The sequence below is a fragment of the Aminobacter sp. 01T433 genome, from assembly GCF_056398585.1.
In genome coordinates this window covers 277,199-333,471 of the sequence record NZ_JBFTPR010000004.1, presented here as the reverse complement: position 1 = coordinate 333,471, position 56,273 = coordinate 277,199, and the positions used below count along the sequence as shown (strand labels likewise).

53 protein-coding genes and 1 riboswitch (2 of these 54 running past the window's edge) are annotated in these 56,273 nt (G+C 62.0%); of the genes, 27 read left to right on the top strand and 26 right to left on the bottom strand.

What is annotated here, in order from left to right; all coding sequences use genetic code 11:
• The 9 genes from AC1DLV_RS09075 to AC1DLV_RS09035 form a co-directional block, all read left to right on the top strand.
• Positions 1-105 carry the 3' end of a virulence factor gene (locus AC1DLV_RS09075; protein ID WP_476799255.1) on the top strand. Its footprint begins 198 nt before the window's first position, so 105 of the gene's 303 nt are visible here — the last part of the coding sequence; the start codon falls outside the window, past its left edge; the stop codon is at positions 103-105.
• On the top strand, positions 98-682 hold the full coding sequence (locus AC1DLV_RS09070) for a methylenetetrahydrofolate reductase C-terminal domain-containing protein (protein ID WP_476799213.1): 585 nt from the start codon (positions 98-100) through the stop codon (positions 680-682). Before AC1DLV_RS09075 ends, AC1DLV_RS09070 begins: the two co-directional genes overlap by 8 nt.
• The gene (locus AC1DLV_RS09065) at positions 679-1,779 is read left to right on the top strand and encodes a methylenetetrahydrofolate reductase (RefSeq protein WP_476788301.1); all 1,101 of its coding nucleotides are present in this window, start codon (positions 679-681) and stop codon (positions 1,777-1,779) included. Before AC1DLV_RS09070 ends, AC1DLV_RS09065 begins: the two co-directional genes overlap by 4 nt.
• 76 nt (positions 1,780-1,855) lie before the next feature.
• Positions 1,856-2,824 (top strand): methyltetrahydrofolate cobalamin methyltransferase, encoded by a 969-nt coding sequence (locus AC1DLV_RS09060; protein ID WP_476799212.1) that lies wholly within the window; start codon positions 1,856-1,858, stop codon positions 2,822-2,824.
• A 227-nt stretch (positions 2,825-3,051) separates the two neighbouring features.
• Positions 3,052-5,157 carry an ASKHA domain-containing protein gene (locus AC1DLV_RS09055; protein WP_476836153.1) on the top strand — a complete coding sequence of 702 codons (2,106 nt, stop codon included), beginning with the start codon at positions 3,052-3,054 and terminating at the stop codon, positions 5,155-5,157.
• A 325-nt stretch (positions 5,158-5,482) separates the two neighbouring features.
• Positions 5,483-5,665: a hypothetical protein gene (locus AC1DLV_RS09050; RefSeq protein WP_476799211.1), complete on the top strand. Its 183-nt coding sequence runs from the start codon at positions 5,483-5,485 to the stop codon at positions 5,663-5,665.
• 155 nt (positions 5,666-5,820) lie between these two features.
• Entirely contained in the window at positions 5,821-6,126 is a 306-nt protein-coding gene (locus AC1DLV_RS09045; protein ID WP_476799210.1) for a hypothetical protein, read from the top strand.
• Positions 6,127-6,273: 147 nt separating this feature from the next.
• Positions 6,274-6,456 (top strand): hypothetical protein, encoded by a 183-nt coding sequence (locus AC1DLV_RS09040; RefSeq protein ID WP_476799209.1) that lies wholly within the window; start codon positions 6,274-6,276, stop codon positions 6,454-6,456.
• Between the two features lie 78 nt (positions 6,457-6,534).
• Positions 6,535-6,831: a DUF1330 domain-containing protein gene (locus AC1DLV_RS09035; RefSeq protein WP_476799208.1), complete on the top strand. Its 297-nt coding sequence runs from the start codon at positions 6,535-6,537 to the stop codon at positions 6,829-6,831.
• A 37-nt stretch (positions 6,832-6,868) separates the two neighbouring features.
• Here AC1DLV_RS09035 and AC1DLV_RS09030 read toward each other — a convergent pair whose 3' ends face one another.
• Positions 6,869-7,768, bottom strand: coding sequence for a LysR substrate-binding domain-containing protein (locus tag AC1DLV_RS09030; protein WP_476784596.1), 900 nt, complete (start codon positions 7,766-7,768; stop codon positions 6,869-6,871).
• A gap of 228 nt (positions 7,769-7,996) precedes the next feature.
• On the opposite strand from AC1DLV_RS09030, the gene AC1DLV_RS09025 reads away from it, so the two are divergent.
• From AC1DLV_RS09025 to AC1DLV_RS09015, 3 genes are all read left to right on the top strand, one after another.
• The gene (locus tag AC1DLV_RS09025) at positions 7,997-8,176 is read left to right on the top strand and encodes a hypothetical protein (protein ID WP_476799207.1); all 180 of its coding nucleotides are present in this window, start codon (positions 7,997-7,999) and stop codon (positions 8,174-8,176) included.
• A 287-nt stretch (positions 8,177-8,463) separates the two neighbouring features.
• Positions 8,464-8,604 carry a hypothetical protein gene (locus AC1DLV_RS09020; RefSeq protein WP_476784598.1) on the top strand — a complete coding sequence of 47 codons (141 nt, stop codon included), beginning with the start codon at positions 8,464-8,466 and terminating at the stop codon, positions 8,602-8,604.
• Positions 8,605-8,898: 294 nt separating this feature from the next.
• The gene (locus tag AC1DLV_RS09015; RefSeq protein WP_476799254.1) at positions 8,899-9,837 is read left to right on the top strand and encodes a GlxA family transcriptional regulator; all 939 of its coding nucleotides are present in this window, start codon (positions 8,899-8,901) and stop codon (positions 9,835-9,837) included.
• A 136-nt stretch (positions 9,838-9,973) separates the two neighbouring features.
• On the opposite strand, the gene AC1DLV_RS09010 is transcribed toward AC1DLV_RS09015, so the two are convergent.
• Positions 9,974-10,816: a DUF1194 domain-containing protein gene (locus AC1DLV_RS09010; RefSeq protein ID WP_476799253.1), complete on the bottom strand. Its 843-nt coding sequence runs from the start codon at positions 10,814-10,816 to the stop codon at positions 9,974-9,976.
• Positions 10,817-10,920: 104 nt separating this feature from the next.
• Entirely contained in the window at positions 10,921-13,482 is a 2,562-nt protein-coding gene (locus tag AC1DLV_RS09005) for a GcvT family protein (RefSeq protein WP_476799206.1), read from the bottom strand.
• A gap of 207 nt (positions 13,483-13,689) precedes the next feature.
• On the opposite strand from AC1DLV_RS09005, the gene AC1DLV_RS09000 reads away from it, so the two are divergent.
• The gene (locus tag AC1DLV_RS09000) at positions 13,690-15,438 is read left to right on the top strand and encodes a hypothetical protein (RefSeq protein ID WP_476799205.1); all 1,749 of its coding nucleotides are present in this window, start codon (positions 13,690-13,692) and stop codon (positions 15,436-15,438) included.
• 18 nt (positions 15,439-15,456) lie between these two features.
• On the opposite strand, the gene AC1DLV_RS08995 is transcribed toward AC1DLV_RS09000, so the two are convergent.
• From AC1DLV_RS08995 to AC1DLV_RS08960, 8 genes are all read right to left on the bottom strand, one after another.
• Positions 15,457-16,656 carry a hypothetical protein gene (locus AC1DLV_RS08995; protein ID WP_476799204.1) on the bottom strand — a complete coding sequence of 400 codons (1,200 nt, stop codon included), beginning with the start codon at positions 16,654-16,656 and terminating at the stop codon, positions 15,457-15,459.
• Between the two features lie 11 nt (positions 16,657-16,667).
• Positions 16,668-18,080, bottom strand: coding sequence for an aspartate aminotransferase family protein (locus AC1DLV_RS08990; RefSeq protein WP_476799252.1), 1,413 nt, complete (start codon positions 18,078-18,080; stop codon positions 16,668-16,670).
• A 71-nt stretch (positions 18,081-18,151) separates the two neighbouring features.
• Positions 18,152-19,159, bottom strand: coding sequence for an NAD-dependent epimerase/dehydratase family protein (locus AC1DLV_RS08985; RefSeq protein ID WP_476799203.1), 1,008 nt, complete (start codon positions 19,157-19,159; stop codon positions 18,152-18,154).
• On the bottom strand, positions 19,156-19,590 hold the full coding sequence (locus tag AC1DLV_RS08980; protein ID WP_476799202.1) for an EamA family transporter: 435 nt from the start codon (positions 19,588-19,590) through the stop codon (positions 19,156-19,158). The genes AC1DLV_RS08985 and AC1DLV_RS08980 overlap by 4 nt, the downstream gene beginning before the upstream one ends.
• Before the next feature lie 106 nt (positions 19,591-19,696).
• Positions 19,697-21,049, bottom strand: a complete 1,353-nt coding sequence (locus tag AC1DLV_RS08975; protein WP_476799201.1) for an FAD-binding oxidoreductase — start codon at positions 21,047-21,049, stop codon at positions 19,697-19,699.
• Between the two features lie 2 nt (positions 21,050-21,051).
• Complete coding sequence (locus tag AC1DLV_RS08970; protein ID WP_476799200.1) at positions 21,052-22,485, bottom strand: UbiA family prenyltransferase; 1,434 nt, start codon at positions 22,483-22,485, stop codon at positions 21,052-21,054.
• Positions 22,486-22,707: 222 nt separating this feature from the next.
• Positions 22,708-22,974, bottom strand: coding sequence for a hypothetical protein (locus tag AC1DLV_RS08965; protein ID WP_476799199.1), 267 nt, complete (start codon positions 22,972-22,974; stop codon positions 22,708-22,710).
• A 138-nt stretch (positions 22,975-23,112) separates the two neighbouring features.
• Positions 23,113-25,596 carry a mechanosensitive ion channel family protein gene (locus AC1DLV_RS08960; protein ID WP_476836152.1) on the bottom strand — a complete coding sequence of 828 codons (2,484 nt, stop codon included), beginning with the start codon at positions 25,594-25,596 and terminating at the stop codon, positions 23,113-23,115.
• A 198-nt stretch (positions 25,597-25,794) separates the two neighbouring features.
• On the opposite strand from AC1DLV_RS08960, the gene AC1DLV_RS08955 reads away from it, so the two are divergent.
• From AC1DLV_RS08955 to AC1DLV_RS08935, 5 genes are read left to right on the top strand one after another with little or no spacing between them, the layout of a single operon-like run.
• The gene (locus AC1DLV_RS08955; RefSeq protein ID WP_476799197.1) at positions 25,795-27,054 is read left to right on the top strand and encodes a sarcosine oxidase subunit beta family protein; all 1,260 of its coding nucleotides are present in this window, start codon (positions 25,795-25,797) and stop codon (positions 27,052-27,054) included.
• Between the two features lie 11 nt (positions 27,055-27,065).
• Positions 27,066-27,365 carry a sarcosine oxidase subunit delta family protein gene (locus tag AC1DLV_RS08950; protein ID WP_476799196.1) on the top strand — a complete coding sequence of 100 codons (300 nt, stop codon included), beginning with the start codon at positions 27,066-27,068 and terminating at the stop codon, positions 27,363-27,365.
• Positions 27,362-30,358, top strand: a complete 2,997-nt coding sequence (locus AC1DLV_RS08945) for a sarcosine oxidase subunit alpha (protein WP_476799195.1) — start codon at positions 27,362-27,364, stop codon at positions 30,356-30,358. Before AC1DLV_RS08950 ends, AC1DLV_RS08945 begins: the two co-directional genes overlap by 4 nt.
• Positions 30,351-30,938 carry a sarcosine oxidase subunit gamma family protein gene (soxG, locus tag AC1DLV_RS08940; RefSeq protein ID WP_476799194.1) on the top strand — a complete coding sequence of 196 codons (588 nt, stop codon included), beginning with the start codon at positions 30,351-30,353 and terminating at the stop codon, positions 30,936-30,938. Before AC1DLV_RS08945 ends, soxG begins: the two co-directional genes overlap by 8 nt.
• A gap of 30 nt (positions 30,939-30,968) precedes the next feature.
• On the top strand, positions 30,969-31,367 hold the full coding sequence (locus AC1DLV_RS08935; RefSeq protein ID WP_476799193.1) for a Rid family detoxifying hydrolase: 399 nt from the start codon (positions 30,969-30,971) through the stop codon (positions 31,365-31,367).
• Between the two features lie 2 nt (positions 31,368-31,369).
• Here the strand turns inward: AC1DLV_RS08935 and AC1DLV_RS08930 are convergent, their stop codons facing one another.
• Positions 31,370-32,080, bottom strand: a complete 711-nt coding sequence (locus tag AC1DLV_RS08930; RefSeq protein ID WP_476799192.1) for a nitroreductase — start codon at positions 32,078-32,080, stop codon at positions 31,370-31,372.
• Positions 32,081-32,316: 236 nt separating this feature from the next.
• Between AC1DLV_RS08930 and AC1DLV_RS08925 the strand changes: the two genes are divergently transcribed.
• From AC1DLV_RS08925 to AC1DLV_RS08900, 6 genes are all read left to right on the top strand, one after another.
• The gene (locus AC1DLV_RS08925; protein WP_476799251.1) at positions 32,317-32,859 is read left to right on the top strand and encodes a helix-turn-helix domain-containing protein; all 543 of its coding nucleotides are present in this window, start codon (positions 32,317-32,319) and stop codon (positions 32,857-32,859) included.
• Positions 32,860-32,880: 21 nt separating this feature from the next.
• Entirely contained in the window at positions 32,881-35,334 is a 2,454-nt protein-coding gene (locus tag AC1DLV_RS08920) for a GcvT family protein (RefSeq protein WP_476799191.1), read from the top strand.
• Entirely contained in the window at positions 35,334-36,020 is a 687-nt protein-coding gene (locus tag AC1DLV_RS08915) for an HAD-IA family hydrolase (RefSeq protein WP_476799190.1), read from the top strand. Before AC1DLV_RS08920 ends, AC1DLV_RS08915 begins: the two co-directional genes overlap by 1 nt.
• 1 nt (position 36,021) lies before the next feature.
• On the top strand, positions 36,022-37,203 hold the full coding sequence (locus AC1DLV_RS08910; RefSeq protein WP_476799189.1) for a pyridoxal phosphate-dependent aminotransferase: 1,182 nt from the start codon (positions 36,022-36,024) through the stop codon (positions 37,201-37,203).
• Positions 37,200-39,644 (top strand): GcvT family protein, encoded by a 2,445-nt coding sequence (locus AC1DLV_RS08905; protein WP_476799188.1) that lies wholly within the window; start codon positions 37,200-37,202, stop codon positions 39,642-39,644. Before AC1DLV_RS08910 ends, AC1DLV_RS08905 begins: the two co-directional genes overlap by 4 nt.
• Before the next feature lie 69 nt (positions 39,645-39,713).
• Positions 39,714-40,517 (top strand): creatininase family protein, encoded by an 804-nt coding sequence (locus AC1DLV_RS08900; protein ID WP_476799187.1) that lies wholly within the window; start codon positions 39,714-39,716, stop codon positions 40,515-40,517.
• Here AC1DLV_RS08900 and AC1DLV_RS08895 read toward each other — a convergent pair.
• The 7 genes from AC1DLV_RS08895 to AC1DLV_RS08865 form a co-directional block, all read right to left on the bottom strand.
• Positions 40,514-41,881, bottom strand: coding sequence for an FGGY-family carbohydrate kinase (locus AC1DLV_RS08895; protein ID WP_476799186.1), 1,368 nt, complete (start codon positions 41,879-41,881; stop codon positions 40,514-40,516). The two genes, AC1DLV_RS08900 and AC1DLV_RS08895, sit on opposite strands and share 4 nt — an antisense overlap.
• On the bottom strand, positions 41,878-42,198 hold the full coding sequence (gene rhaM, locus AC1DLV_RS08890) for an L-rhamnose mutarotase (protein WP_476799185.1): 321 nt from the start codon (positions 42,196-42,198) through the stop codon (positions 41,878-41,880). Before rhaM ends, AC1DLV_RS08895 begins: the two co-directional genes overlap by 4 nt.
• A complete protein-coding gene (locus AC1DLV_RS08885; RefSeq protein ID WP_476799184.1) occupies positions 42,195-43,205 on the bottom strand; it encodes an ABC transporter permease in 1,011 nt (336 codons plus the stop codon). Before AC1DLV_RS08885 ends, rhaM begins: the two co-directional genes overlap by 4 nt.
• Positions 43,202-44,179 carry an ABC transporter permease gene (locus AC1DLV_RS08880; protein WP_476799183.1) on the bottom strand — a complete coding sequence of 326 codons (978 nt, stop codon included), beginning with the start codon at positions 44,177-44,179 and terminating at the stop codon, positions 43,202-43,204. The genes AC1DLV_RS08885 and AC1DLV_RS08880 overlap by 4 nt, the downstream gene beginning before the upstream one ends.
• Complete coding sequence (locus tag AC1DLV_RS08875; RefSeq protein WP_476799182.1) at positions 44,176-45,717, bottom strand: sugar ABC transporter ATP-binding protein; 1,542 nt, start codon at positions 45,715-45,717, stop codon at positions 44,176-44,178. Before AC1DLV_RS08875 ends, AC1DLV_RS08880 begins: the two co-directional genes overlap by 4 nt.
• A gap of 77 nt (positions 45,718-45,794) precedes the next feature.
• Positions 45,795-46,790, bottom strand: coding sequence for a rhamnose ABC transporter substrate-binding protein (rhaS, locus tag AC1DLV_RS08870; protein ID WP_476799181.1), 996 nt, complete (start codon positions 46,788-46,790; stop codon positions 45,795-45,797).
• Positions 46,791-46,842: 52 nt separating this feature from the next.
• Positions 46,843-47,652, bottom strand: coding sequence for a DeoR/GlpR family DNA-binding transcription regulator (locus tag AC1DLV_RS08865; protein WP_476799180.1), 810 nt, complete (start codon positions 47,650-47,652; stop codon positions 46,843-46,845).
• 186 nt (positions 47,653-47,838) lie between these two features.
• Here AC1DLV_RS08865 and AC1DLV_RS08860 point away from each other — a divergent pair, with 186 nt between their 5' ends.
• Positions 47,839-49,941, top strand: coding sequence for a bifunctional rhamnulose-1-phosphate aldolase/short-chain dehydrogenase (locus AC1DLV_RS08860; RefSeq protein WP_476799179.1), 2,103 nt, complete (start codon positions 47,839-47,841; stop codon positions 49,939-49,941).
• 27 nt (positions 49,942-49,968) lie between these two features.
• The gene (gene rhaI / locus AC1DLV_RS08855; protein WP_476799178.1) at positions 49,969-51,258 is read left to right on the top strand and encodes an L-rhamnose catabolism isomerase; all 1,290 of its coding nucleotides are present in this window, start codon (positions 49,969-49,971) and stop codon (positions 51,256-51,258) included.
• Here the strand turns inward: rhaI and AC1DLV_RS08850 are convergent.
• Together AC1DLV_RS08850 and cobD are read right to left on the bottom strand one after the other, a co-directional pair.
• Positions 51,255-51,758 carry a tyrosine phosphatase family protein gene (locus AC1DLV_RS08850; RefSeq protein WP_476799177.1) on the bottom strand — a complete coding sequence of 168 codons (504 nt, stop codon included), beginning with the start codon at positions 51,756-51,758 and terminating at the stop codon, positions 51,255-51,257. The two genes, rhaI and AC1DLV_RS08850, sit on opposite strands and share 4 nt — an antisense overlap.
• Entirely contained in the window at positions 51,755-52,810 is a 1,056-nt protein-coding gene (gene cobD / locus AC1DLV_RS08845) for a threonine-phosphate decarboxylase CobD (protein ID WP_476799176.1), read from the bottom strand. Before cobD ends, AC1DLV_RS08850 begins: the two co-directional genes overlap by 4 nt.
• Here cobD and cbiB point away from each other — a divergent pair.
• Positions 52,809-53,774 (top strand): adenosylcobinamide-phosphate synthase CbiB, encoded by a 966-nt coding sequence (cbiB, locus tag AC1DLV_RS08840; RefSeq protein WP_476799175.1) that lies wholly within the window; start codon positions 52,809-52,811, stop codon positions 53,772-53,774. The genes cobD and cbiB overlap by 2 nt on opposite strands.
• Before the next feature lie 6 nt (positions 53,775-53,780).
• Here cbiB and cobO read toward each other — a convergent pair whose 3' ends face one another.
• The 5 genes from cobO to AC1DLV_RS08815 all read right to left on the bottom strand — a co-directional run.
• Complete coding sequence (gene cobO / locus AC1DLV_RS08835; RefSeq protein ID WP_476799174.1) at positions 53,781-54,398, bottom strand: cob(I)yrinic acid a,c-diamide adenosyltransferase; 618 nt, start codon at positions 54,396-54,398, stop codon at positions 53,781-53,783.
• A gap of 1 nt (position 54,399) precedes the next feature.
• Entirely contained in the window at positions 54,400-54,909 is a 510-nt protein-coding gene (gene cobU / locus AC1DLV_RS08830) for a bifunctional adenosylcobinamide kinase/adenosylcobinamide-phosphate guanylyltransferase (RefSeq protein ID WP_476799173.1), read from the bottom strand.
• Complete coding sequence (locus AC1DLV_RS08825; RefSeq protein WP_476799172.1) at positions 54,902-55,666, bottom strand: CbtA family protein; 765 nt, start codon at positions 55,664-55,666, stop codon at positions 54,902-54,904. The genes cobU and AC1DLV_RS08825 overlap by 8 nt, the downstream gene beginning before the upstream one ends.
• Positions 55,667-55,681: 15 nt before the next feature.
• Positions 55,682-55,858, bottom strand: coding sequence for a CbtB domain-containing protein (locus AC1DLV_RS08820; protein WP_476799171.1), 177 nt, complete (start codon positions 55,856-55,858; stop codon positions 55,682-55,684).
• 36 nt (positions 55,859-55,894) lie between these two features.
• Positions 55,895-56,091, bottom strand: a riboswitch (cobalamin riboswitch).
• A 67-nt stretch (positions 56,092-56,158) separates the two neighbouring features.
• Positions 56,159-56,273, bottom strand: partial view of a gamma-glutamylcyclotransferase gene (locus AC1DLV_RS08815; RefSeq protein WP_476799170.1) — the 3' end only. 575 nt of this gene lie beyond the right edge of the window; only the last 115 of its 690 coding nucleotides appear in the window; the start codon falls outside the window, past its right edge; the stop codon is at positions 56,159-56,161.

Here is a 56,273-nt window from a genome sequence, read left to right as displayed (position 1 = left end):
GACCTTGAAGCCGAAGCTGACAAGGCGATGGCCGAGATCGATGCGAATTTCACACGCGAGCGGCTGGTCGCTCTCGTCAAGGCAGGCGGCAAGGAAGATGGTTGATACCCAGCCGACAGTAACCCAGGCGACTTTGGTCAAGAAGGCCGCGCCCAAAAGCGACTACAAGCCAGCCGACGTGTCGCCGCAGCGTCGCGTCCAGCGCAGCTACACCGTGCGGCTGTGGTCGATACGTCATTCGCGCCTGCTCGAATGGTTCTACAGCAGGTTCGCCGACGCCTTTCTGATGCTGCACCCGCTGTGGAAGAAGATCGGCTATGGCCGCGTCGAAGCCCCGATCAAGTTTGTCGAAAAGCGCGTTAAGGGCCTGATGTTCGACTGCCGCATGTGCGGCCAGTGCGTGCTGTCCTCCACCGGCATGTCCTGCCCGATGAACTGCCCAAAGCAGTTGCGCAACGGCCCTTGCGGCGGTGTGCGCGCCAACGGCAATTGCGAGGTCGAGCCGGATATGCCCTGCGTCTGGGTCAAGGCCTGGGAAGGCTCGCGCAACATGGTCAAGGGCGACGCTATCCTCAACGTACAGAAACCGGTCGATCAGTCGCTGCGCGAAACCTCGGCCTGGCTCAGGGTAACGGCCCAAGCTGCGACCACGCGCGAAGCCGCCACGAAAGAAGTCGCATGACCCCGCCGCGCCCGCGCCAGCCTGACGAACACCCTGATGGTATAGACCTGCCGCTTGATCGCCTGCCCGGCCATTCGTCGCGCGGCCGCCTCGAGCGCGTGCTGCGCCGGGGCGAATTCGCTGTCACCACCGAACTTAATCCGCCCGACAGCGCCGATCCCGAAGACGTCTACAACCGCGCCAAGATCTTCGATGGCTGGGTCGACGGCATCAATGCGGTCGATGCTTCAGGCGCCAACTGCCACATGTCCTCCGTCGGCATTTGCGCCCTGCTCACCCGCATGGGCTACGCGCCGATCATGCAGATCGCCTGCCGCGACAAGAACCGTATCGCCATCCAGGGCGACGTTCTCGGTGCCGCTGCCATGGGTGTCGCCAACATCCTGTGCCTCACAGGCGACGGTGTGCAGGCTGGCGACCAGCCCGGCGCGAAGCCGGTGTTCGATCTCGATTCGATGTCGCTGCTCGAAACCGTTCGCATCATGCGCGACAACGGCAAGTTCTTGTCGGGCCGCAAGCTGACCACGCCGCCGCAGCTTTTCCTTGGAGCCGCGGTCAACCCCTTCGCCCCGCCCTATGATTTCAGGCCTGTCCATATGGGCAAGAAGATCGCCGCCGGCGCGCAGTTCGTTCAGAGCCAGTACTGCTTCGACGTGCCGATGTTCCGTACCTTCATGAACCAGGTGCGCGATCTCGGCTATGACGAGAAGTGCTTCATCCTGGTTGGCGTCGGACCGCTGGCTTCGGCCAAGACCGCCAAATGGATCCGAGCCAACGTGCCGGGCATCCACATCCCTGATGCAATCATCAAGCGCCTGGAAGGCGCCCAGGACCAGAAGAAGGAAGGCAAGCAGCTCTGCATCGACATCATCAACGAGGTCAAGGAGATCGCTGGCGTGTCGGGCGTTCACGTGATGGCCTACCGGCAGGAGGAATATGTTGCCGAGATCGTCGATGAATCGGGCGTTCTGAAAGGCCGTCGCCCATGGAAGCGCGAGGCCCGTGCCGACGACCAGCGTGTCGCCGAGCGGCTTGAGCACATCCTGCACGACGACGTCACCGAATCGCAGGTCGACATGGTGAAGACCGCGCACTGACAGGCAGGCGCGGCCGCCGCGCTTGAACGAAACCAAACAACGATATAAAGAAATCTTTATATCCTACGGAGGATTCATGACCCGCACCATCGTCGCCTCGGCGACCCGTGAAATCGTCATCGGTTTCGATCAGCCTTTCTGCGTCATTGGCGAGCGCATCAATCCGACCGGCCGCAAGAAGCTGGCCGCCGAGATGATCGCCGGCAATTTCGAGACGGTCATCAAGGACGCGCTGGAGCAGGCTGCCTGCGGCGCCACCATGCTCGACATCAATGCCGGCGTCACGTCGGTCAACCCGAACGAGACCGAGCCGGGCCTGCTGGTGCAGACGCTGGAGATCGTCCAGAACCTGGTCGATCTGCCGCTCGCCATCGACAGCTCGGTGTCGGCTGCGATCGAGGCCGCATTGAAGGTCGCCAAGGGCCGCCCGCTCGTCAACTCCGTGACCGGCGAGGAAGAGAAGCTTGAAGCCATCCTGCCGCTGATCAAGAAATACAACGTGCCGGTTGTTGCCATCTCCAATGACGAGACCGGCATTTCAATGGATCCCGACGTGCGCTTTGCGGTCGCCAAGAAGATCGTCGAGCGCTGCGCCGATTTCGGCATTCCCGCCCATGACGTCGTCGTCGACCCGCTGGTGATGCCGATCGGCGCACTCGGCGATGCCGGCCGCCAGGTCTTTGCGCTGCTGCGCCGCCTGCGCGAGGAACTCAAGGTCAACACCACCTGCGGCCTGTCCAACATCTCCTTTGGCCTGCCGCACCGCCACGGCATCAATGCCGGCTTCATTCCGATGGTTATCGGTGCTGGCATGACGAGCGCGATCATGAACCCAGTGCGGCCGCAGGAGATGGAAGCAGTCCGCGCCGCCAACGTGCTCAACGGCACCGACCCCAACTGCACCAACTGGATCAAGACCTACAAGGACTACAAGCCTTCCGAAGGCGGGCACGCTGTAGCGGCTCCGGTTGCCGTCAACGCCCCCGGAGACGGCAATGGTGGTCGCCGCCGCGGTGGCCGCGAAGCCCGGATGGCAAAGGGATGATCGGATAAGACTGTGCCCTACGTTGCCCCCCATTCTCCTGCAGGACATCTCCCCCACAAGGGTGGAGACAAGCCGGCAGCTGCGCCGTCGTTTCTCCTGAAACGTCTGCGATCGATGCGGGGCGACGACGAAGTCCAATCTCCTCCCTTGGGGGGGAGATGTCCGGCAGGACAGAGGGGGGCGCCATCGAGCAGTGGCGCCGAATGCATTTCGGAAAGCAGCATGCGATGAACTCTCCCGCCAACATCACCGATCCGCTGGTCCTGTTCATGCCCTCGGGCAAGCGCGGAAGGTTCCCGGTGGGAACACCTCTTCTTGATGCAGCGCGAACGCTCGGCGTCTATGTCGAAAGCGTGTGCGGTGGACGCGCCACCTGCGGCCGTTGTCAGATCGAGGTGCAGGAAGGCAATTTCGCCAAGCACAAGATCGTCTCGTCCAACGACCACATCTCGCCCAAGGGGCCAAAGGAAGAGCGCTACGAGCGCGTGCGCGGCCTGCCTGACGGGCGCCGCCTTTCATGCTCGGCGACAATCCAGGGCGACCTTGTTGTCGACGTGCCGCAAGACACAGTCATCAACGCACAAGTCGTGCGCAAGGCAGCCACCGACCGCGTCATCGAGCGCAACGCCGCCGTCCAACTCTGCTATGTCGAGCTGGAAGAACCCGACATGCACAAGCCGCTCGGCGACCTCGACCGCCTGAAGGTAGCGCTCGAAAAGGACTGGGGCTGGAAAGACCTGCTGGTCGCGCCCCATCTCATCGCCCAGGTCCAGAAAATCCTGCGCACCAAGCTGCCCGACCAACCGGAAGTCACTCCGGGCAAATGGGGCGTGACTGCCGTGGTCCACCGCGACATGGATTCCTCGCGCCCCTTCATCATCGGCCTTTATCCAGGGCTGAAGAACGAGGCCTACGGCATCGCTTGCGACATCGGTTCGACCACGATTGCCATGCATCTGGTATCGCTTCTGTCGGGCCGCATTGCCGCATCCTCGGGCACGTCGAACCCGCAGATCCGCTTCGGCGAAGATCTGATGAGCCGCGTGTCCTATGTGATGATGAACCCGGACGGCCGCGAGGCCATGACCAAGGCCGTGCGCGAAGCGGTGAACGGGCTGATTGGCAAGGTCTGCGAAGAGGGCCAGGCCCATCGCGAAGACATTTTCGACTGCGTCTTCGTCGCCAACCCGATCATGCACCATTTGTTCCTTGGCATCGACCCGACCGAACTCGGCCAGGCCCCCTTTGCGCTTGCCGTATCGGGCGCGCTGCAGTTCTGGGCGCATGAGATCGACATCGAGGTCAATCGCGGGGCGCGTCTCTACACGCTGCCTTGCATCGCTGGCCACGTCGGCGCCGACGCCGCCGGTGCCACGCTGTCTGAAGGCCCCTATCGCCAGGACAAGATGATGCTGCTTGTCGATGTCGGTACCAATGCCGAGATCATCCTCGGCAACAGCACGCGTGTCGTCGCCGCATCCTCCCCCACTGGCCCTGCCTTCGAAGGTGCTGAAATCTCATCGGGCCAGCGCGCCGCACCCGGTGCCATCGAGCGCGTGCGTATCGATCCCGAAACCCTGGAACCGAAATACCGCGTCATCGGCACCGACAAATGGTCGGACGAAGAAGGCTTCGACGAAGCCTCGTGGACCACCGGCGTCACCGGCATTTGCGGCTCGGCCATCATCGAGGTAGTGGCCGAGATGTATCTCTCCGGCATCATCACCGAAGACGGCGTCATCGACGGCGCGCTGATGGAGAAGAGCCCGCGCATCATCCAGAACGGCCGCACCTTCTCTTACCTTCTGCGTGAAGGCCGCCAGGGCGAGCCGCGCATCACCGTCACCCAAAACGACGTCCGTGCCATCCAGCTTGCCAAGGCAGCCCTTTATGCGGGCGTGAAGCTCCTGATGGAAAAGCAAGGCGTCGAAACTGTCGACACGATCCGCTTCGCTGGCGCCTTCGGCTCGTTCATCGATCCGAAATACGCGATGGTGCTCGGCCTGATCCCCGATTGCGATCTCGACGAGGTTAAGGCTGTCGGCAATGCGGCCGGCACCGGCGCGCTGATGGCGCTGCTCAATCGCAACCATCGCCGCGAGATCGAACAGGAAGTCGGCCGTATCGAAAAGATCGAGACCGCGCTCGAACCGCATTTCCAGCAGCTGTTCATCGACGCCATGGCGCTGCCCAACAAGGTCGACCCGTTCCCGAAGCTGTCGGCTGTCGTCAAGCTGCCGCCGCGCAAGGCAATCAGCGTTGACGGCGACGCCGACGCCTCTCCACGCCGCCGCTCACGCGAGGAGCGCTCCGCGCGCCGCTCCCGCGACTAACCGGACCATTGCGGAATTGACGCGTCGGCGAGGCATTCCGTGCCTCGCCGACGCGCTTTTGTGTTAGAATGCCCGTATCGGGTGTGTTTCCATTGCGCAACCATTCCGCCGCAAGTCGCTGCTGAAGCGAAATCGATACGAAACAATCCCGAACTAGTTTCCGCTTGTCAGCCGCCGCTGGAGGTTCACCTCTGCGTTGGTAGCCGTGCATGGCCTCGAAAATCAGGACTGATTTTTGGAAAGGATCAAGCACCGATTCAAAGCACCGCAGCAATCACTGCCGGTCCCAAAGGACGCGTGACGCTGTGACGAACAGGAGACGACAATGTCGATCATGAGCACGATCGGCCGCTATGGTGCGGCTATCCAGAAGGCGCGTCGCGCATCGCAGTCGGAACGCATGCTGAACAGGCTGCCGCCTGAAATCCAAAAAGACATTGGCTGGCCTGCGCCTGAGCACGGACGGCGACGTCCGATGACCTCGATCCTCATGTCGCCTGACCGCTGACTGCAACGAATGTTTCAATTTCGCACGCCATCTGAAACAGAAAAATGCCTATGCGATATCAAACTGAAACATAAACGAGCGTAAACTTTTACCTGGCCGGTGGCGCATCCAGTCTCGCGTGGCGCTGCCGGCCCGTTACTCCTCAGGAGACGACCATGTCCATCATTGGCGAGTTCCATCAATTTGGTGCCGTGCTACGGCATGCCTGCCGCGACAGCCGTATCGAGAAAATGATGAACGGCCTGCCGCGCGAGTTGCAGGTCGAACTCGGCTGGATCGACGGGCCGGCGGCTCCGCATGGATCTGGCGCTCCGGCTCAACTCCACAAATATGGTCGCGTGGCGCTGCTGATCAACAAGCTGCCTCTCGACATCCAGATCGAACTCGGCTGGCCGGTCGGCCCTTTGGCTCCGGCAACAAACGTGATCGAGTTCGCCAGGCAGAAAGCGCGTTGCGCATGACCTTCGCCGAAAAGGTCCGCCTGCTCAGCTTTCGCCGACGCAGCGCCGGCCGGCCGGCCGCGGCCGACCGGCGCACGCGTTCACCCCTGATATGGGCGCCGCGCACCCGCTAAGTCTCAAAATCAGAGCAAAGTGACGGAAGGCCAGATGCCTCTCTTCGACGAGCTTGGGCGCATAGGCGCCCACTACCGGCAGGCGCGAAGCATGCGCCGGACGGCCCGCATCATGAATGCGCTGCCGCCTGAGATCCAACGCGACCTCGACTGGAACCCGCCGCCATCGCTCATGGTCAAAGTCTATCGCGCGATTGCCACTTCCGTGCGGCGCTAATCCAGGCCGTCACCGGCACTCCTCTCCACGCGAACTGAAGAGTATGATTTCCTGATCATTCTCACGGGGAGTTACGCCATGGCTGCCTATCTGATTGCAGACGTCGATGTGACCGACGCCGCCACCTTCGAGGAATACAAGCGCGAAGTGCCCGCCACCGAACAGCGGTACGGCGGACGATATCTCGGACGCGGTGGGCTAACCAAGGTGCTGGAAGGCGATTGGGAACCGCACCGCCTCGTCATCCTCGAGTTCCCTGATATGGGCTCGTTGATGGATTGGTACGGTTCGCCAGAATACAGCCGACTCAAGGCAATCCGAGAACGCTGCGCCAACACAAGGATCATCGTCTTGGAGGGCGTTGGCCCCGGTTAGGTCGCTGACGTGTCGTCGGTCACCGACGCGCGTTACCTCAGAACCTGCCGGTCAGGTTGAAGGTCTCGAAGGCCGCACGAATGTGCTCGGCCGCAGCCTTGACCGGTGCGCTGGCCTCAGGCGCCACGATCATCGCCAGGCTGTAGTTGCCGATTTCCGGCATGCCATCCTTGGTGCCGAGTTCAACCAGTTCATCGCCAAGGAATGATTTCGGCAGCGGTGCCACTGCGAGATCGGACAGGATCGCAGCGCGCTGCCCAGCCGTATGCGCGCTCATATAAGCGACGCGATAGTTACGGCCGTCGCGACCGAGTGCTTCGAGCGCCCCTGCCCGCCAGGCGCAACCCTCTTCCCAGATCGAAACCGGCAACGGCTCGCGCATATGCGCGCAACCGCCCCGGGCACCAGCCCAGACGATCGGCTCGGTCAAAAGCACCTCGGCCCCGGCCGCATTGGCCTTGCAGGCATTGGTGAGCAGTGTGATGTCGAGCGCGCGGTCGTCCATGCGCCGCCTGAGATTGCTGCTCTGGTCGATGATGACGTCGACGGCGATCGAGGGATGTGTCTGGGCAAATCGCTTGAGCACATGTGGCAATACGCGTTCGCCAAAATCGTCGGGCGAACCGAGCCGAACCACGCCGACAATGTCGGGAATGATGAATTTCGACACCGCCTCACGATTGATGGCCAACATGCGGCGAGCATAACCGAGAAGCATCTCACCGTCGGTGGTCAGCGTCACGGAACGCGCGTCGCGGAAGAACACCGAGCGGCCCAGAATGTCTTCGAGCTTCTTGATCTGCATCGATACGGCCGAAGGCGTGCGGAACACCGCATTGGCCGCCGTGGTGAAACTGCCGGTTTCGGCGATCGCCACAAAGGTGCGGAGCACGTCGAGATCGAGCAGCGGCAGGGGATGATTGAGTGGTGCGTTCATGGCCGCAGTCCTTCAATATTTCTGATCGAACACATCATTTCATTTCGATTGATTGAACTTCATCCGTGAGAGATAGTCAACACCATCGAAGCACCGGCCATGAGGCCTGCGTCGACAATGCCCGAAAGCAGAAGCGCAAGATTGCGCGAGACGGTTGAAACCAGCGGTGCCCACGGGCGAGCACCTCAAGCCGGCCTTGAACCGGCCCAGCAGGAAAAGGAAACCGCAATGTCTATTCTTTCATCGATCGGGCGCATTGCCAGCCAGTTCAACGCCGCCCGCACCCGCTTTCATGCCGAGCGCTCGATCGGCTCGCTCCCGCTCGAACTGCAAAAGGACATCGGTTGGCCTGAGGCCTTCGATTCCAAGACCGGCCATCGCCGCGGTCATGGTGGCGAGGCGGTCTGAACGTGATCGAGGCGAAAGCCAGACCTGCCGCGTCGCAGACGTGGCAGGTTTCTCGCAGCGCCACGCGCCAGTTGCGCGCCAATCCACGTGTACGCCAAGCCACATGTAAAATGAGCCGCAACACAACGAATGGCGACTGCCGCAAGCCATGTCGCTTTTAAGGTGTGGCGCTTCGTATTTGCGGCATACCGGCCCCCGGCCAAGCCCTATATGCGCATCAGCAAACGAGCTGCCCCACTCCACAACGCGAAGGCACCCCGTGTAACCACGATGCATGGATACGTGTCATGAAGATTTTCGCCCGCCTGTTCGGCATACGCCGCAACACCTCGCTGTCGACCGCGTTGGAGCGCCAGCGTCTCGCCAAGACGATGCCAGGCCAGACGGCCGCTATGGCCGCAAACCGTTTGGGCATGCTCGTCGGCTGAACCCGGCCAATCAGTGACACCAGACCAACCGTGGTCGCCTTTCGGCGTTGGCCGGAGGGCGACATGCTTTTGGGGCACCTCCCGCTGGCAAAAAAGCAGCCACAGGCGACCATGTCGCAATTTTAATTTTAGCGACAGCTGCAACCCCATTGACAGCAAGGGAATTTGCTGTTGACGCTGTGCTATTCGCGACATCGAGTTCGCGTCGTTTCCGGCCAGCGCGAGGGTTCCTTGAACGCTATCAGACATCCGATCAAACGATCGCTTGTGTTCTTCCTTGTACCCGATTTCACCATGGTTGCCTTTGCGACCGCACTCGACCCGCTACGCATCGCCAATCGCATGCTCGGCTACGAAGCCTACAAATGGCGGCTCGCCAGCATTGACGGCAAACCGGTGCGGGCGTCCAACCATGTTGAATGCGCCGTCAACACCTCGCTCGAAGACGAGCGCAAGAAGATGGCGGGGCCGGAGCGCCCCTCGATGGTCATCGTCTGCACCGGCATCAATGTCGAGACCTACACCAACAAGTCGGTCTTTGCCTGGCTGCGCGAGGAATATAATCGCGGCGTCGCCGTTGGGGGGCTGTGCACCGGCGCTTATGTGCTGGCCAATGCCGGCCTGCTGTCCAACAAGCGCTGTGCCATTCATTGGGAAAACCTGCCGGGCTTCTCGGAAGCCTTTCCCAAGGCCAATGTCTATGCCGATCTCTTCGAAGTCGACCAGAACATCTACACCTGCGCCGGCGGCACCGCAGCACTGGACATGATGCTGAAATTGATCGGCGACGATTTCGACGACAATCTCGTCAACCGCATCTGCGAACAGGTGCTGACCGACCGCGTCCGCAGCCCGACCGACCGCCAGCGCCTGCCGTTGCGCGCGCGTCTTGGCGTGCAGAACTCCAAGGTGCTGACGATCATCGAACTGATGGAAGCGCACCTGTCGGAGCCGCTGTCGCTGATCGAGATCGCCGACCATGTCGGCCTGTCGCGCCGCCAGATCGAGCGCCTGTTCCGTACCGAGATGGGGAGATCTCCTGCCCGCTATTATCTCGAGATCAGGCTCGACCGTGCCCGCCACCTGCTGATCCAGTCATCGATGCCGGTGGTCGAGGTGGCGGTGGCCTGCGGTTTCGTCTCGGCCTCGCATTTTTCCAAATGCTACCGCGAGCTTTATGCACGCTCGCCACAACAGGAGCGCATCGACCGCAAGCAGCTTATCGCGGCCTGAGGTCGGGCAGAGCATTCACTGGTCGCAATAGCAGTCGCGGCGGACGAGTTCTTCTCGCTCCAATCGCCAAGGGCGGAGTGGTGCTTTCCCCGTCGCCAAATTGGCATCCGGCCATATGGCAGTGAGTGAATAGGGCTTACCGGCTGTCCCAAAGCCATGATCGATCGCGCCACAGCTTTTCGCCAGCCAGGCAATCATATTTCGGTTGCGCCTGGGCAAGCACGACAGGCGGATAGGCAGCCTCCTCGGCCGCCCACTGGCGTGAACTGGGGCCGGCCAGTTCCATCACCAGCTTGCGCCGGATCGCTTCTGGGAACTGCGACCACTCGTTGACCGGGATCATGAAGGCGCCCGGCCCGCCAATGACGCAATCGGCGTAGTAGCGGTCGAGATGCTCGACATCATAAGCGTTGCCGAAGCCGCCATTGGTCATCAGCGGCAAGCCATTGACGGTTATACCTTGGGCAACCGCCGCATCCCGCGTGAGATCAACCGGCGGTCCTTGGTTGTTTGGTCCGTCGCCGGAAATGTCGATCACCTGTTTCACACCGCGAAAGGTACTTTCGGCAAACAGGTCGCTGCCGAATTCGATCGCGCTGGAGATCGACGTGCGTCGGGCGCTGTTGGGTGGCTTGGCCGAGAGCTGGGCCACGACCCGTTCGGCATCGGCTCGATTGGCGATCACCGTCCAGGGCACCACGACGATCTGCGACGTCGTTCCGGCCCACTCGACATAAGTGACGGCGATCTTGCCATAGGCGCCTTGGGCAATCGCTGCCAACACGCGCTCGTCGGTGAGTGCTGCGGCATAGCCGTGGCGCTGGATTTCAAGTTCGTCAGGCGACATGGAAAGTGAGACGTCGACCGCAAGCACAAGCTCGACATCGACTTGCTCGACCGCGCGGGATTGAGGCACCAGCCCAAACACCAGCGCCAGCGCGGCGCTGCCTGCAAGAAGAGCTTTGGCCGCAGACGACATTTTCGAAGGGTAAGCGAGAATCGTTTGTTTCAAAAGAAATGCCCGGCCAGAAAGCCGGGCTTTTCATTCACAATGTTGCGAAGTGCTGCCGCTACGCTGCAGCCTCAGCTCCGCGGCTTGAGATTGTCCGGATCGTAAAGCGGCTTGTAGCCGACGCCAGCGACTTCGACCGGATAGGTCTCGCCGAAATACTCGACGGCTAGCTTGCGGCCTTCCTGGGCATAATCCCACGGAAGATAAGCGAGCGCGATATTCTTGCCGATAGTGGGACCGTAGGCGACCGAGGTCGTGTAGGAGCGGCGGCCGAGTTCATCGAGCAAGACCTCGCCGGTATCAGGGTCCATGACCGGCAGGGTGCCGACCGGGTAGCGCTTCACGCCGCTTCTGTCGGTGTTTTCGGTCATGACGAGCGTACAGAGCATGGCAGGCTGATGGTCGCGTGCCTTGTACTCGAGATGCTTGGCTTTGCCGCGGAAATCGGCTTCCTTGACCTTCGGGCGGGCAAGGTCGGCTTCGATGAGGTTGTACTGGGTGAGCAGGTCGGCATTTTGCAGGCGCAGGCTCTTTTCCATACGGCGCGAGTTGGCATAGGTCTCGACGCCGACAGCCATGGCGCCGGTTGAGCGCAGCGCATCCCAGACGGCGAGGCCGTCTTCGTACTTCATGTGCAGTTCCCAGCCCTGCTCACCGACATAGGAGATGCGGAAGGCCGTCACGTTTTTCCCGGCAATCTCGATCTGCTTGATCGCGGCGAAGGCGAAATTTTCCTGGTCGAGACCGGCCGGGTCCGCAACCACCTTCTTCAGGTTCTCGCGGGCATTCGGGCCCCAGATGCCGATGGTGATGTACTTTTCCGACGTATCGGTGATGATGACGTCGAGGCCACGATCTTCGGCAACGCGCTTCATGTAGTGGAAGTCGCGCGGGCCGGCATCGGCACCGTTGACGAGGCGGCAGCGATCGGCCATGCGGAAAACCGTGAAGTCGGCGCGCACCATGCCCTCGTCGTCGAGGAAGTGGGTGTAGATGCCCTTGCCGATATTGCCATCGCCGCCGATTTTTGCTGCGCAGAGCCATTCCAGCAGCTCGACATGGTCAGGGCCTTCGATATCCACCATGTGGAAGTGCGAGAGGTTGATGATGCCGACATCTTCGCTGAGCGCCAGGTGCTCGGCGTTGGAAACGCGCCAGAAGTGGCGGCTGTCCCATTCGTTTTCGCGCACCGGCACGCGGTTGCCGTACTTTTCCAGCAGGTGCTCGTTGTCCTTGTAGCCATGCGCACGCTCCCAGCCGCCAAGTTCCATGAAGTAGCCGCCAAGCTCGACTTCGCGCTCATAGAAGGGCGAACGCTTGACGTTGCGGCCGGTGGCGTAGGGCTCGCGGGTGTGGACGGCTGGGAAGTAGATCTTCTGGGCGGCCTCGAAGGTGCGGCCTTCGATGAACTTCTCTTCCAACTGGTGCGGGTAGAAGCGCGCATAATCGATCGAATTATGGTCGATCTCGGTGCGGCCGTCCGTCATCCAGTCGGCGATCAACTTGCCGTAGCCGGGGCCGTCCTTGACCCAGATGGCGACGCAGTACCATAGCCCGCGCACCTTTTGGCTCTCGCCGCAGGATGCGCCACCGGCGGCCGAAACCTGGAGCAGGCCGTTGAACGAATGGCTTTCATTGTAGCCGAGTTCACCGAGTATCGGCGTCAGCTCCATGGCGCGCTCGAGCGGCTCCATGATCTGTTCCATGTCGAGGTCGCGCTGCGACGGCGACAGGCGCGCTTCATGCTTTTCGAGAATGTCACGCGGATGGCAGAGGCGCGGGTTCGTCTGTTCGTAGTAACCCCATTCGATCTGGCCGCCTTCGGTGGTCTTCGGGTCGCCGGTGTCGCGCATGTAGGCGGAGTTGCCCTGGTCGCGCAGCAGCGGGAAGCCGATTTCCTTGCCGGTGCCCTCGAACTCGTTGTACGGGCCGAAGAAGGTCAGCGGGTGGTCGACCGGCATGACCGGCAGGTCCTCGCCGACCATTTCGGCGATCAGGCGGCCCCAGATTCCGGCGCAGACGACGACATGGTCGGCCATGATCGTGCCACGATGCGTGACGACGCCCTTGATGCGACCACCCTCGACGATCAGCGATTGGGCCGGCGTGTTGCCGAATACCTGGAGCTTTCCGGACTTTTCGGCGGCATCGACAAGCTTGCCGGCAACCGTCTGGGAGCGCGGGACGACGAGGCCGGCGTCGGGATCGAACATGCCGCCCATCACCTGATCTTCCTCGATCAGCGGGAACATCGCTTTGATTTCAGAGGGCGAGACATAGTGCGCGCGGGTGCCGAACGCCTTGGCGGAGGAAAGCTTGCGCTTGATCTCTTCCATCCAAGTGTCGTCGCCAGCGCGCGCGACTTCGAGCCCACCAATTCGGGCGTAGTGGCCCATCTTTTCGTAGAAATCGATCGAATACTGCGTGGTCCAGACCGAGAGATAGTCGTGGCTGGTCGTGTAGCAGAAGTCCGATGCGTGCGCCGTCGAGCCGATGTCGGTGGGCACGCCCGACTTGTCGATGCCGACGATGTCGGTCCAGCCGCGCTCGATCAGGTGATGGGCAATGGATGCGCCCACGATGCCGCCCAACCCGACGATGACGACCTGCGCCTTTTTCGGAAACTCAGCCATTACCCACGACTCCGAGATGATTTTGCCGGCAGACTATAGGGCAGCGCTGCGTGATTGCAGCCTGTTTGCGACATTGCCAAAAAGCCGCGCGACCAGAACCGGAAAGTCGTCGCCACGCGGCCGAAAAATTGCCGACTCGTTAACCATATCCAGACGAGCCAAATGGTAAAAACGGCCAACAAGATGAATAGCCGGGTGGATACCTACATGGGCGTAGTGGCGAACAAAGACGACAGCTACACACAGTCAAGGACAGGCATCGATTTTACCTTGCCGCTATGGTTGCTGCTTGCGGCTGTCGTCGTCTGCGGCGCGATCCTGTCTCTGCCGATAGCCGTCCCTATCGGCCCGATGTATTGGGACGTCTTCATCTACTACGATGCGGCCAACCGCATCTTTTCCGGCCAGGTCCCGATCGTCGACTTCTTTGCGCCAGTCGGTCCGCTCGGCTACTATCTTGCCGCCGGGCTGATCTGGCTGTTCCCAAACGGGCAGCCGTCGCTGCTGGCCCCCTGGTCTCTGCTGATCGTTTCGGCGCCGCTGATGGGCATAGTACTTTGGGAAGTCGGCAGCCGGTCGCGCGTCACGGCGATGGCGTTGCTCATTCCCTTCCTGCTGTTTGCGCTGCTGCCCTTCAACACCCGCGAATTTTACCCACTTCCAGGCTCCGATGCGTTCGGCATCTACAATCGCCAGTCTTGCCAGCTTCTATACACTCTGGTCGCGGCATTGATGTTCGTACGGAAGCAGCCCACTCTGCTTGCCCTGCTCACGCTGATCATGACCGCGCTGTTTTTCCTCAAGATCACCGGCTTTGCCGTTGGCGGCATTATCTGCGCCTATGCTTTCCTCGCTGGGCGCGTGCAATTCCGCACCGGGCTGCTGGCTGCGCTTGCCTTCGCAGCAATCCTCGCCGTCATCGAGGTTACGACTGGCATCGTAAGCGCCTATGTCGATGACGTTCTGCTACTGGTCAGCAACAACAGCGGCTCGCTTTTCTCGCGCCTGCGGGAATCGGCGTCCCAGAATTTCGACGTGGTGGTCGTCGCCGCCGCTCTGATAGCCGTGCTTGGTTGGGCCGAACTGCGCCGCAAGCCAGATCCCAGGGCGACCATTGCAAGTTCCTCGCCGGTCGTGCGTGTACAAGCCTTCTTCAATCTGCTTCCGGCGTGGTTGGCCGCCATGCTCTTTGCCGGCGTCCTGTTCGAAGCGCAGAATACCGGCAGCCAGGGTTTCATATTCCTCTGGCCTGTATTGCTGGCGATCCTGTTGAGGACCGAAAGGCTGATCGCAAGGCCAGCGCTGCTGCTGACGGTCGCCGGGTTGGTCGCCGCAATCGCGTTGCCGCCGGCGCTCACAGTGTTCTCGCGCGCGGCGCGCACCTACATAGGCGGCGCCAACAATCCGGCTCTAGTGCATCGCAACCTGAAGACGCTGGGCGCGGTCAACATGCGCCAGGAGGTTTCCGACCGAGCCGATCGCATGCTGGCATTTTATCCCGCCCATCGCGCTTTTTACGTCGACCTGATCGGCATCGACGAAAACCCGACGCCGCTGATCTATTCGGACTTCCATTTCCAGATCGGCCACCTGAAGGCGCAGGACCACGCAATCGACTCGATCAGGGCGCTCGAAGCCGCCAAGGGAATTCGCTTTGAGACCATCATGACGCTCGATTTCACCAACCCGTTCCCATGGCTGATGGACCGCTCAGCGCCACTGCACATTTCGATCGGCGCCGATCCGTTCCGGACCGTGCCCACCCCTGGCCCCGAAGTGCGGGCCGCCGTAGCCGAAGCCGACCTCGCGCTCTACCCGACCTGCCCTCCGACGATAAACAACACAGCGCTCTATGCAATCTACGCCGAGGCACTGGCGGGCCATAAGCGCGTCAAGCTGGACGATTGCTACGACGCGCTGGTCAACCCGAAATTCGCCGCCGCGCTTGGCCTATAGAGCTCCAGTGGTTGCGGTCTATCGCGCAGGCGCCGGTTCCATGTCGAAGCGCGGCTTCCACAGTTCCAGCAGCATCATCGCCATGATGAGGATGTAGGGGAAGTAGACGCGGCTCTCTGGCAACGGGAAGACCACGAACTTGCCGCCGATGCACAGGATCTGCGCGGCCAAAAGTACAGCGACGACGCCATGCCTCGGCACCTTGCCGGCGCGCAGCAGCGCCAGCCAGCCAAGAACAAGCAGCGCAAACAGCGTCAGCCATTCGTGAAAGCGGAACGAACTGGTGAAGCCACGGACTAGGCCGCGGAGGTAGGAGACCACGGAAAAGTCCGGATGAAAGCCACGCATGTCGTTCTGGATTTCGACATTGGTGAAGTAGTAGTGCGCCCACCAGCCGGGATGCTGGCCCGCCGCCGAGATTGGGCCATAGACAGCGCCTGCCAGCATGAAGGCGACAAGTGCTGGCAGCACGCGCCCCCTAAACAAGACAGCCGCAAGCAAGAGCGCAAACAAAAAGATGATCATGTCGGGTCGGGCCAGATAGCCAGCCAGAAGAATCGGCACTGCCCACCAGTCTCTGCCTATGCGGATAAGATAGGCCGCAAGCACGAACAGTGCTGTGCCGAGCAGGTCCGGCATGGCCAGTTGTGCCATGGTCAAAAAACTGCCCAAAAGCATGATCGGCCCCAGCACGAGCGCCGACTGCAACATTTTTTCGCGCCGCATCCACAGCATCATGACGGCGCCGATGATCAAGACGGAAACCGCGTTGATGATCTGTGTGGTTTCGACATAACCGACGCTCGGCCCAAAGGTCTTGATCAGCCAGGTGTAGCCAATCTTGACCCGGTAAAAGACGAGCTGCGACTGGAAAAACTCGGGATTGGCGTATTGAGCGATGTTGTAATCGTTGGCCGTGGTCAACTGGCGAAACTGGTCCTCCGTCGCACCCGCCTTCATGATGCCCCAGACTTTTTCGTGCAATTGCACCGGATCGGCGACCTGATCTTCCATGGCGATGGCCAGGTATGGCGCCATGTCCCAATTGTATTCGGGATGCAGGAACGGAACCGCCGCCACAAGCAAGATGAACAGCGCAAACACTGTGGCCGACAGGCTGGTCACCAGACGCTTCGTCCAGTAGGTCGAAAAAAGCGCTGACGCGATATCGACCAGACGGCCGGGCATCCGGGTTGAATTGATGTCTGTGGCGCTCATGATCTGCCCCCCTACTTAACCTGGCTCTTCACGAAGTCCTTGACGATCGAAACGATGCCGCGGCCAAGCAGGCTGTCGAGCGCTGCAACCAGCACGTCGACATCGGCGCGGCTGCAGGTCAGTGGGGGCAGCAGCCGGACAACGTTGCGGTTGTATTCGGTGAAGGCGACCAGCACGTCGTAGTCGCGCAGCAAAAGCGCGCCGACAAAGCCGGAGAGCGAACCCTTGAGCTTGTCGTCGAGCACGCTGACCACCGGGCGCAGCACCATCGGCAAGGTCTGCGAGAAGTCGTGGAACTCGAGGCCGACCATCAAGCCCTGGCCGCGCACATCCTTGATGATCTTGGGATATTTCGCCTTAAGCTCTTCCAGCCGCTCCAGCAAATAAGCGCCTGTCGTGGCCGCGTTTTCGATCAGCCCCTCGTCATAGAGCACGTTGAGCGTTTCGATGGCGGTGACGCAACCTTCGCCGATGCCACCGAAAGTCGCCATGGCGTGGATCATCGCCGTCTTGGGCGTGCCATAAGCCTTCATATAGACGTCGCGGCGCGCGATCATCGCTGCCATCGCTGCCTTGCCACCACCCAGCGACTTGGCGACTGCGGTGATGTCAGGCACCACATTGTAGTGCTCGAAAGCGTAGAAACGGCCCGAACGACCGACGCCGCACTGCACTTCGTCGGCAACCCAGACCACGCTGTATTTGTCGCAAAGAGCGCGAAGCTTCTGCCAGTATTCTGCTTGCGCCGTGATGATGCCACCACCGCCCTGGATGGTTTCGAGCACGATGGCGCCAATGGCTGGATCGGAACGGAATGCGGCCTCGACCGCGTCGATGTCGCCGAAGGGCACACGCACGGTGTTGTCTGTGAGCTTGAACTCGCCACGATACAGCGCACCGTCGGTGACCGAGAGCACGCCCTTGGTCTTACCGTGGAACGAATTCTCGGCGTAGACGATCTTGGGACGCGCCGGACCCGCCGCACGCTCGGCGAGCTTGACTGCGGCTTCCATGGCCTCTGAGCCGGACGAGCCGAAAAACACCATGTCGAGATCGCCGGGCGAGATCTGCGCCAGGTTGTAGGCAAGCGCCGAGGCATACTGCGACATGAAGGCGATGCCGATCTCGTGGCGCTTCTCGTCCTGGAACTTCTTGCGCGCCTCAAGCACGCGCGGGTGGTTGTGGCCGAGCGCCAGCGAACCGAAACCGCCGAAGAAATCGAGAATCTTGCGGCCGTTCTGGTCGATGTAGTGCATGCCTTCGGCACGCTCTATCTTGATCTTGTGGAAGCCAAGCAGCTTCATGAAATGCAGCTGGCCGGGGTTGAGATGCGCCTTGAACAGGTCGGTCATCTTGGCGACATCGAGCGCCTTGGCCTGCTCGACCGACATCAGGTTCGGCTTGGCGAGCTTTGCCGAAGCCATTGCCGGAGCAACCGCGACGGCATGCGAATGGGCCGTATCCGGCTTGGTGACAAGCGTCATGTTCATATCCTCTATTCGGCCGGGGCGTGTTGCGTGGACGTTGCAACACCGTCCTTCTTGGCGCGATATTCCTTGTAGGCGGCGATCAGCATGTCCTCGTCGCGGTATTGCGGCACCCAACCGAGCTGGCGCTCGCCCTTGGAGACGTCGAGCACGCACTCCTCGTCGGCGATCAGATATTGCTCGGGGTCCATGATCGGCATGTTCATCAGGTCGAGTAGATCGAGCGTGCGCTTGACCGCCCAGCCCGGCGTCGGCAGCAGGATCGACTTCGAACCTGCATGCTTGACCAGGTCGCCGAGCAGCTTGCGCACCGGCGGCGGGTTGAGTGAACCAAGATTGTAGGCCTCGTTCGGCACTCCGGCCTTCCATGCAAGGCGCGCGGCTTCCGCGCAGTCGAACACCGAGATGAACTGGTATGGGTTCTTGCCCGAACCGATCATCGGCACGGGAAGGTTCCAGTCGATCAGCTTGAACAGCTTTTCCAGGATGCCGAGACGGCCGGGGCCGATGATCAGGCGCGGGCGGAACAGCGAAATATTCATGCCGCGCGTCCGCCATTCGGCGGCCAGTTCCTCAGTCTTCTGCTTCGACCAGCCATATTCGCCAAGCGGTGCCACCGGGTGCGCTTCGGTCATCGGCTGAGTCACCGTGTGGCCGTAAATCATGTCGGTGGTGTAGTGCACCAGCTTGGGTGCCGCGGCATAATCCATCGCCTTGATGATGTTTTCGGTGCCGAAATAATTGACCGGGAAAAAGAAGTCGTGGCGCTTGGCCCGAACCTGTAGCGGCGACAGCATCTTGGCCGACAGGTTGTAGACCATGTCGTCGGCCTTGATGCCGACGGCGGCGATCGCGGCCGGATCGGTCACGTCGCAATGGACGAAGCGCACGTTGCGGTAATGCGCGAGATCGCTCTTGACGATGTCGGCAACGACAACCTCTTCGCCGTCGGCGATCAGTTTGGGCGCAAGATGACGACCGACGAAGCCGTCGCCTCCGAAAATGATGTGTCTCATCGCAAAAGCTCGCTTGTCTTGGTGGGTTCGATGGAGGCCGCAGCGACAACCTCGCCATGGTCGCGGCCGCTCTGGGCGATCAGCACGGTGCCGACGCAAATGAAGGCGATGCCGGCGATACGCCAGGCGTTCAGATCCTCGTGGAAGACGAAATAGGCGAACACCGCGACCGCCACATAGGCGAGGCTGAGGAAGGGATAGGCAAAGCTGAGCTCGACCTTGGACAGCACGTAGAGATGCGATGCCATCGAAATGACGAAGGTTAGCAATCCGGCAAAGACCCATGGGCTGAAGACGATCTGCAAGATCTTGATCAGCGGATTGGTGCCTTCGAAAGAAAGCGGACCAAGCGACATCATGCCCTGTTTGAGCATCAGCTGGGCTGCCGCATTGGTCATCACTGTGAAAAGGATGAAGAGAATATATTTCATTGCTTTGTCCGTCCTTCGCACAAACTAGCGAAAAGCCACGAATATTCCGTGAAGCTTTCCCGGCAATTTTAAGTTTTCTCGCATTTCTCTAACAATCGCAGGCAGTCTACTCGGCCGCTTGCGCCGCCTCGCTGTTGCGCCCGCCAAGCTTGCCTGCGGTACGTGCCCAGAAATCCGACATGAACGCAGGGTCGCGCACTGCCTCGAGCCGCCGCCAATCCGGAAAGGAGGCAGCAAAGGTCTCGGCCGACATGCGCGCGTCCTTGTAGGGATTGACCGCGCCGCCAGCTCCCACCGTGATCGCGTCGAGCTCGGCGAGCAGCTTCAGGGTGCGTTGGCCGTGGTTGGGAAAATCGAGCGTCAGCGTGTAGCCGGGCCGGGCAAACGACGTCAGCACCGGCGAGCGCTGGGTGCCAAAGCGCTTGAGCACGGTCAGGAACGAGCCCTGCCCGGCCCCTCGCGCCGCTGCCAGCAATGCCGGAATGGTATCGCGGGCCGCATCTTCGGGCACCACGCTTTGGTGCTGGAAAAGCCCATTTGGGCCGTAGAGCCGGTTCCAGTCGGCAACACCGTCAAGGGGAAAGAAGAATTTCTGGTAGCTCGCCTGGCTTTCGGCTCGGCGACCGCGCTGCCAGCCATAGGCGGCGTTGAAGAGCTTCAGGAACGGGCGGTTGAGCAAGGTCAGCGGTGGCTGGAACGGCACTGACAATTTGGCCGCGCCGCGCTCTGCCGTGCGCGCGCCATAAGGCGCGTGATTACCGGCAAGCAATAGGCCGCGCCCGGCATGTTTGCCGCCGGCAAGTTGGTCGATCCAGGCGACCGCATACTCGTTGTCGCGGTCGGCCGCCTCGGCCAGATCGAAGTATTCTGCGAGATTGCGGAACGGCTTGACCGTCTCGGTGATGTCGAGCGACGGTACCCGCATCAGCCGGATGGCAGCGGACAGGATGATGCCCGTCAGCCCCATGCCGCCGATCGTTGCCCAAAACAGCCGGGCATTCTCGCTCAGCGAACAGACATAGGTCCGGCCATCAGACCGCACCAGCGTCAGCCGCTCGACATGGCAGCCAAAACTGCCGCGACGATGATGGTTCTTGCCATGCACGTCATTGGCGATGGCACCGCCGAGCGTGACGAACTGCGTACCGGGCACCACGGCGGGGAAAAATCCGTGCGGCGCACCGTAAGCGATGATGTCTGCGAGCAGCGCGCCAGCTTCAGCCTCGATCAGCCCGGTCTCCGCGCTGAAGGAAAGAACTCGCTTGCGCGGCCGCATGTCGACGATAGCACCAGCGCTGTTTTGACAGCTGTCGCCATAGCTGCGGCCATTGCCATAAGGGAGCAGTGAGGATGCTTGTGCCGATCCGCTGGCCAGCAACTTCATCGCCTCGGCGATGTCGACCACCTGGCGCGCACCTGGATTGGCGCGGCCGAAACTCTGGTAATCGGGTGCACCCATCCTCACAATCCCGCCACCACAAGCAGCATCGCCCCAAGCAGAACCACGATCTGGCTGCGCCAGTCGCGAATGATGAAGACCACCGGGTCGTCGTGCAGCTCGTCGCGGCGGGCGAGAATCCAGATGCGCATGGTGAGGTAAAGCACGATCGGCGCCAGCGGCCATACCAGCCATGGGTGCTCGTATAGCTCGCGCACGGCACTGCTATCGATGTAGAGCGCCAACACCAACGCTGACGAAAAGGCCGAGGCCATGCCGGCCTGGGCGACGATCTCCTGGTCCTCGATCCGGTAGCCGCGCCCAGCAATACGCTCGCCTACGCTGAGGCTCGATGTGCGCAATTCGACATAGCGCTTCACCAGCGCCAGCGACAGGAAGAAGAAGATCGAGAAGGCGAGCAGCCAGAACGACACGTCGACGCCAGTCGCCGCAGCACCAGCAAGGATACGCAAGGTGTAGAGCCCGGCTAGCGCCAGAACATCAATCAGCAGCATGCGCTTCACCGCCACCGAATAGGCGGTGGTAGCAACAAGATAGACAAGCAGCACGCCGACAAACTCGATCGTCGTAAAGGCTGCCGCCACCAAGCTGATCACAAGCAGGATCGCCACCGACGCGAGCCCGAACGGGATCGACAGCTTTCCACTGGCGAATGGCCTTTCGCGCTTGGTCGGGTGCGCCCGGTCCAGCGTCAGATCAAAGAAGTCGTTGACGATATAGATGGCCGAAGCAGCTGCGCTGAAGGACACAAAAGCGAGCACCGCCGGCACCAGCATATCCAAATTGAAATATTTGTGCGCCAGCACCAGCGGCACGGCGATCAGTACGTTCTTGAGCCACTGGTGCACGCGCAGCATCTTGAAGATGGTGCGCAAACTCGGCTTTTGCGCCGCAATCAGTTCGGAGCCATGGCTCTCCTGCCAGCGCGCAGCTGCACGGTCAGGTGCAACGACAATCGCCTCGCGCGCGGCGTCAAATACCTTGAGGTCGTGGCGGCTATTGCCGGCATAGTCGAAGCCGCCGTCGCCATAAGCGTCCACGAGGGCCTTGCGCTTGCGTTCGGCCGTCAGGTTTTCGGCGCCATCGCTGGCAAGGACAGCGTCAAACAAACCCAGGTGCCGGGCGATGGCTTCGGCGAATTTACGCGGCGTGCCAGTGGCAAGAACGATCTTGCGGCCAAACGCCTGCTCTTCGCGGAGCCGCTCCAGGATCTCCGGCCGGTATGGCAGCGTCGCCGGATCGATATCGACTGCCGCCGCGATCGCCTGCTTGAGCCGTGCCGGGCCCTTCAACAGCCAGAACGGCACCAGGAAGATGTTGAGCGGGTTCTTCTTGAGAAGGGCAAACAGACCCTCCCAGAGCAGATCGGTCGCGATCAGCGTGCCGTCGAGATCGACAGCGAGCGGTATTGCCCTGTTTTCTGAACGCGCGTCCATCGAATTGCCTGCCCCTGCCCTGGCCGGACGGCATGAACCTTCCAGACCCTACCTCTGGGCTATAGCTGGCTGGAAGATTTTAGATGGTTAAGGTAGACGCCCAATTCGGCGCGCGCGCCAGAAATTTCAACAATGATGCTTAAGCAGTCGTTAGCAGAAAGAAAAAAGGCCGAGTGCTTTCTCGGCCTCTTCGATTAATTCGCAAGAGTTGACGCGCGAAACTTACTTGATGCGAGCAACGCCGCCCGAAATCTCTACTGTTTCCGCACCGGTCAACGCTTCGCGGTCGCCATTGGGCATCGTCACGAAGCAGCCGTCCGAGCAGAACTCGACGGTTTCGCCAGCGGCAAGTGCGAGTTCCGTCTTGGAACCGCCTTCCGTGACGATCAACGTACGCGGCTCGGAGTCGAGGTTTACCGCGCTCGCGGCATACGCCGAGCCCGACATGGCCAGGAAGAGCGCTCCTGAGGCGACTAGAAACCTGTTCATTCTGCACTCGGTGTTTCCACCGCCCCTGTTCATTTTCGCAAGGCATTCTCGCCGTTTGCAAGGGAGCTTATATGAGTCCGAAGCTGAACGGCAACTGAATGCCTTGTTCATGCCACAATTGCTTAACGCGCGTCGCACTTATTCCGGATCGGGCTTCTTGGATCTTCCCGGCTTGCGTCCAGCGGCGGCTTCGGCAGCACGCTTGCTGCGTGCTTCTTCCACTTCCGCCACCTGGGCTTCAATCTGCTCGTCGTCAGCCGGCCATTTCTCGGCAGGCTTGACGTCATGGGCGCGCGCCGTCGAAGGGATATCGATATGCGCACGACCAAACGCCTCGATGACGGCAAAACGGACATCGTTCTGGACAGTGTTGCTGCCCAGAAGGTCGGCAAGGAAGAACCTGATCTCAAACTCCAGTGCGGCTGGACCAAAATTGGCGAACAGCACGAAGGGTTCCGGGTTCTTCAGGACCATCGGATGCGAACGCACGATGTCGAGCATGATTTCATGCGCCCGCTTGGCGTCGCTGTCGTAGGCGACGCCAACCTTGATGTCGACGCGTCCGAGCTTGTTGCGATGTGTCCAGTTGCCGACTGCACTGTTGATCAGTTCAGAATTGGGCAAGATGACCGACTGGCGCTGGAAGGTCTCGATTTCGGTAGCGCGGACGCTGATCTTCTTGACGGTGCCCGATACGGCACCCGCCACGATCCAGTCGCCGACCTTGAACGGCCGCTCGGCTAGCAGGATCAGGCCCGAGACGAAGTTGGAGACGACGTTCTGCAGGCCGAAACCGATACCGAGGGAGAGAGCACCGGCGACCAGGGCCAGGTTCGAGAGATCGAGCCCTGCCGCCGAGATCGCTATCAGACCCGCCAGCGCCAAGCCCGCATAGCCCACGGCCGTGCGGATCGAGTTGCGCACGCCGGCGTCGACCTTGCCGCGCGCCATCACCGAACCGTCGAGCCAACCCTGGAACCAGCGCGTCAGGAAGTAGCCGATCGCGAATACGAGGACGCCCGAGAGGATGCCGACCGGCGAGAAATTGAAGCTTCCAATCTGGAAGCCGGAGCCGATCCGGTAGAGCCAGGTGACCATGTCGCCAGGCTGGAAGCCCCACTGGAACAGGATCAGCGGCACCCCGACGACCAGCACCAGAAGGTTGATGACGATACTGAACACAAGCCCGAGCTGGTCGAGCGTCGTGTCATCAAGGGTGAACATCCTCTTGATACGCCGACCAACCGTCGTCTTGATGAATGCGTCTTCCTCGTTGATCGCCTGCGACGACAGGAAGCCGATATACATGGTGGCAAGGATTGCCCCGGTAACGACGATCTGCTGCGAGACAAAGCGCGCCAGACCGATATAGCCCAGCAAGGCTGCGACTATGGTGACCCCGCCTAAGGTAAGCAGGACGTACCGGATCAGACGGGGCCAAGGCTTCGGATGGCCATCCTCGTCGACGAACGGCTTGACCAGGCCAATCAGAACGACAAGCACGCCGATGATGACCGTCGATGCGAGTGCTTCGCCGACAGTAAGCGCGACCGGCGATCCGAGCACCTGGTAGACCGAGCTCAAGAAGTAATCGAGGCCGGTGAACAAGGCGGTGGCGATGATCAGCAGCATGAGCCAGCGCGCGGCACGGCTCTCGACCGGGATCAGCCGCCAGTTGGGTAGCTTGGGCGACAGCACGGCCATACCCAGCCGCGAGACGAAGAAGACAATGGCGATGACGTAGAACAACGACGACAGCATCGCGCCGATGTCGCCGCGCAGCACCGCAAAATAGTCGAACAAAAAGTAGGTAACGCCGAGGAAGACGACGAGCGCAGCAGTCTGCATCAGCGTCGACCAGAAGGCCACCGAGAGCCTGCTAAGGTATGATGGCTCCTCGACCCTGGCGTCAGCCTCGAAAAGCCGGCCGAACATGCGCCGTCCGCCTATGATGATGACGGCAGCGGCGGCCAAGGCAAAAAAGGTCGCGGCCAGCATCGACTTGAGCTTGAAACTGACGACGAAGCGGACCCAGGACGAGACGGTGCTGTAGAGATCGGTCATCTCGGCCTTGAAGGCCTGCATGACCTCGAAGGCCAAGGCAAAGTTGATTTCGTAGCGCTTGGTCAAAAGGTTCTGGAACAGATGGCGGCGTATTTCGGTGATCTGGCTGGTGAGCTTGTTGATCCGGATCGACAGGTTCTCTGCAACACCGAGCACCGCGTTGATCTCCGCTTTTTCAGCGGTCAGGTTTTCGCGCTCGCTGGTGACGACGGCAGCTTCAGGCGGCTTGCCCTCAGCAGGCGGCTTGCCAAGCTGCTCCAGACGCGCGTTGATCTCGGCAATGCGCGGACGAAAGGCGACGGCGCTTTGCAGCAAACTGCGTGACAATTCCTCGAGCTGAAGACGGATATCGACCAGTCCGGCATCGTCTTCCGAATTCTCGTCCACCTTCTTTTGCAGCGCGTCGACCTTGCTGGCGAGGCTGGCGATGACCTCCTGCTGATCGGCGACCACGCCGGCTGGCGCTTTGCCGAGATCCTGTGCGAACGCCTGCGAGAAAAGCGCCGCGGCTAGGATGAACAGGGTGACGCCGATGCGCCGGACTGCGGAGAAAAACATGGTTTGTCAGCGACTCTCGGTCTGTTTGCCAATTGGCAAGGCGCGCCATTGATAAAGATGCTGGTCCAGCCGGGCAAGCCGTGGGCTAGACTGGGCGATTCAAAAGTCGGCCTAACGAAAGGCAATGGCGGAATATTGGCTTTGATCTGGAGAAGCTGCCTATAGTGTCCGCACACAGCCCAAAGGATGATTTGCAGGATGGCGGAATATTCGGCCTTTTCGCTTCTCAAGAACGCGCTCAGCGGAAACCGCGACTGGAAGCCGGCCTGGCGCAAGCCTAGCCCCAAGGCATCTTATGACGTGGTGATCATCGGCGGGGGCGGACATGGGCTGTCGACCGCCTACTACCTCGCCAAGGAACACGGCATCACCAATGTGGCGGTGCTTGAAAAGGGTTATCTCGGCTCCGGCAATGTCGGCCGCAACACCACCGCCATCCGATCCAACTACCTCTTGCCGCAGAATACGCGCTTCTACGAGCACTCGATGAAGATGTGGGAGAACTTGTCCCACGACCTCAACTACAATGTGATGTTTTCCCAGCGCGGCGTGCTCAACCTTGCCCATACGCCCGGCCAGCTCGACGATCTGGCGCGCAAGGGCAACGCCATGCGCCATCTCGGCGTCGATGCCGAACTAATGACCCCGACCCAGATCGGCCGTCGCGTTCCAGGCCTCGACATGTCGCAGTCGGCGCGTTTCCCGATCATCGGCGGGCTGATGCAGGAACGCGCCGGCACCGCCCGTCATGACGCTGTCGCCTGGGGTTATGCGCGAGGTGCCGACCGGCGCGGCGTCGACATCCTCGAAAACTGCGAAGTCACAGGATTCTTGCGCGATGGCGACCGCGTGGTTGGCGTTGCGACAAGCCGAGGCGAGATCCGGGCCAGGAAGGTGGCGGTCGCAGTCGCTGGTAGCACCGGGCGGGTGATGCAGCTCGCCGGCATCGACAAGATGCCGATCGAGAGCCAGGTGCTGCAGGCTTTCGTGTCGGAATCGCTGAAACCCTTCCTCGACACGGTGCTGACCTTCGGCATGGGCCATTTCTACGTCGGCCAGTCCGACAAGGGCGGCCTCATCTATGGCGGCGACCTCGACGGCTACAATTCCTATGCCCAGCGCGGCAACCTGCCCATCGTCGAAGAGGTGATGAGCGAGATGGTCGCGCTGTTCCCAAGTCTTGCGCCAGTACGGGTGCTGCGGTCATGGGGCGGGGTCTGCGACATGTCGATGGACGGCTCGCCGATCATCACCACAGGCCCCCTGCCCGGCATGTATCTCAATTGCGGCTGGTGCTACGGCGGCTTCAAGGCAACGCCCGCCTCGGGCTTCTGCTTCGCCCACACCATTGCCAGGGACGCGCCGCACGAGTTGAACGCGCCATTCACGCTCGACCGTTTCAGCCGTGGCGCCGTCATCGACGACAAGGGCCAGGGCCCGACGCCACGGTTGCATTAGGTCAAGAATTCATGCTGATCACCTGCCCCTATTGCGGTCCGCGCGATGTCTCCGAATTCGCCTATCAAGGCGACGGCAACCGCAAACGCCCCGACCCGAACTCGACCGATCCCGAGGCCTGGAATGCCTATGTCTATGACCGGCTGAACCCGGCGGGTGCGCACAACGAGATCTGGCAGCATGCCGGCGGCTGTCGCGCCCATCTTGCCGTCATACGCGACACGCTGACCCACGACATATCAAGCGTGCGCTTTGCCCGCGAACATGGCGCCCCAACCCATGGGCGACGCAAGACGGGAGCCAAGGCATGAGCCCCCGCCGCACGCCATCGGGCGGCCGCATCGATCGGCTACGCACCATCCGCTTCACCTTCGACGGCACTGCCTACGCCGGACATCAGGGCGACACGCTTGCCTCGGCGCTGCTTGCCAACGGCATTTCGCTGTTCGGCCGCTCGTTCAAGTACCATCGCCCGCGCGGTGTTCTGACCGCAGGCATAGACGAGCCCAACGCGCTGGTGACGGTGCTGCGCGGCGACGTCCGCGAACCGAACATTGCGGCCACAATGGTAGAAATCTATGACGGCCTCGTCGCCGTCAGCCAGAACCGCTTCCCCTCGCTCGCTTATGATGTCAGCGCCGTGAACCAGCTCGGCGGCAAATTCCTCTCGGCCGGTTTCTACTACAAGACCTTCATGGGACCGGTGATCGGCCCGCTCAAGGGCACCCGCTTCTGGATGCTCTGCGAAAAGGTCATCCGCCGCGCAGCTGGCCTTGGCCGCGCTGGCCACACCTCCGATCCATCCCGCTATGAGCGCATGAACGCGTTCTGCGACGTGCTTGTCGTTGGCTCCGGCCCCGCCGGCCTTGCCGCGGCACGCGAGGCAGCCACATCGGGCGCGCGCGTCATCCTCGCCGAACTCGACCCGTCTTTCGGCGGCTCGGCCAATTGGTCGGGCGAGACCATCGATGGCGAGCCGGCCGCCGCATGGGCATCGGACATCGTCGGGGAGCTCAGGGAGTACGGCAACGTACGCCTGCTCAAGCGCACAACCGTCTGGGGCTACTATGATGGCAATACGCTGGCCGCCATCGAACGCGTTGGCGATCACAAAGCAACTTCCTCTAAAGGCGCCCCGCGTCACCGCCATTGGACCATCCGGGCGAAGCATGTCGTGCTCGCCACCGGCGCCTTCGAGCGGCCGCTGGTGTTTCCGGGCAACGACCGACCAGGCGTGATGATGGCAAGTGCTGCCACGCGCTACGCCAACCAGTACGGCGTGCTGCCGGGCGACAGGATCGCCATCTTTGCCAACAATGACAGCGCCTATCGCGCTGCTGCCGTTCTCGACAAGGCCGGCGCCACCATCGTTGCCATCGCCGACCTGCGCCAGGACGTCTCCGAAGCCTGCCGCAAGCTCGCACAGGCGTGCGGCGCAGAACTGCTTACCGGCCATGCGGTGATCGGCACCGAAGGCGGCAAAAAGCTGACAGGGGTGAAGCTGGCGCCCTTTTCCATCGCCGCCGGCGTATTGCCCGGCAGCACGCGCAACATCGCGGCCGATTGCCTGATCGTCTCGGGCGGCTGGTCCCCAACCGTTCATCTCGCCAGCCAGGCAGGCGCGCGACCGGTCTGGGACGACGATCTGCAGGCCTTCCTGCCGCCGGAAGCAGGCAAAGGCTGGGTTGGTGCCGGCGCTTTCAACGGCACATTCTCCACAGCCGAGGCTATTTCGGAAGGTTTCGCCGCCGGCCGCAAGGCAACTGACCAGCCTGCAATCGAGATCGGAACATTGCCCGATGTCGAACCGGCAGCGCTCGACCCGCGCCCCGCACCGGTCTTCGAGATCAGGGCCAAAGGCAAGGCCTTTGTCGATTTCCAGCATGACGTGACCGCTGACGACGTGCGGCTCGCCCATTTGGAAGGCTTCGTCTCGGTCGAGCATCTCAAGCGCTACACCACGCTTGGCATGGCGACCGACCAGGGCAAGGGCTCCAACGTCCCCGGTCTCGCCATCATGGCCGAGGCCGTGGGCAAGCCAATCCCCGAGGTCGGCACGACGCGCTTCCGCCCGCCTTATGCGCCGGTCTCCGTCGGCTCGCTTGCCGCCGAGCGCTTCGGCGACCTCAAGCCCGACCGGCTGACGCCGATGCACGATTGGCACCTCGAAAATGGTGCGACCATGTATTCGGCCGGCTTGTGGCATCGTCCGATGATCTATGGCGAGCCGGGCGAGACCATCGAACAGGCCTATGTCAGAGAGGCGCAGACGACCCGCCAAACCGCCGGCATCGTCGATGTCTCGACGCTCGGAAAGATCGCGGTGCAGGGCCCTGATGCCGCCGAATTCCTCGACCGCGTCTATTCCAACATCTTTTCGACGCTGCCGGTTGGCAAGGCACGCTATGGCCTGATGCTGCGCGAGGACGGCCTCGTCTTCGACGACGGCACCACCTGGCGGCTCGGCGACAACGATTTCCTGATGACCACGACCACGGCCAATGCCGGCAAGGTCATGCAGCATCTCGAATATTTCCTCGACGTGGTCTGGCCCGAACTCAAGGTGCATCTGACCTCCGTCACCGACCAATGGGCCGGTGCTGCGATCGGCGGGCCGAAGGCCAGGGAAATCCTTGCTGCGTGCGTCACCGGCACCAAAGTCGACAACGAGGCACTGCCCTTCATGGGTATCGTTCACGGAGAGATCGCGGGCGCGCCTGTCATGATCTGCCGGCTTTCGTTTTCGGGTGAGATGGCCTTCGAGGTCTATTCCGGCGCCGGACACGGCAGTCATGTCTGGGAAGCGCTGATCGAGGCCGGCAGGCCGTTCGGCATGGTGCCTTACGGGCTTGAGGCACTGGGAACGATGCGGATCGAAAAGGGCCATGTCACCGGAGCCGAGATCGACGGCCGCACCTCGGCGCGCGACCTGCATCTTGGCTGGATGCTGTCGAAGAAGAAGCCCTTTATCGGCTCGGCCATGATGGACCGCGAAGGGCTGGTCGCCTCGGGCCGCCTCGAACTCGTCGGCCTGATTTCGCTCGACAAACGGCCGCTCAATGGCGGCGCCCATATCGTCGCCGAAGTTGACCCTGAAAACCCGCATGGCTCACTCGGTCACATCACCGCTGCCTGTTTTTCGCCCGCCCTTGGCAAGTACATCGCGCTGGCACTGGTTTCCGGCGGCAAGGCACGCCACGGCAAGCGTGCCCATGTCTCTGACCCGCTGCGCAACCGCTTCGGACCGGTCGAGATCGTCAGCCATCATTTCTTCGACCCCGAAGGGAAGCGCATGCATGGTTGAGCAGCTTTCACCGCTTGCAGCAGTTTTCAGGCCCGGCTCGCACGGCAATTTTGTCGATGGTGTCGGCGCAACCCTTTCCGAGATCGCGCCGGGCTCCATCGTCCAGCTTGCCGCTTGGCCCGGCGAGGAAAAGAAGCTGATGTCAGCGATAAGCTCGGTCACCGGCCTCAAGCTGGCCGACGGTGCGGGCACTGGTGCTTCGTCCGACCGTTACGCAGCCTTCGGCTTCGCGCCCGGAAAATTCCTGGTCACCGACATTTCGGAAGGATTGGCCACGACCTTTGCCAGCAAGGTCACCCCGGCAATTGGTACCGTTACCGGCCTGTCGCATGCCCGCACGGCGATCCGCATCACCGGTCCCAAATCCGAATGGGTTCTGGCAAAGCTCTTCGCCATCGATTTTGCGCTTGCTGCCTTCCCCGTCGGTTCGGGCATCTCGACCACCCATCACGACGTCTTCACCCAGATCCAGCGCAGCGGACCCGATAGCTTCGACCTCTATGTCTTCCGATCCTTCGCCCGCTCATTCTGGAAGATGCTGTGCCACGCCTCCGACGAGGTGGGATACGAGGTGCGCTGACCGCCCCGCAATTTGAAGATGGAGGAAACGATGATGGAATTCATCAATTCGCCAGAGGCCAAGGCACTCAAACTGCCGTTCAGCCAGGCCGTGCGTGTCGGCGAGGTGCTTTACCTCTCGGGCGCGCTTGGCAACCGACCGGGAACGTTGGAGCTTGTTTCCGGCGGGATCGAAGCGGAAGCACGCCAGACAATGGAAAACATCGCAACGGTGCTCAGGGAAAACGGGCTTGGCTTCGCCGACGTGTTCAAATGCACTGTCATGCTGGCTGACATGGCGAAATGGGCCGAGTTCAACAAGGTCTATGTCAGCTATTTCGACCTGGAACGTCTGCCTGCACGTTCGGCGTTCGGTACAAACGGCCTGGCACTCGGGGCGCAGGTCGAAATGGAGTGCTGTGCCTATATCGGCAGACGGTTGGGCGCCTAGCCCTACTTCAGGAACTGTACCCACTCGTCGAGCGGCGCGCGGTCCGTGCGGAACGTGCTCTCGGGCTTTGAGGTGTCCTCATGTCCGAGCGCCATGCCGCACACCACGACTTCCTCTTCGGGGATCCCCAGCACCGGCCTGATCTGGCGGTGATAGGGTGCGAACGCCGCCTGCGGGCAGGTGTGCAATCCCCGCGCCCGCGCAGCGATCATGATGTTCTGCAAGAACATGCCGTAGTCGATCCACGAGCCCTGGTTGAGCCGGCGATCGATGGTGAAGATCATGCCGACGGGTGCGTCGAAGAACACGAAGTTGCGGTCGTGCTGGGCACGCATCCGGTCGACATCGCGCCGGCCAATACCGAGTGCGCTGTAGAGCCCGAAGCCATTGGCACGACGGCGGCCGAGATAGGGCTCGAAGAACTGGTCAGGATAATATTTGTATTCGTCCCAGACAGCCTTTTCGGCGCGCACGCCTGAATTCAGGATCACGTCGCCGATGCGCTGCTGGGTCTCGCCGGAGGTCACATAGACCTTCCACGGCTGCATGTTGGTGCCCGAGGGCGCGCGCGCGGCCACGTCGAGGATGTCGCGGATGACAGCATCGTCGATGGGAGTCGGCAAAAAGGCTCGCACCGAGCGGCGCGAAATGATTGCCTCGTCGACGATGTCGGTCTCGTCGAACTCTTGCGGTTTTTGGTCCGGTGCCAGCATCAGCTGTCCCTATGGCATCGATCTTGTCGGAACGCCCCTCACCGCCCGTCCGAACCGAGCCTTTGCACTCTCGCCAAGAGTCTCGCAAGAGAAACTTGCTGGTCCATGAAAATGCGCTTGAAATTTTCACAAAGATGCGGTCTCGTGAAATTTGATAATGAAATTTCACGAGAGAACTCGTTTTGAGTCCCATCGCAACCACCTCGGCGCGCAAGGAAAGCGACACGGCCAGCAGCCTGCTCGCCAACGATCTGCGCGCGCTGCGCAAATCACGCGGGCTGACGCTGACCGAAATCGCCTTGAAACTCGGCCGCTCTGTCGGCTGGGTCAGTCAGGTCGAGCGCGGACTGTCGCTGCCGTCCATCGGAGACCTCAGGGCCTTCGCCGAACTGTTCGGCGTTCCGGTCTCCCTGTTCTTCGCCCACGAAGCACCCGTCGAAGCGGAGCGCGGGGTGATCGTCCGCGCTGGGCGCCGCCGCACGCTTGGCACAAGCGATTCCGGCCTGGTGGAAGAGCTTCTGTCGCCCGATCTCGGGGGAAGCTTCGAGATGCTGCGCTCGATCTTCGCGCCGGGCGCCGAGCTCCGCGACCCGGCATCGCGGCCGACAGAAGAAGCCGGTTACGTCGCCTCGGGGAGCTTTGACATCGAGATCGACGGCATCTGGCACAAGCTTGGCGAAGGCGACAGCTTTCGCTTCGACCACAAGCCGTTCCGCTGGCGAAACCCGGGATTTGTGCCGGCGGTGGTCATCTGGGTCGTATCGCCGCCGGTCTATTGAGCGCACGTTTGGGAGGAAGACATGGCTGATTTGCCGAGCACGGCGCGCGTGGTGATCATTGGCGGGGGCGCGGTTGGCGTCTCCTCGCTCTATCATCTCGCCAAGGCCGGCTGGACCGACTGCGTGCTGCTCGAAAAGAACGAGCTGACCTCCGGCTCGACCTGGCATGCCGCCGGCAACGTGCCGACCTTCTCATCGTCCTGGTCGCTGATGAACATGCAGCGCTATTCGACCGAGCTCTATCGCGGGCTCGCGGCGGAAGTCGACTATCCGATGAACTATCACGTCACCGGCTCCCTGCGCCTCGCCCACAGCAAGCAACGCATGCAGGAGTTCCAACGCGCCAAGGGCATGGGCCGCTACCAGGGAATGGACATCGAGGTCGTCGGTGTCGACGACATCAAGGCGCGCTACCCCTTCATCGAAACGCATGACCTCAAGGGCGCACTCTACGACCCGAGCGACGGTGACATCGACCCGGCACAGCTGACCCAGGCACTGGCCAAGGGTGCGCGCGGCATGGGCGCAAAGATCGTCCGCTTCTGCCCTGTGATTTCGGTGCGCCGCGACAGGGACGAATGGGTCGTGGTCACGGAACAGGGCGAGATCCGCTGCGAAAAGGTGGTCAACGCATCAGGCTATCGCGCCGCCGAGGTCGGCAAGATGTTCGGCCGCGATGTGCCGATGATGGTGATGAGCCATCAATACATCCTGTTCGACGAAATCCCGGAGCTCGCCGCGTGGTCGCGCGAAGCGGGCAAGAAACTGCCGCTGCTGCGCGACGTCGACACTTCCTATTATCTGCGCCAGGAAAAGAACGGCATGAATCTCGGCCCCTATGAGCGCAACTGCCGCGCCCATTGGGCAACACCGGGCGATCAGATGCCGGCCGACTTCTCATTCCAGCTTTATCCAGACGATCTCGACCGGCTCGAGCATTATCTCAACGACGCCATCGCGCGCGTACCGATCCTTGGCACCGCCGGCCTGTCCAAGGTCATCAACGGGCCGATCCCCTATGCGCCCGATGGCAACCCGCTGATCGGACCGATGCCCGGCGTGCCCAATGCCTTCGAGGCTTGCGTATTCACTTTCGGCATCGCCCAGGCAGGTGGCGCCGGCAAGGTGCTGGCGGAATGGGTGACGCAGGGCGAGACCGAATGGGACATGTGGTCCTGCGATCCGCGCCGCTTCACCTCTTTCGCATCGGCGCCCGACTATGCCGTAGCCAAGGGCATGGAGGTCTACGGCCACGAATACGCCATCCACTTCCCCAGGCATGCCTGGCCGGCCGCGCGTAATCGCAAGCTCTCGCCGATCCACGACCGGATCGCAGCGCTTGGGGCGCAGTTCAACGCCTATAATGGCTGGGAACGCGCCACCTGGTTCGCAAAGCCGGGCGATGACCTGTCCGAAGAATCGACGCAGACTTTTGCCCGTTCCGGGCCATGGGAAAAGCGTATTCGCGAGGAATGCCTTGCCGTACGCGATGCCGCCGGCATTCTCGACCTGCCGGGATTCAGCCGTTTCAATCTCGACGGCCCTGGTGCCGCCGCGTGGCTGGACGAGCAGATCACAGGTGCCGTGCCCAAGGTCGGGCGTATCGGCCTTGCTTATTTCGCCGACGATCACGGCCGTATCGTCACCGAAATGTCGGTCGTGCGCCATTCCGAAAACCTGATGACACTGATCACGGCAGCTGTCGCTCAATGGCACGATTCCGAGTGGCTACAATCGCGCATGCCAGTCGACGCCACCTTCAAGCTGATCGACCGCACTGAAGAGTTCTCGACACAGATCCTCGCTGGCCCTAGTTCGCGGGAAATCCTGGTTGAGGTCTGCGAGGCAGATCTCGCCATGCCGTGGCTGACCCATCAGGAAACCACCATCGCCGGACGCTGGGCCAAGCTTGTGCGCGTTTCCTTCGCCGGCGAACTCGGCTGGGAGATCCACACCAAGGTCGCCGACACGGCAACAGTCTTCGACGCCGTCTGGGCTGCCGGCCAGAAGCACGGCTTGAAACCCTTTGGCATGTTCGCACTCGAATCGCTCAGGCTGGAAAAAGGTTACCGCGCCTGGAAGGGCGACCTCTCCACCGACTACACCATCCTGCAAGGCGGGCTTGGGCGCTTCGTCAAATGGGACAAGCCGAAGTTCCGCGGCAAGGCAGCCCTGCTCAGCGAGAAACAAAAGGGTGTTTCGAAGCGCTTCGTCACGCTTGCGATCGACAATCCGGGCGAATGCGACGCGCCCTACATGTCGACGCTTTGGCATGACGATGCGATCGTCGGCGAAACGACGTCAGGAGGCTGGGGCTACAGGCTAGACAAATCGATTGCGCTGGGCATGCTGCGGGCCGATCTGGCCGCGCCCGGCACCGATGTGGAAGTCGAAATTTTCGGCGAGCGTTTCAAGGCGACGGTCCAGGAAGACAAGCCCTTGTGGGATCCCGAAAACGAAAGGCTCCGCTCCTAATGACACTTCCCTTCCCCGATCGGGCCTTTGGCGCCTTCATGTTCGACATGGACGGCACGATCCTGAGTTCCATTGCCTCCACAGAACGCGTCTGGACCGCCTGGGCGATCAAACATGGGCTCGACGTGGAAACCTTCCTGCCGACCATTCACGGTGTTCGCGCCTACGAGACCATCAGCCGGCTGAACCTGCCGGGCATAGACCTGATGACCGAGATCGAGGAGCTGACGCAGGCCGAATTCGACGACGTCGACGGCATCGAACCCATCCACGGCGCATCCGCCTTCCTCAACGCGCTGCCCGCCGAACGCTGGGCAATCGTGACGTCGGCGCCCCGCAGGCTGGCGATCCGCAGGCTTGAAGCAGCCGGCCTGCCAATTCCGGGATTGATGGTAACAGGAGAGGATGTTGCCAATGGCAAGCCAGCGCCTGACTGCTTCCTGCTTGGCGCCGAACGGCTCGGCCACAAGCCGCAGGACTGCCTGGTGTTCGAGGACGCACCAGCCGGCATCCAGGCGGCCGAGGCCGCAGGCGCGCAGGTGCTTGTCATCACCGCCACGCACAATCATGGCGGTGGCACACCCCATCCTTCTGTTTCTGGCTACGGCGCGCTGACGCCCCGACTCGACAATTCCAGCAGGCTGACGCTCGGCCGTCTTGCGACCTTGCTGGGCGTAGGAGCCTGACATGCCAAAACCCTCATCGCGCATTTCCGGCATCGTTCCATCGGGCAAGGATGGTTGGGAGGTGCATTTCGCCGCCATGACGCGCCAGCAGGCCGGCGAAGACATCATCATGCTGTCGGTCGGCGACCATGATTTTGATACTCCCTCCGAAACTGTCGAGGCCTGTGTCGCCGCCGTTCGTGCCGGCTTCCATCATTATACCCAGCTTCCAGGCCTGCCTCGGCTGCGTGCCGCGATGGCGAGGGCTTCGACCCGCTGTACCGGCATCGACACCGCCCTTTCCGAGATCATCGCCACCCCCGGCGGTCAGGCAGCGCTCTATGCGGCCGTGCAAGCGACACATGACCCCGGCGACCACGCCGTCGTCGTTGCGCCCTATTACGCCACCTACCCCGGCACCTTCCGTGCGGCTGGCGCTGACTACACCGTGGTCGAGGCCCATGCAGCCGATGGCTTCCAGCCGCGTGCTTTCGAGATCGAAAAGGCGCTCAAGCCCAACACGCGCTCGATCCTTATCAACACGCCGAACAACCCGACCGGCGCGATCTACGACCGCAAATGCCTCGAAGAGATTGCCGAACTGTGTATCCGGCGTGATCTGTGGTTGCTCTCCGACGAGGTCTACTGGACGCTCGGCGGCGGTGAGCATGTTTCCCCGCGCGCCCTGCCCGGCATGGCCGAACGCACGCTGGTCATCAACTCGATGTCGAAGAGCCACGGCATGACCGGCTGGCGGCTCGGCTGGCTGACGGCGCCAGCCGATCTCGTTTCGCTGGTCATCAACCTCAACCTCGTCACCACTTACGGCCTGACCGATTTCGTCAGCCGTGCCGCAGTCGAGGCGCTGGAGAACGACTACGGCGTACAAAACATCGCCAAAACCTATGCCGACCGCCGCAATCTGTTCATCAACGAGGTGCGCGGGCTCAACAACGTCACCGTGCGCGGCTCGGAGGGCGGAATGTATGTCATGCTCGACATCAGCGCCATTGAGCCCGATTGCGAGAAATTCGCCTGGGAGATGCTCGAAGCCGAAAAGGTCGCTGTCATGCCCGGCATAAGCTTCGGCGATGCCGCCGCAGGCCACATCCGCGTCAGCCTGTGCCAACCCGATGACGTGCTCCGGGAAGCCGCCGGCCGCCTGAGGCGCTTCGTCACCAGTTACGAGAGATCAGCTGCATGACCGAACTTCCCGCCCGTGCCCGCGCCGTCATCATCGGCGGCGGTGTGTCAGGCTGCTCCGTCGCCTATCACCTGGCGAAGCTTGGCTGGACCGATATCGTGCTTCTCGAGCGCAAGCAGCTCACATCAGGCACGACATGGCACGCGGCGGGACTGATCGGACAGCTGCGGGCTTCGCAGAACATGACGCGGCTGGCGAAGTACTCGGCCGACCTGTACGTCAAGCTCGAGGAGGAGACTGGTGTCGCCACAGGCATGCGCCAGGTCGGCTCCATCACCGTGGCGCTGACTGAGGAGCGCAAGCACGAGATTTACAGGCAAGCGTCCCTCGCCCGCGCGTTCAACGTCGATGTCCGCGAGATTTCGCCCAACGAAGTCAAGGAGATGTACCCGCATCTCAATGTGTCCGACGTTGTCGGCGCCGTCCACCTGCCGCTCGACGGCCAGTGCGATCCGGCTAACATTGCCATGGCGCTGGCCAAGGGTGCCCGCCAGCGCGGCGCCAAGATCGTCGAGAACGTCAAGGTCACCAAGGTCCACACCAAAGGTGGCCGCGTTTCCGGCGTGTCCTGGGCGAAAGGGGCCGAGCAAGGCACGATCGAGGCCGACATCGTCATCAACTGCGCCGGCATGTGGGCGCGCGAACTTGGCGCACAGAACGGCGTCACCATCCCGCTCCATGCCTGCGAACATTTCTACCTCGTCACCGAGGCGATAAAGGGCCTTGGCCGCCTGCCGGTGCTGCGCGTGCCCGACGAGTGCGCCTACTACAAGGAAGACGCGGGCAAGATGATGCTCGGCGCCTTCGAGCCGATCGCCAAGCCCTGGGGCATGGACGGCATCCGCGAGGATTTCTGCTTCGACCAGTTGCCGGAAGACATGGACCACTTCGCGCCGATCCTCGAAATGGGCGTGAACCGCATGCCGATGCTGGAAACCGCCGGCATTCACACCTTCTTCAACGGCCCCGAAAGCTTCACGCCTGACGATCGCTATTATCTCGGCGAAGCGCCGGAACTGGGAGGCTACTGGGTGGCGGCCGGCTACAATTCGATCGGCATCGTCTCATCGGGCGGCGCCGGCATGGCGCTGGCGCAATGGATCCACGATGGCGAAGCGCCGTTCGACCTGTGGGAAGTCGATATCCGCCGCGCCCAGCCGTTCCAGAAGAACCGACGCTATCTCAAGGAGCGCGTCTCGGAGACGCTCGGGCTGCTCTATGCCGACCATTTCCCATATCGCCAGATGGCGACCTCGCGGAACGTTCGTCGTTCCTCCCTGCACGAACACTTGAAGGCGCGCGGCGCCGTGTTCGGCGAAGTCGCCGGCTGGGAGCGCGCCAACTGGTTCGCCAAAGAAGGCCAGGAACGCGAATACAAATATTCCTGGAAGCGGCAGAACTGGTTCGACAACCAGCGCGACGAACATCTCGCCGTCCGCAACGGCGTCGGCCTGTTCGACATGACCTCGTTCGGTAAGATCAGGATCGAAGGTCGCGACGCGCTCACCTTCCTGCAAAAGCTCTGCGCCAATGATATGGACGTTGAGCCCGGAAAAATCGTCTACACGCAGATGCTGAACAGCAAGGGCGGCATCGAAAGCGACCTCACCGTCTCGCGGCTGTCGGCGACAGCCTTCCTCGCCGTCGTTCCCGGCGCCACCCTGCAGCGCGACCTCGCCTGGCTGCGTAAACACCTAGCCGACGAATTCGTCGTCATCACCGATGTGACGGCTTCCGAAAGCGTTCTCTGCTTGATGGGGCCGAAGTCGCGCGAGTTGATCCAGAAGGTCAGCCCCAACGATTTTTCCAACGGAAACAACCCGTTCGGAACGTTTCAGGAGATCGAGATCGGCATGGGTCTCGCCCGCGCTCATCGCGTCACCTATGTCGGCGAACTCGGCTGGGAGCTTTATGTCTCGACCGACCAGGCAGCGCATGTCTTCGAGGCGATCGAGGAAGCCGGTGCGGACATGGGCCTGAAACTCTGTGGCCTGCATACACTCGATTCCTGCCGCATCGAAAAGGCTTTTCGCCATTTCGGCCATGACATCACCGACGAGGACCATGTGCTGGAAGCCGGCCTCGGCTTTGCAGTGAAGACGGCAAAAGGCGATTTCCTCGGGCGTGATGCCGTCCTGCGCAAGAAGGAGGCCGGCCTCGACCGCCGCCTCGTGCAATTCCGCCTCACCGATCCTGAGCCCCTGCTTTTCCACAACGAGGCGATTGTCCGCGACGGCAAGATCGTCGGCACGATCACCTCGGGCAACTATGGCCATCATCTCGGCGGCGCCATCGGCCTCGGTTATGTCCCCGGCAAGAACGAAACCGAAGCCGACGTGCTTGGCTCGTCCTATGAGATCGAAATCGCCGGCGAACGGTTCAAGACGGAAGCATCGCTCAAGCCGATGTATGATCCCAAGTCAGAGCGCGTGCGGATGTAGCCACCCCTTACAAAAAGGGCTGCGCTGACATATTCAGTCCGAGGCGAGTTTGATCGGCGAGGTCTGATTGTGACGAAACAGAAGCGACGCGTCTGGTGGGGCGACTTCAAGGCGGCCGATTTCGCGTCGATCGATCCTGAAAAGACGATCGCTGTCATTCCGCTCGCCGCCATAGAGCAGCACGGCCCGCATTTGCCCGTATCCACCGACCTGACCATCATGGAGGGGATGCTGGCAGAGGTTTTTGCCCTTCTCCCCGAAAATCTCGACGCCCGCTTCCTGCCCATCCAAGCGGTCGGGAAATCCGACGAGCATATCTATGCGCCGGGCACGCTCAGCCTGCCCGCCAACATGCTGGTCGACGCCTGGACCGAACTCGGCGCCTCGGTCGCCCGCGCCGGAATCCGCAAATTTGTCTTTGTCACCTCGCACGGCGGCAATGAAGAGGTGATGGGCATCGTCTCGCGCGACCTACGTGTCCGTTTCGGTGCCCTGTCAGTACGCTCCAGCTGGGGGCGCTTCGGTCATCCCGACGGTCTCTACCCTGCCCGTGAAATCCAGCTCGGCATCCATGGCGGCGATGTCGAGACCTCGCTGATGCTGCATTTCCGCCCCGACCTGGTCGACATGGCGAAGGCTGAAGATTTCACCTCAAGCTATGCCCAAGCCGAGAGCGAATTCGAGCTGCTGCGGCCACACGGCCAGCATGGCTTTTCCTGGATTGCCAGCGATCTCAACCCGCATGGCGTGGTTGGCAACGCTGAGATCGCCAGCGCTGAAAAAGGTCGCCTCACGGCGAGCCATCAGGCACAAGGTTTCGTCCGGCTGCTGCAGGATATCCGCAAAGCGAAGCTGGCTGATTGGGTGGGCTAACCGACCGACGCCCGCCAGGCATGGAAATAGTCCCGCAACGGTGCGTTCGCCCTTGCTTCGACAGCGCGGAACGCCGGCTGGCGAACCGCATCGGGCGCTGCCAGGAGCGCGGCGCCCAGACTGGTGCCTGTAGCGCTACCTGAGCCGGAGAGCACGTTTCGGCCGGCAGCTGCGGCAAGCATATCGCAATAGACGCGGTTTTTCGCAAACGGTCCCTCAACGATGACCGGCCCACCTGCGTCGGTCAGCTCCAGGCAGGTCGCCGTCATCATGGCCAGATAGAGCGAAACTGCCGCGAAGCGCTCACCCGGCGATTGCGGCTCGCCATGCCAGGATGATTGCCGATGCGGGAACGGGCCGGATCCCTGCTGGACCGATGGCAACAGCATCACCCCGCCAGCGAGCACTGCGGCAAGATCGGCATCCTCACAATCCTCCCTGCCCGCTTCGACTAGCAGGGAAAATTCGCGCCCGCCCATGAAGCGCGCCGAAGCCACAGGATCACCAAGCGCGTTGACGTTGACCAGGCAGTCGCGCGCTGGATCAAGGTTTTGCGGCGCACCGCCGACCGACAGCACGACGACCCATGTGCCTGTCGACACCACCGAAAACGGTGCGGCCTGCTGGAGCAGATGCGGATAAAGCGAGGCGTTTGAATCGTGGATGCCGCAGAATACGGGGATTTCAGCAGGCATACCGATTTCTTCGGCAAGGTCTGGCAGGACGGTTCCCAACAGATCGCCCGCCTTGCGCACCGGCGCCATACGCCCGCGCCAGCCCATCCGGTCGATCAGGCTCGACCATGTTCCCTGCGCCGGCTGCCAAAGATCGGTGTGGCAGCCCAGCGACGTGGCCTCATTGGCAAGCACGCCGCACAGGCGGGAGGCCCAATATTGCGGATAGGTGACGATGGTCGAAACCAGCGCGAATTCTTCAGGAAATGCCGTGGCCTGCCAGAACAACTGCGCGCCGAGATTGAGCCCGAGCGGCAAGCGCGGTGTGCCGGTCTCGCCAAAGGGCGGACGCGCAACATCATACTGCGCCGAAAGGCTGTCGGGGCCGTCATACTCGTAGTCGAGCACCGGCATGGCAAGCGAACCATTGGCGGCAAGAAGTGCGGCTGTCGCGCCATGGGTTGTCACCGAGATCACATCGATCGGCCGCTCGCGCTGAAGATCAGCCAGGCTTCGCTTGATGAAAGCCCACAGCGCCTCGCAATCGAAATGCGGATAGATGACGTCGCGGATCACGACGTTGGGCGTGCGGCGAACCGCGATTTCCGAGAGCGTTTCGAGATCGACCAGCGCCACCTTGGCATTGGTCTTGCCGATGTCGATGACGGCGACGGTACGAGGCTTGTTCATTTCATATGGAAGACGGTTTGCAGCGGCACCGATAGCGGCTCGTTGTCTGCATTGGTCGCCATGATGTCGGCCATATGCGCCCACCAGCGTTTCATGACGGGATGGTCTGGCAGCGCATCCATCGTGTGGTCCGCGCGACGCCACAACACACCGAACAGCGTGTTGGTCTCCTCGTCGAGATGGATCGAGTAATCGGAAACACCTGCGTCCTTCAGCAGCGTTACCAGCTCCGGCCAGATCTCGTCGTGGCGCTTGATGTACTCGGCCTTCATGCCGGGGTTGAGCTGCATCTTGAAGGCGTATTTTTCAGCGCTCATGCCAGGCGCCCCCTGCTGAAGCGGCCCCACAGGATGGGCAGCGCGATGACAAGGATCAACAGCAGGCCGATGAAGATCGACATGACGATGCCCGGCACGTTGAGCAAGCCAAGGCCGAAGGTGACCAGCCCCATGATCAGAGCTGCCAGCACCACGCCCAAAATGGAGCCGGCACCACCCAGGATGCTGACGCCGCCTAGCACCACCATGGTGATGACTTCGAGCTCATAGCCTTGCGCGATCGACGGACGCGTCGAGCCGAGCCGCGAGGTGATCAGCACCGCCGCGATGCCCGACATCAGCCCAGTGAGGCAAAAGAGCACGAACTTGATCCGCCCGACGCGCAGGCCGGAAAACTGCGCCGCGACCGCGTTGTTGCCAATGGCAAAGATGCGGCGGCCAAAGCTCGTGCGGTGCAGCACGAACCAGTAGATGACAGCTGCGAGCGCAAACAGTGCAAGCTCGAACGAGAATACCCACCAGACATAACCCTGGCCGAAGAAGGCGAAGGAAGCGGGATAACCCTTGTAGGCCTGGTCGCCGAGGATGATGAAGGCCGTGCCGCGAAACAGGCTCATCGTGCCGATGGTGACGACGATTGACGGCAGGCCAAGGCCAGTCACCAGCAGACCGTTGAAGGCGCCGCAGACAAGGCCGACGCCAACGCCGATCAGCACAAGGCCTGGCGTATCGACACCGACCTGTGCCGCCATGCCCATCATGGTTGAGGCAAGTGCGATGATCGCCGCCACCGACAGGTCGATCTCGCCCGATATGATGAGCAGCGCCATGGCGAGCGCGATCAGGCCTTTTTCGGTGAAATTGAAGGTCAGGTCAGAGAGCGACCAGACGTCGAGGAAATAGGGCGAGGCAAGGCTGTTGACGATGAAGATCGCCACCGCAACCGCGACAAGCAGCGCCTCCCACGAAAAGATCGCCGACCGAAGCGGCCTATCAAGCCGGTCGGGAATACGCCGCGGCGCGGGTGTGGTGTCGGCCGCGCTCATGCCGCTTCCGCCTTCCTCAGGATGATACGGCCCTGCTTGCGCTCGCCGCGCGCGTTGAGCACGACGGCAAGCAGGATGGCGCTGCCCGAGATCGCCATCTGCCAAAACGGCGAGACGTTGATGACCGGAAGCGCGGTCGCGATGATGCCGAGAAACAGCGCGCCGAGCACCGCGCCCGCGACCGAGCCGATGCCACCGGCAATGGAGATACCGCCGATGACGCAGGCGGCGATGATGTTGAGCTCGTAGCCATTGGCGACCTCGACCGAGGCGATGACGTAGCGCGAAATCCAGAGATAGCCGCACAGGCCGGCGACAGCACCTGAAATGCAGAAGGCGAGGAATTTGGTGCGGCCGACATCGATGCCGGCATAGACCGAAGCCGTCGGATTGACGCCGATGGCATAAAGCGAGCGGCCGACCGAGGTCCTGGTCATCAGCACGAAGAACAAGGCGATGACCACAATCGCGATCCACGACAGAACCGGCATGCCGAGCAGTTGCATGCGTTGCAGCCCAACGAAGGCCGGGCTCATCTGGTCAGCATTGACCCAGGCGCCGCCCGAAATCAGGAACGTGGCGCCGCGATAGATGGTGAGAGTGCCCAGCGTGACGACGATCGGCGGTATGCCAAGCTTCCACACCAGCAGACCGTTGAGCGCGCCGAGCAGCAGGCCGACGCCGATGGCGACGAGGATCAGCAGCGGGATCGGAAACGCAGGGAATGCCGCGTTGATCATCGCCACCACCATGCCGGTGAAGGCAAGGTTCGAGGCCATGGACAGGTCGATCGAACGGGTCAGGATGACCACCATCTGGCCGAGCGCCAGGATCATCAGGATCGAGGTGTCGTTGAACACGGTCGCCAGATTGCTAGGCCGCGCGAAGCCGGGGAAGCGGATCGAAATCAGCACCACGAGTGCCGCGATTGCCGCGAGGAGCCAGATTTCGCGATATTTGGCGAGCGTCTTCATGCGGCGATCCCCGCGGCGGTCTGCACCAGCGTGACCGCGTCGAGCTCCTTGTTGTCGTAGACAGCCGCGATGCGGCCTTCGCGCATCACCACAACCCGGTCGGACATGCCAAGGATTTCAGGCAGTTCGGACGACACCATGATCACCGAAAGCCCTTGCGCCACCAGCTCGGCCATGAAGGCGTGCACGGCGGCCTTGGAGCCGATGTCGATGCCCTTGGTCGGCTCGTCGAGAATGATCACCTTGGGGTCGGTGGCGAGCCATTTGGCAATGACCACCTTCTGCTGGTTGCCGCCCGACAGCGTCCCGACATCCTGGCTAAGCGAGGAAGCGCGCAGGTCGAGCCGCTCGGTGTACTTGCGCGCCAGGCCGAATTCTTCCTTCAACTGCAGCACGCCTGATTTAGAAGTGCGCTTCAGCGACGGCAGCGAGACGTTCTTGAAGATCGGCATGCCGATGACTACGCCCTGCTTGCCGCGTTCTTCCGGCACATAGACGACGCCGGCCTCGATGGCTTCGGCCGCGGAACGCGGCGCCATCGTGGCGCCGTCCAATGTCATGGTGCCTCGACTCGTCCTGGTGATGCCGAAGATCGCGTGCATCAGTTCGCTACGGCCAGCACCCACCAGGCCGTAGAAGCCGAGGATCTCGCCCTTGTGGAGCTCGAAGCTGATGCCGTCGAATTCGGTCGGATGCGAAAGGTCCGAAACACTGAGCACCGCGGCACCGATATGCGGCTGGCGCTCAGGGAAGATATGATCGACAGCGCGGCCGACCATCATCTTGACGATCTCGTTCTGGCTGGCGTCGGCGAGCATCCCCTCGCCGATCATCTCGCCATCGCGAAAGACGGTGTAGCGCTCGGCGATGCGGTAGATCTCATCGAACTTGTGGCTGATGAACAAGATTGCCTTGCCTTCGCGCTTGAGCAGCTCGATCAGCTCGAACAGGTCCTCGATCTCCTTGGCAGAAAGAGCAGCGGTCGGCTCGTCCATGATGACGATCTGCGCGTCGATCGACATGGCACGCGCGACCGCGACGAGGTGCTTGTTGGCGATTCCAAGGTCCTTGAGGCGCGCGTCGGGATCGATATGGGCCGCTCCCATGCCCCTCAGCACTTCGGCTGCCCGGCTGCGCATGGCGCGCCAGTCGATAGTGCCGAAGCGGGTCCGTGGCGCATGGCCCAGGAAGATGTTTTCCGCCACCGAAAGGTCGTCGAACAGAACCGTTTCCTGGTGGATCGCTGTGATGCCTTGCTCGAACGCGTCATGCGCGCTGGCGAGCGAAACCTGCCTGCCATCGACAGTGATGGTTCCGGCGTCTGGCCGGTAGATGCCGGTGAGGATCTTGACCAGTGTCGACTTGCCTGCGCCGTTTTCGCCGATCAGCGCCGTCACCTGCCCCGGATAGAGCGACAGCCCGACATTGTGCAGCGCGCGCACGCCCGGGAAGGTCTTGGTGACGCCTGAGAGCGTCAACCGGGGCGTTGCCGGGTGATCGCGCATAGGCATCTGGGTCGTGTGGGCTTTCGTGTCCATATCCGTCTCAGGCCCTGTGGCAGGTCTGGGGAAAGGCGCGGCGGGACGATAGCCCCGCCGGCCATGGCGTTCCGGAATCAATAGATCTTCGAGAACTCTTCGATGTTCTTCTTGTCGAAGGTGAAGGGTGCGGCCATCGGTGCCGAGTTGGTGTCGTCGAGCGTCACTTCACCGACGCGGCCGATCGAAAGCTTGGCGCCCGGCTTTGCTTCCATCTTCTTCACCGCCAGGTCGTGGGCGAGGTAGACGGCGGAGTAGCCGAGGTCGATCGGGTTCCACAAAGCAACGGCTTGCGAAGCACCGTTGTCGATGAACTTCTTGAACTCCGACGGCAATGCAAGGCCGGTGACGTTCACCTTGCCGATCAGGTTCGCGTCGGTGACGACCTGGGCTGCGGCAACGACGCCGACGGTGGTGGGCGCGATGATCGCCTTGAGGTTCGGGTAGGACTTGAGCAGGCCCTTGGCTTCGTCCGTGCTCTTGGCGGAGTCGTCATCGCCATAGACGGTTGCGACGAGATTGATCTTGGGGAACTTCTCAGGCAGTGCCTTCTTGGCCGCTTCGATCCAGGCATTCTGGTTGGTCGCGGTCGAGGATGCCGACAGGATGGCAACGTCGCCGCCTTCCGGCAGATAGTCGGCGGCGAGCTTGATGATGGTTTCGCCGATTAGGTTGGTGTCGGACGGGTTGAGGTGGACCTGACGACCTTCCGGAGCGACGCCCGAATCCCACGAGATGACAGTGATGCCGCGTTCCATTGCTTTCTTGAGAGCCGGCACCAATGCGTCGGCATCATTGGCGGAAATGGCGATGGCATTGACCTTCTGGGCGATCAGCGCGTTGATCACTTCGATCTGCGCTTCGGCGGTAGCCTTGGTCGGGCCGGTGTAGATCACCTCGACATCGCCGAGTTCCTTGGCCGCCTCTTGCGCGCCCTTGTTGGCGGCGTCGAAGAAGCCGTTGCCGAGCGACTTTACCACCAGGGCGATCTTGACGTTTTCGGCATGCGCGGCAGTCGCAAACATGGCGGCCGACAATGCTGCGGCAACCATCAGTTTCCTCAGAATGCTCATCGTTTCCTCCCTAGAGCGTTGCATTCCATCACCACTGCGGCGAGGCCATCCCTCATGCCTGCAGCGAAGATTCCTCGATATTCCTCACCTGGCTTTTGGCGACGACCAGCGTCACGCCGGCACTTTCCAGCATGGCGGCCTCGCGGTCCTCGATGTCCTCGTCGGTGATGACGGTGGTTATCCGCGCCAATCCGCACAGGATCAGGCTCGAACGCTGCTTGAACTTCGAAGAGTCGACCAAAACGACAAGCTCGTCGGCCTGGTCGATCAACTTCTGTTCGGCCTGGATCAGCAGCGGGTCGCCTTCCATCAGGCCGAGCGGCCCAAGCCCCTGCGCACCCATGAACATACGCCGCGCGTAAAAATTGCGCGTCACGTCATTGTCGAAGGGCGACAGGATGATGTTCTGCTCGCGATAGATCGTGCCGCCCGACAGCATCACCGTGTTCTTGGAATGCTTGAGCAGGTGCTCAGCGATCGGAAACGAATTGGTGAAGATCGGCATGCGCCGGTTTGTCAGGAAGTGCACCATCTGGAAGGTGGTGGTGCCGCCATTGATGATGATCGGCTCACCGTCCTTGCACAGCTCCACCGCCTCACGAGCGATCGCACGCTTCTTGGAGGCGTTGAGCGTTTCATTGACGCTGAAGGGACGGCCGGCAAGGCCGACGAACTGCGGCGGGGTGATTGCTTCAGCACCACCGCGCACACGGCGCAGGCGCTTCTGGACATGCAGGGCTGCAATATCGCGCCGGATCGTCGCCTCAGACGAGGAGGTAAGGTCGACCAATTCCTGCACCGTCACGACAGGCTTTTCCTGGACGGCGGACAGAATGATCCGGTGGCGTTCTTTTTCGTGCATGGTTCCTCCCTGCATGGTCATTAACTCATCCCGATTGCGCAGTGTCAATCATTTCCAATCAAATATTTTCATTGTGCAGTGCATCATGATCGATATTGATCGTTTCTGATTGACACAGAGCGGCGGGCCGTGTGATTTTGACGCCTATCACGCACCGCTGTCTCGTGCGCACCGGGAGGATCAGACATGTCAGAAACGCGCTCCAGCTCGCGCCTCGCCAATCTTTGGGATGACGCGAAAGCCGCCGCCATGAGCGAGCCGCAGCGTCTGCTCTATCGCTCCAATCTGCTCGGTTCCGACAAGCGCATCACCAATTTTGGTGGCGGCAACACCTCGGCCAAGGTCATGGAAAAAGACCCACTGACGGGCGGCATGGTCGAAGTTCTCTGGGTCAAAGGTTCTGGCGGCGACGTCGGCACGATCAAGCTCGACGGCTTCTCCACGCTCTACCAGGACAAGCTGGACGGCCTGAAGCAGCTCTATCGCGGCGTCGAATTCGAAGACGAGATGGTGGGTTACCTCCCCCATTGCACCTTCAACCTCAATCCGCGCGCTGCCTCGATCGACACGCCGCTGCATGCCTATGTGCCCAAGAAGCATGTCGACCACATGCATCCCGACGCGATCATCGCCATTGCCGCTTCCAAGAACAGCCGGGAGCTGACCAAGGACATCTTTGGCGGCGAGATCGGCTGGCTGCCATGGAAGAAGCCCGGCTACGAATTGGGCCTTTGGCTGGAAAAGTTCTGCCAGGAAAATCCAGATGCGGTCGGCGTCGTGCTCGAAAGCCACGGCCTTTTCACCTGGGGCGACACGGCCAAGGAAAGCTACGAAACCACCATCCGCATCATCAACCGCGCCATCGAATGGTTCGAGCAAAGCACTGCCGGCAAGACGATCTTCGGCGGTGTCGCCCGCCCCACGCTGTCGGCAGCCGAACGGCGCGCCGTTGCCGTAAGGCTGATGCCGGCTATCCGCGGCCTGATCTCTGCATCCGAGCCGAAAGTCGGCCATTTCGACGATCAGAACGCGGTGCTCGAATTCGTCGGCTCAAGAGAACTCGAAAGCCTCGCGGCACTCGGCACCAGCTGCCCCGACCACTTCCTGCGCACCAAGATCCGCCCGCTGGTGGTCGATTTCGACCCGGCCAAGCCCGACATCGATAAGACACTCGCCGGTCTGGCCGGTGCCATGGAAGAATACCGCAAAGGCTATGCCGCCTATTACGAGCGCTGCAAGCACGCCGACTCGCCCATGATCCGCGACCCCAACGCGGTGGTCTATCTCGTGCCCGGCGTTGGCATGATCACCTTTGCCAAGGACAAAGCGACGGCGCGCATTTCAGGCGAGTTCTACGTCAACGCCATCAATGTCATGCGCGGCGCCTCGACTGTGTCGACCTATGTCGGCCTGCCCGAGCAGGAAGCCTTCGACATCGAATACTGGCTGCTCGAAGAGGCAAAGCTGCAGCGCATGCCCAAGCCGAAATCACTTGCCGGCCGCATAGCACTCGTCACCGGCGGCGCCGGCGGCATCGGCAAGGCGACGGCGGCACGGCTGCTGCGCGAAGGCGCCTGCGTCGTGCTGGCCGATATCGACCAGACCGCCCTTGAGACCGCCGAGCAGGAGCTATCCAAGGCTTTCGGCAAGGACTTCGTGCGCCCCGTGCGCATCGACGTCACCAGCGAAGAGCAGGTCATCGCAGGCTTCACGGACACGGCGATCGAGTTCGGCGGCATCGACATTTTGGTGTCCAATGCCGGCCTCGCCTCTTCCGCGCCGATCGAGGAGACGACGCTCGCCCTGTGGAACAAGAACATGGACATCCTGGCGACAGGCTATTTCCTGGTGTCGCGCGAGGCGTTCAAGCTGTTTCGTAGCCAGAAGATCGGCGGCAATGTCGTCTTTGTCGCCTCCAAGAACGGACTTGCAGCCTCGCCCAATGCTGCTGCCTATTGCACCGCCAAAGCCGCCGAAATCCACCTCGCGCGCTGCCTGGCGCTGGAGGGCGCGGGCGAGCAGATCCGCGTCAATGTCGTCAATCCCGATGCTGTGCTGCGCGGTTCTAAGATCTGGACCGGCGAGTGGAAAGAACAGCGCGCGGCCGCCTACAACATGTCGACCGACGAGTTGGAAGAGCACTATCGTTCGCGCTCGATGCTGAAGCGCTCGGTATTCCCCGAAGACATCGCCGAGGCGATCTACTTCTTCGCCTCCGACATGTCGGCGAAATCGACCGGCAACATCATCAATGTCGATGCCGGCAACGCGCAGAGTTTTACGCGGTAACAGGTTCGGGACGGGGAGGAACTGCTGATGGAACATGTGATCGACAAGACCGTCGTCGAAAAAGACAACGCCGCGCGTGAAAAGAACCTTGCCCGCGATTACGACACGCTCGGCGAGCAGCTCGACCGGCGCGGCATCAAGATCGACGCCATCCGCGACAAGGTCCAAAATTTCGGTGTGGCGATCCCGTCCTGGGGCGTCGGCACCGGCGGTACCCGCTTCGCGCGTTTCCCGGGTGCTGGCGAGCCGCGCGACATCTTCGACAAGATCGAGGACTGCGCCGTCATCAACGAACTGACCAGGGCGACGCCGACAGTCTCGCTGCACATTCCGTGGGACAAAGCCGACGCCAACAGACTGAAGCAGGCGGCGAGCCGCTTCGGCCTCGGCTTCGACGCGATGAACTCCAACACCTTCTCCGACGCCAGGGATCAGGAGCGTTCCTACAAATACGGCTCGCTGTCGCATGCGGACGCCGGCACGCGCCAGCAGGCCATCGAGCACAATCTCGAATGCATCGAGATCGGCAAGACGATCGGCTCCAAGGCGCTGACGGTCTGGATCGGCGACGGATCGAATTTCCCCGGCCAGGTCAATTTTGCCAAGGCCTTCGAGCGTTATCTTGATTCGATGCGCGAGATTTATGCCGCCTTGCCCGAGGACTGGCGGCTGTTTTCCGAGCATAAGATGTACGAACCGGCCTTCTATTCGACGGTCGTGCAGGACTGGGGCACCAACTACATCATCGCAAAGGAATTGGGACCGAAGGCATTCTGCCTCGTCGATCTTGGCCACCACGCACCAAACGTCAACATCGAGATGATCGTCTCCCGGTTGATCCAGTTCAAAAAGCTCGGCGGCTTCCATTTCAACGATTCGAAATATGGCGACGACGACCTCGACGCCGGCTCGATCGACCCATACCGGCTGTTCCTCGTCTTCAACGAGTTGGTCGATGCCGAGCTGAACCACGCCGACGGCTTCAACCCGGCCCATATGCTCGACCAGAGCCATAACGTTACTGACCCGATCGAGAGCCTGATGCTGTCGTCGGTCGAGGTGCAGCGCGCCTATGCGACGGCACTTCTGGTCGACCGCAAGGCGCTGGAAGGCTTCCAGGAGGCCAATGACGCGCTGATGGCGACCCAGACGCTTAAAGTTGCCTACCGCACCGACGTCGAGCCGATCCTTGCCATGGCTCGCCTCAGGTCAGGCGGCGCCATTGACCCCGTCGCCACATACCGTGCGGCGGGCTATCGCGCCAAGGTGGCTGCGGAGCGCCCGGCGGTAACAGGCGGCAGCGGCGGTATTGTCTAAAGCTCCAGCCCGAAGGGCACGCCTTCGAAACAATCGGCGCCGCGTCCAATTGCGGCGATGGCCGCCACCATGCGGCCATTGCGTCCGAGAATCTGGTCGGCGACGGCGATCAACCGGGGGTTGGGCGTCGCCGATGGCGACAGACGGCGCAGGGTCGTCGCCAACTCGGCCTCATCGCGCGCCGGCGAAAATGCGGCAGCGATGATGTAGGCCGAAGCCGTCGAGCGGCTGACTCCGGCGTAGCAATTGATCGCCAGCGGCCGCGACCGGTCCCAATCTCGGGCAAAATCGAGGATACGGCGCACATGCGCCTCGCCCGGCAGCGTCATGCCGTCCTGCTCGGCCGAGATGTCGTGCATGTTCATCAAAAGATGATTTTCGGCACGGATCGCCTCCGGACGCGTCATCTCCGTGCCAACCGACAGCAGCGAGATCAGCCGCTCGGCGCCGATACGCGAGACTGTCTCGTCGACCTTGGATAGCGGGCAGACATAGATCATCCTGCGGCGCCCTTCGCCTCTTGCCGATCCTGCGCCCAGTCGCCCAGCGCCACATCAAGCCGCCGCCATTCCAATTCCGTACCCGGAACACCGCAGCGCAGTTGCGTCGGACGGTCGGCGAAGCTGCGCACCAAGATACCTTGACGGCCAAGCGCCTGGAACAGACCGCTAGCGTCGTCGATGTCGACGTGCCGGAACAGTGAGGTCCCACCCGTCACGATAATGCCGGCGCGGGCGAAGGCCTGGTCGAGCCGGTGGGCGGCATGCGCAAGCGTCGTCCGCATCTCCCGGTGCCAGTCGGCATCGGCAAGTGCCTTGATGCCATATTCCAGCGCCGGCACGGCAACCGACCAGGGGCCGAGCTCTTCTTCCAGCCGTCCTGATATGGCTGGGTTTGATAGGGCAAAGCCAAGCCTGATGCCCGCGAGCCCGAAGAACTTGCCGAACGAGCGCAACACTACGATGCCGCCGAGATCGACATCGCCGGCAATGCTCTCGGCCTGTGGCCCAACATCCATGAAGGCTTCGTCGACAACCAGAAGCCCGCCTCTGGCGCGCAGCTTGGCTGCGAGATCGAGCAGATCGGTCCGCGACACAACGCGCCCATCCGGGTTGTTCGGATTGACCACCACGGCAAGGTCGGCTTCGGCCAACCGCTCGAACGAACGCACCTCGGCCACCTCGTGCCCGGCGATTGCCGCGGCACGCGCATGCTCCTGATAGGTAGGCCCGAGCACATGTGCCCGGCCCGGCCGCACCAGCGACGCAATGCGTGGCAGAAGGATCTGCGTGCCGGGCGCGGGCACCACATTGGCCGCCGTGGGCGCGCCATATGCAGTTGCGGCAATGGCGGCAAGATCGCGCGCGCGGCCCGGTTCAGGCAGCCGCGACAAGGCTGTGGCAGGCAGCTCGAAAAGCGGATAGGAGTGCGGATTGATCCCGGTCGACAAGTCGACGAACGGCTCGGGCGCTCCAGGAAACAGCGCCCTCGCCCGTTCCAGGCTGCCGCCGTGCTCGACCGTTCCAGTCCTTCGTCCATCAAGAAGCGTCATGTTTGTTCCGCTTGCCTTCCTGTCGCTTCTGTTCGAACTCGGTCTCGGTTACCCGGACCGGCTGGTGCGTGCCATCGGCCATCCGGTGATCTGGATCGGCCAGCTGATATCCTTTCTCGACATCAGCCTCAACCGCGCCACCGATACCGACGCCAGGCGCCGTATTTTGGGTGTCGTTGCCCTGGCCGTCATAGTTGCCGTGCCGGCCACGCTTGCGTTTGCCGTCGAGCGCCTGTTCGGGCTTGTCCCCTTCGGCATCCTTCTCACCGCGATCGCCGCCTCCAGTCTTGTCGCCCAGCGCAGCCTAGGCAGCCATGTGAAGGCGGTAGCCGACGCGCTCGACAGCGGCGGCATAGTCGCCGGCCGCAAGGCGGTGTCGCAGATCGTCGGCCGCGACCCGGAAAGCCTCGACGAAGCAGGCGTCAGCCGTGCGGCGATCGAAAGCCTGGCCGAGAATTTCTCCGACGGCATCACCGCACCCGCCTTCTGGCTCGCCGTCTTCGGTTTCGCCGGCGGTGCCGCCTACAAGTCTGCCAACACCGCCGATTCGATGATCGGCCACCGCACCAAACGCCACGAAGCTTTTGGCTGGGCTGCGGCGCGTTTCGACGACCTGATCAACCTGCCGGCGTCGCGGCTAACAGCCCTGTTGATCGTCCTTGCCGCCTTCCTCGTCCCTGGCACTGATCCTCACCGCGCGTGGCAGGCAGTCTGGCGCGATGCCAAGAAACACCGCTCGCCCAATGCCGGCTGGCCCGAAGCCGCCATGGCTGGCGCGCTCGGCCTCGCCCTTGCCGGTCCGCGCGCCTATGGCGGAGTGATGGTCGACGACGCCTTCATGGGCGACGGCGGCCGGCGCGAAGCCAACGCCCAGGATATTCGCGCCGCACTCCGTCTCTACTGGAAAGCCGATGCGCTGATGGTTGGCGCGATGGGCTTGATCGCGGTCGTCCTCTGGCTCTAGCGCCCGTTAGAACTCGATGCCCTTCTGCGCCTTCACCCCAGCTGCAAAATGGTGCTTGGTGGCGCCCATCTCGGTGACGAGATCAGCCGCCTCGACCAGTGCCGGCTTGGCGTTGCGGCCGGTGACGACAACGTGCAGGCCTTCGCGGCGGCCCTTGAGCGCAGCCACCACCGTTTCGAGATCGAGATAGTCGTAGCGCAGCGCGATGTTGAGTTCGTCGAGCACGACCAGCGCGATGCTGGGATCGGCCATCAGTTCCTGAGCCTTGGCCCATGCGGCCTCGGCGGCGGCGATGTCACGCTTGATGTCCTGCGTTTCCCAGGTGAAACCCTCGCCCATCGTGTGCCAGACGACGCGGTCGCCAAAGGCGGCAAACGCGTCCTGCTCGCCCGAATGCCACGCGCCCTTGATGAACTGCACCACGCCCACCCGATGGCCGTAGCCGAGCATGCGCAGCGCAAGTCCGAAGGCTGCCGTGGACTTGCCCTTGCCGGGACCGGTGTTGACGATCAGCAGGCCCTTTTCGACAATGGTCTTTTCCGCCACCTCGGCGTCCTGCACCGCCTTGCGCTTGGCCATCTTGGCACGATGGCGCTCGGCTTCGGTCTCGTTGATTTCCTTCATCTCATTTCACCTTCATCGGCAGCCCGGCGACCATGAACAGCACCTCGTCGGCACCGGCCGCCACCATTTGATTGAGCCTGCCGGCTGCGTCGCGGAAGCGGCGGGCAAGCGCATTGTCCGGCACAATGCCGAGCCCGACCTCATTGGCAACGACAAACCACGGGCCGCGCGGTCGCGCCAGCACCTCAGCGAGCCGAGCACTTTCAGCCTCGACGTCATGCTCGGCCAGCATGTGATTGGTAAGCCACAGCGTCAGGCAGTCGACCAGCACCGGTTCGCCGTCAGCAACGCTGTCGAGCACTCCCACAAGATCAAGCGGCGCATCCAGCGTCCGCCAGCCTTCGCCGCGCCTGGAGCGATGGATGTCGATGCGCTCGCGCATCTCGTCGTCATAAGCCTGCGCGGTGGCGATATACGTCCACGGCGCAGGAAATGCGGTGATCAGGCGTTCGGCATGCGCGCTCTTTCCAGAGCGCGCACCGCCAAGCAGAAATGTCAGCTTCTCAGGCAAAGCTGCCGCGCAATGCGCCCTGCGAACCCATGAAGCGCTGCCGCACAGCCCCCGCGACGGCACCGAGCACCACCCAGAACACCAGATTGGTGATGGTCACCGCAACGACGAAGCTGCGATGCAGGTCGGCAGGGATCGGCGAATCATGGCTTTCCGGCTGCGGCGCACCAATGATGTGCGGAGCAACGATCAGCGCCACGCCAAGGATGGCGAGCGGCAAAGACTGTTTGAAAGCGATCAGCGCCAGTCCGGCTGCGGTTGCCACCACCGTCAGCGTCCACCAGATCTGGCGGTCGCCAAGATCGGCAGCCGGCATCGCCGGCAGTTCCGGTGGCAAGCCCAGGCCGGGTGCAAGGGTGAAGACGGCAAAGCCGGCAAAACCCCAGAACACGCCCTGGCGCCAGTTGGCGATACCTCCGGCGAATTCGGAAACGGCAACCAGGATCAGCGCGAAAGCGACGCCACTGATGATGTTTGCGAACGCCGAATAGGCAAAACGTTCAAAGCCATCGGCGGGAGCCCAGGCTTCGACTTCTTCTTCAGCGGGAGCTGCAGCCTGTGCCGCAGGTTCTGGCGCGGTCACCTCAGTGCCAGCCGCCGGTGCGGCAGCGTGGTCATGACCGCCGCCGGCATTTTCAAACGTCTCAGCCTTGAGGATCAGCGGAACGGTTGCATAGGTTTGGAGCGCGGCAAGGACCACGCCGGCCAATAGGCCGCTGATCGCCGCGATGAACACGACGTTGCGAAATACGGACATGGTTGGTTGCTTTCGTTAGTGGCAGGGGAAAGCCATCGAGTGGCGATAGTCGTGGGCAGCGTTGTGCACCACGTCCATGTGCGAGAACCCGAGGAAGCCAACAACGAAAAGGCCGAGCAGCGCCGCAAGGGCGAGCTGCATGGTGCGCGACTGCGAGGAAACGTCGGCGCCGATTGCGGAAACAGTGTTCATCTTAAAGTCCTTTCGCCCTCCACCCGAGGGCCGCGAGAAGTGTTCCTGTCGCCGGCAGGTCTCCTGGCTTGCGGATCGACACCCTTCCCCGCCTTCCCGAAGCAAGCTTCAGTGGCATTTGGGGAGAGCTAGCCGCATACAGTTGCGGGGGCAGCCACGGCTTCGGACCCTCAAAAAGCCCTTACCGCATTCCCTCTTGATTCCGTTACGGAACCGACGACGCCGCGACTATAGAAACAAATGCCATGGGCGGCAAACCAAATTCCGACGCCGGGCAGTGCGAATGCGGCGTTTGGGCGATCAGGCCCGTGCCGCTATTCGCTCGGCCACCAGATGCTGCAGCCGCCACAGATGGCGGTCGTGGATGGCGCGTTGCTCCAGGTTCTTCACCACATTGTAGAGATAATCGGCCGCG

What these genes read in the sequence shown, in the direction of transcription:
- AC1DLV_RS08820 (WP_476799171.1), bottom strand. Translation starts at nt 55,858, where the DNA reads ATGAACACTGTTTCCGCAATCGGCGCCGACGTTTCCTCGCAGTCGCGC.
- AC1DLV_RS09030 (WP_476784596.1), bottom strand. Translation starts at nt 7,768, where the DNA reads ATGAACGCACCACTCAATCATCCCCTGCCGCTGCTCGATCTCGACGTG.
- rhaI (WP_476799178.1), top strand. Translation starts at nt 49,969, where the DNA reads ATGGAACATGTGATCGACAAGACCGTCGTCGAAAAAGACAACGCCGCG.
- rhaM (WP_476799185.1), bottom strand. Translation starts at nt 42,198, where the DNA reads ATGAGCGCTGAAAAATACGCCTTCAAGATGCAGCTCAACCCCGGCATG.
- AC1DLV_RS08825 (WP_476799172.1), bottom strand. Translation starts at nt 55,666, where the DNA reads ATGTCCGTATTTCGCAACGTCGTGTTCATCGCGGCGATCAGCGGCCTA.
- AC1DLV_RS09050 (WP_476799211.1), top strand. Translation starts at nt 5,483, where the DNA reads ATGTCGATCATGAGCACGATCGGCCGCTATGGTGCGGCTATCCAGAAG.
- AC1DLV_RS08970 (WP_476799200.1), bottom strand. Translation starts at nt 22,485, where the DNA reads ATGGACGCGCGTTCAGAAAACAGGGCAATACCGCTCGCTGTCGATCTC.
- AC1DLV_RS08895 (WP_476799186.1), bottom strand. Translation starts at nt 41,881, where the DNA reads ATGAACAAGCCTCGTACCGTCGCCGTCATCGACATCGGCAAGACCAAT.
- AC1DLV_RS08905 (WP_476799188.1), top strand. Translation starts at nt 37,200, where the DNA reads ATGACCGAACTTCCCGCCCGTGCCCGCGCCGTCATCATCGGCGGCGGT.
- AC1DLV_RS08945 (WP_476799195.1), top strand. Translation starts at nt 27,362, where the DNA reads ATGAGCCCCCGCCGCACGCCATCGGGCGGCCGCATCGATCGGCTACGC.
- AC1DLV_RS08930 (WP_476799192.1), bottom strand. Translation starts at nt 32,080, where the DNA reads ATGCTGGCACCGGACCAAAAACCGCAAGAGTTCGACGAGACCGACATC.
- rhaS (WP_476799181.1), bottom strand. Translation starts at nt 46,790, where the DNA reads ATGAGCATTCTGAGGAAACTGATGGTTGCCGCAGCATTGTCGGCCGCC.
- AC1DLV_RS09040 (WP_476799209.1), top strand. Translation starts at nt 6,274, where the DNA reads ATGCCTCTCTTCGACGAGCTTGGGCGCATAGGCGCCCACTACCGGCAG.
- AC1DLV_RS08880 (WP_476799183.1), bottom strand. Translation starts at nt 44,179, where the DNA reads ATGAAGACGCTCGCCAAATATCGCGAAATCTGGCTCCTCGCGGCAATC.
- AC1DLV_RS08985 (WP_476799203.1), bottom strand. Translation starts at nt 19,159, where the DNA reads ATGAGACACATCATTTTCGGAGGCGACGGCTTCGTCGGTCGTCATCTT.
- AC1DLV_RS09020 (WP_476784598.1), top strand. Translation starts at nt 8,464, where the DNA reads ATGAAGATTTTCGCCCGCCTGTTCGGCATACGCCGCAACACCTCGCTG.
- AC1DLV_RS08965 (WP_476799199.1), bottom strand. Translation starts at nt 22,974, where the DNA reads ATGAACAGGTTTCTAGTCGCCTCAGGAGCGCTCTTCCTGGCCATGTCG.
- AC1DLV_RS09070 (WP_476799213.1), top strand. Translation starts at nt 98, where the DNA reads ATGGTTGATACCCAGCCGACAGTAACCCAGGCGACTTTGGTCAAGAAG.
- AC1DLV_RS09005 (WP_476799206.1), bottom strand. Translation starts at nt 13,482, where the DNA reads ATGGCTGAGTTTCCGAAAAAGGCGCAGGTCGTCATCGTCGGGTTGGGC.
- AC1DLV_RS08920 (WP_476799191.1), top strand. Translation starts at nt 32,881, where the DNA reads ATGGCTGATTTGCCGAGCACGGCGCGCGTGGTGATCATTGGCGGGGGC.
- AC1DLV_RS08885 (WP_476799184.1), bottom strand. Translation starts at nt 43,205, where the DNA reads ATGAGCGCGGCCGACACCACACCCGCGCCGCGGCGTATTCCCGACCGG.
- AC1DLV_RS08950 (WP_476799196.1), top strand. Translation starts at nt 27,066, where the DNA reads ATGCTGATCACCTGCCCCTATTGCGGTCCGCGCGATGTCTCCGAATTC.
- cobD (WP_476799176.1), bottom strand. Translation starts at nt 52,810, where the DNA reads ATGACGCTTCTTGATGGACGAAGGACTGGAACGGTCGAGCACGGCGGC.
- AC1DLV_RS08915 (WP_476799190.1), top strand. Translation starts at nt 35,334, where the DNA reads ATGACACTTCCCTTCCCCGATCGGGCCTTTGGCGCCTTCATGTTCGAC.
- AC1DLV_RS09055 (WP_476836153.1), top strand. Translation starts at nt 3,052, where the DNA reads ATGAACTCTCCCGCCAACATCACCGATCCGCTGGTCCTGTTCATGCCC.
- cobO (WP_476799174.1), bottom strand. Translation starts at nt 54,398, where the DNA reads ATGAAGGAAATCAACGAGACCGAAGCCGAGCGCCATCGTGCCAAGATG.
- AC1DLV_RS09015 (WP_476799254.1), top strand. Translation starts at nt 8,899, where the DNA reads ATGGTTGCCTTTGCGACCGCACTCGACCCGCTACGCATCGCCAATCGC.
- AC1DLV_RS08935 (WP_476799193.1), top strand. Translation starts at nt 30,969, where the DNA reads ATGATGGAATTCATCAATTCGCCAGAGGCCAAGGCACTCAAACTGCCG.
- AC1DLV_RS08975 (WP_476799201.1), bottom strand. Translation starts at nt 21,049, where the DNA reads ATGGGTGCACCCGATTACCAGAGTTTCGGCCGCGCCAATCCAGGTGCG.
- AC1DLV_RS09045 (WP_476799210.1), top strand. Translation starts at nt 5,821, where the DNA reads ATGTCCATCATTGGCGAGTTCCATCAATTTGGTGCCGTGCTACGGCAT.
- AC1DLV_RS08980 (WP_476799202.1), bottom strand. Translation starts at nt 19,590, where the DNA reads ATGAAATATATTCTCTTCATCCTTTTCACAGTGATGACCAATGCGGCA.
- AC1DLV_RS09035 (WP_476799208.1), top strand. Translation starts at nt 6,535, where the DNA reads ATGGCTGCCTATCTGATTGCAGACGTCGATGTGACCGACGCCGCCACC.
- AC1DLV_RS08995 (WP_476799204.1), bottom strand. Translation starts at nt 16,656, where the DNA reads ATGAGCGCCACAGACATCAATTCAACCCGGATGCCCGGCCGTCTGGTC.
- AC1DLV_RS08860 (WP_476799179.1), top strand. Translation starts at nt 47,839, where the DNA reads ATGTCAGAAACGCGCTCCAGCTCGCGCCTCGCCAATCTTTGGGATGAC.
- AC1DLV_RS08960 (WP_476836152.1), bottom strand. Translation starts at nt 25,596, where the DNA reads ATGTTTTTCTCCGCAGTCCGGCGCATCGGCGTCACCCTGTTCATCCTA.
- AC1DLV_RS09000 (WP_476799205.1), top strand. Translation starts at nt 13,690, where the DNA reads ATGGGCGTAGTGGCGAACAAAGACGACAGCTACACACAGTCAAGGACA.
- AC1DLV_RS08875 (WP_476799182.1), bottom strand. Translation starts at nt 45,717, where the DNA reads ATGGACACGAAAGCCCACACGACCCAGATGCCTATGCGCGATCACCCG.
- AC1DLV_RS08990 (WP_476799252.1), bottom strand. Translation starts at nt 18,080, where the DNA reads ATGGCTTCGGCAAAGCTCGCCAAGCCGAACCTGATGTCGGTCGAGCAG.
- AC1DLV_RS08910 (WP_476799189.1), top strand. Translation starts at nt 36,022, where the DNA reads ATGCCAAAACCCTCATCGCGCATTTCCGGCATCGTTCCATCGGGCAAG.
- AC1DLV_RS09025 (WP_476799207.1), top strand. Translation starts at nt 7,997, where the DNA reads ATGTCTATTCTTTCATCGATCGGGCGCATTGCCAGCCAGTTCAACGCC.
- AC1DLV_RS08955 (WP_476799197.1), top strand. Translation starts at nt 25,795, where the DNA reads ATGGCGGAATATTCGGCCTTTTCGCTTCTCAAGAACGCGCTCAGCGGA.
- AC1DLV_RS09060 (WP_476799212.1), top strand. Translation starts at nt 1,856, where the DNA reads ATGACCCGCACCATCGTCGCCTCGGCGACCCGTGAAATCGTCATCGGT.
- AC1DLV_RS08850 (WP_476799177.1), bottom strand. Translation starts at nt 51,758, where the DNA reads ATGATCTATGTCTGCCCGCTATCCAAGGTCGACGAGACAGTCTCGCGT.
- cbiB (WP_476799175.1), top strand. Translation starts at nt 52,809, where the DNA reads ATGTTTGTTCCGCTTGCCTTCCTGTCGCTTCTGTTCGAACTCGGTCTC.
- soxG (WP_476799194.1), top strand. Translation starts at nt 30,351, where the DNA reads ATGGTTGAGCAGCTTTCACCGCTTGCAGCAGTTTTCAGGCCCGGCTCG.
- AC1DLV_RS08865 (WP_476799180.1), bottom strand. Translation starts at nt 47,652, where the DNA reads ATGCACGAAAAAGAACGCCACCGGATCATTCTGTCCGCCGTCCAGGAA.
- AC1DLV_RS09065 (WP_476788301.1), top strand. Translation starts at nt 679, where the DNA reads ATGACCCCGCCGCGCCCGCGCCAGCCTGACGAACACCCTGATGGTATA.
- AC1DLV_RS09010 (WP_476799253.1), bottom strand. Translation starts at nt 10,816, where the DNA reads ATGTCGTCTGCGGCCAAAGCTCTTCTTGCAGGCAGCGCCGCGCTGGCG.